This is a genomic window from Gottfriedia endophytica (assembly GCF_017814275.1).
In the GTDB taxonomy this organism is placed as follows: Bacteria; Bacillota; Bacilli; order Bacillales; family Bacillaceae_G; genus Gottfriedia; species Gottfriedia endophytica.
On sequence record NZ_JAGIYQ010000010.1, the window covers coordinates 1 to 56,703 of the forward strand.

Here is a 56,703-nt window from a genome sequence, read left to right on the forward strand (position 1 = left end):
ATGAGATTTCCCATAGCGTAAGCTAGTAAGACCCCTGAGAGATGATCAGGTTGATAGGTCAGAGGTGGAAGCGTGGTGACACGTGGAGCTGACTGATACTAATCGGTCGAGGACTTAACTAAAATTCAGTGATGACATTATCTAGTTTTGAAGGTATAAGCCTTTTAAAAAGTTAAAAAAACAGTTGACTTTAAAAGACATTATGTTATAATAATAAATGTCGCTAAGTTGACAATATATCAAGTGATTATGGCAAAGAGGTCACACCCGTTCCCATCCCGAACACGGAAGTTAAGCTCTTTAGCGCCGATGGTAGTTGGGGGCTTCCCCCTGTGAGAGTAGGACATCGCTTGGTTGTTGTGGAGGATTAGCTCAGCTGGGAGAGCACCTGCCTTACAAGCAGGGGGTCGGCGGTTCGAGCCCGTCATCCTCCACCATTTAAATTCATATTACGCCGACTTAGCTCAATTGGTAGAGCAACTGACTTGTAATCAGTAGGTTGAGGGTTCAAGTCCTTTAGTCGGCACTCTTTACGAGCCATTAGCTCAGTTGGTAGAGCATCTGACTTTTAATCAGAGGGTCGAAGGTTCGAATCCTTCATGGCTCACCATTTTTAAATTAAATAATATGCGGGTGTGGCGGAATTGGCAGACGCACCAGACTTAGGATCTGGCGCCTTTGGCGTGGGGGTTCGAGTCCCTTCACCCGCACCATTTTTAATCAGTATATGCGGAAGTAGTTCAGTGGTAGAATACAACCTTGCCAAGGTTGGGGTCGCGGGTTCGAGCCCCGTCTTCCGCTCCATATGCTGCCGGGGTGGTGGAATTGGCAGACACACAGGACTTAAAATCCTGCGGTTGGTGACAACCGTGCCGGTTCGAGTCCGGCCCTCGGCACCATTTATATGCGCCCGTAGCTCAATTGGATAGAGCGTTTGACTACGGATCAAAAGGTTAGGGGTTCGAGTCCTCTCGGGCGCGCCATATAAATTAAACTGCAACTCTAAACGGGAAGTGGCTCAGCTTGGTAGAGCACCTGGTTTGGGACCAGGGGGTCGCAGGTTCAAATCCTGTCTTCCCGACCATTTAAATCAATTATGGGGCCTTAGCTCAGCTGGGAGAGCGCCTGCCTTGCACGCAGGAGGTCAGCGGTTCGATCCCGCTAGGCTCCACTTGGAAATGTTTAATAATAATATGGCGGTGTAGCTCAGCTGGCTAGAGCGTACGGTTCATACCCGTGAGGTCGTGGGTTCGACTCCCTCCGCCGCTACTTATATTAAATTTCGGACCTTTAGCTCAGCTGGTTAGAGCAGACGGCTCATAACCGTCCGGTCGTAGGTTCGAGTCCTACAAGGTCCACCACTTATAACAATGGAGTAATACCCAAGTCTGGCTGAAGGGATCGGTCTTGAAAACCGACAGGGGTGTAACAGCCCGCGGGGGTTCGAATCCCTCTTACTCCTCCATTTATTTTTAAAACAATATTATCGCGGGGTGGAGCAGTCTGGTAGCTCGTCGGGCTCATAACCCGAAGGTCGCAGGTTCAAATCCTGTCCCCGCAACCAAATGGTCCCGTGGTGTAGCGGTTAACATGCCTGCCTGTCACGCAGGAGATCGCCGGTTCGATCCCGGTCGGGACCGCCATTAGATGGCTCGGTAGCTCAGTCGGTAGAGCAGAGGACTGAAAATCCTCGTGTCGGCGGTTCGATTCCGTCCCGAGCCACCATCTAATATACTGCGAAGATCAACGTATCGCATTTAGTCTTAACATTCATATTAAGCCGACTTAGCTCAATTGGTAGAGCAACTGACTTGTAATCAGTAGGTTGGGGGTTCAAGTCCTCTAGTCGGCACCATCGTGGCGGTCGTGGCGAAGTGGTTAACGCATCGGATTGTGGCTCCGACATTCGTGGGTTCGATTCCCATCGTTCGCCCCATGCGGGTGTAGTTTAATGGTAAAATAAGAGCCTTCCAAGCTCTGGTCGTGGGTTCGATTCCCATCACCCGCTTTTAATATAATATATGTGGGCCTATAGCTCAGCTGGTTAGAGCGCACGCCTGATAAGCGTGAGGTCGATGGTTCGAGTCCATTTAGGCCCACCATTTATATTTATTAAAAGCAATACAAATTATTCTCAGTAACACATAAAGATTACGTTGCATTATTCCGCAGTAAAGCGTAAACATCTCGAATCAACTCCGATGTAGCTTTGCGAGGAGACAGAATAATCTCCTAAGAATAACCTACTGCGACGAGCAGCGCAGCTACACATAATATATTTAATCCATATATTAGTTCATAACACTATCATTATTCCGCAGTAGCTCAGTGGTAGAGCACTCGGCTGTTAACCGAGTGGTCGTAGGTTCGAATCCTACCTGCGGAGCCATTTTTATATAGAGAAGTACCCAAGTGGCTCAAGGGGCGCCCCTGCTAAGGGTGTAGATCGAGTAATCGGTGCGAGGGTTCGAATCCCTTCTTCTCTGCCATATTTTTTTTTTTGGCCCGTTGGTCAAGCGGTTAAGACACCGCCCTTTCACGGCGGTAACACGGGTTCGAATCCCGTACGGGTCATACTTAAAAACCTTCAATCTACTAGATTGAAGGTTTTTTTGTTTAGGAAGTTAGGTTCTAGGTTAAATGGCACTTTGCCATTTGTTAGGGTATGAGAACTATATAGCTTGATGTGGTTAAAAGGAGAATTTTTAAGGAATGAGTAAGATTTTTTGAGCTTCTCATACAACTGTTGTTAAAGGTTTGAAGAAATCTTTAAAGTGATTCAAGAAGTATTAGGAAAGCTATATTTCTTTCCAATAGTAGCCTATCATTCCAATGAAAGAAACGATCGTATAGGTAATTGAAACATAAAGTGCAAAAGGATATTTACCAGGATAGTTTGTCTCTTCATAATGTTGTTTAATACCTGAAGCCGCCTGTGCTTGATTATCTATATTGACAGAAAAATTACCCTTTCCTGATAGAAATAGTAATACTAATGTGAAGAATAGTCCTATTCCAAAAGCCCAATCAATCATTTTCGAATTCATCAGATTAGATAATAAGTATGTTGCTCCAAACAATATACATAAAGTAATAATGAGAGATAATAGCTTTTTCATATCAACACTTCCTTCCTTATATCATCTTTTTTTGTAAGTAAAATTTAAAAAAAGTTTTAAGTGTATAAATAATATTCCCTCATTGAATATAATACACCTTTGTTTTTCGGAATATTGTGTTAAAGTAGCTATAATCCATTTATCCCGCATTAACGGGCAGTAAGACCCTCTCCTCAAGATTGAGAGGAAGGCGAAGGAAGATAGGTATGGGATAACTGTCCGTAAAAAGCCCGATTGGTTCAACTAACCATCAGTGGGGGAAGTTTCACTTTATTAAACAATTGAGGTGAGTTTTTTGAAAATCAGGTTAGAGAAAGCAATCGTTTCTGATGCTAAAACAATTTTTGATATGCAGGTAAAGGCTTTTACACCATTACTGGAAAAGTATAAAGATTATGATATTAGCCCTGCGAATGAAAAAATCGATAGAACTCTTGCAAGGATCAATAATCGTAATGGTGGTTTTTATAAGATACTAGCTGATAACATTCTTGTAGGTGCAATTTGTATATGGAGGAATAAAACTCAATTTTGGATTAGTCCTATGTTTATATCTCCTAAGTATCAAGGAAGAGGGATAGCACAGAAAGCAATACGTTTAGTAAAGTCAATGTTCCCTGAAGCAACTAGTTGGGAATTAGCTACACTTTTGGAGGAAAAACGTAATTGTTACCTTTATGAAAAAATGGGATTTATTCAAACTGGAATAAGGATGAAAATAAATAATCGAACAACGCTTGTTTATTATAGATTGGAGTGTTAGGAAAATAAGGAGAATCCATATTATAAGGTATGAATGTAAGCTTTTTTGATTTCTTTATCATAAAAAATAATATTGAGGTACTTACATAATTGATCAATTTGATCTCTTAAGTAAGTACTTTTTTATTCTAAAAAAGTAATATTAATAAGTTTATATATGGTAAGGATGCATATTTATACAAAGATATACTTCGACATATCTTGATGAAATTTGACAAATCCTTGTGAATTAAAGCGTTTACATTAAAGTTTCAAAAAAATGAAATAAAAAAATGAATTATTTTTGCATATTCAAGAGGATTGAAACATTTTATATAGAATATGTAGATTAGTAGAATTATGGAAAATCATTATGAGGTGAGAAGATTGTTGGAAACTCGGCCGACTGATTTTGATGTACATTTATTTCATGAAGGAAGTTTATTTAAAAGCTATGAGTGTTTTGGTGCGCACATAACTGTGCAAAATCGTAAGAAGGGCACAGTTTTTACTTTGTGGGCACCACACGCTGAAAGAGTTTCAGTAATTGGTAATTTTAATGACTGGAATGGTGAACAGCATGTAATGGAAAAGGTAAACGACGAAGGAATTTGGTCACTATTTATTCCAAAGATTGCTCAAGGTGAAATTTATAAATATGAGATTTTAACAGAGCAAGGAGATAAACTCGTAAAAAGTGATCCATTTGCTTTTTTTAGTGAAATGAGACCAAATACTGCTTCGATTGTGTATGAGTTAGAAGGGTATAAATGGATGGATTCGAAGTATCTAAAGCAAAAGGAAAGTAAAAATGTATGCAATGAACCAGTTGTCATATATGAGGTGCATCTAGGCTCTTGGAAGATAAAAGAGGATGGAAGCTTTTATACATACCGTGAAATAGCAGATGAATTGATTCCATATGTAAAAGAACATGGGTACACTCATCTTGAACTATTACCTATCATTGAACATCCTTATGATCGGTCTTGGGGCTACCAAGGTGTAGGGTATTATTCTGTAACAAGCCGATACGGGACTCCACATGATTTTATGTACTTTGTTGATCAATGTCATCAAAATGGTTTAGGTGTCATTTTGGACTGGGTTCCTGGTCATTTCTGTAAGGATTCTCATGGTTTATATCTATTTGATGGAAAGCCAACATACGAATATGAACATCATGATGTTCGTGAAAATGAAGTTTGGGGAACGGCGAATTTTGATCTATCAAAGCCAGAAGTTAGAAGTTTTTTGTTATCAAATGTGTTATATTGGATGACTAAATTTCATATAGATGGATTTCGGGTAGATGCAGTTGCAAATATTTTATATTGGACTAAGTCTTCTCAGCTTGAAGAGAATCCGTATGCAGTGAATTTTTTACAGAAATTAAATGAGGTTGTTTTTGAAACCAATCCTAATGCCTTAATGATTGCAGAAGATTCAACAGATTGGCCACTCGTAACAGCACCAACTTATGATGGTGGACTTGGATTTAGCTTCAAATGGAATATGGGATGGATGAATGATGTTTTAACCTATATGGAAATGGAACCAAGTGAAAGAAAGCATCACCACAATCGGATGACTTTTTCATTTTTGTATGCTTTCTCAGAGAACTTTATTCTTCCACTATCGCACGATGAAGTAGTGCATGGGAAAAAATCATTGTTAAATAAAATGCCAGGGAGCTATGAGGAAAAGTTTGCTCAGTTACGTGCTTTATATGGCTATTATATCAGCCATCCTGGAAAAAAATTATTATTTATGGGAAGTGAATTTGGTCAATTTGATGAATGGAAGGACTTAGAACAGCTTGATTGGTTTATAAAAGATTATGAATTGCATTCTAAAATGAATGTGTATATGAAAGATTTATTATCTCTCTACCAAAAAAATAAAGCACTTTACCAAATTGATCATCACTGGAATGGGTTCCAGTGGATTGATGCAAATAATGCTGAGCAAAGTGTATTTTCTTTTATTCGTAAAGGAACGAATGAAGGAGATTATGTTGTCATCATATGCAATTTTAGAGAAATAGCATATGAAAAGTATCGAATTGGTGTTCCTCATAAGCATCGCTACAAGGAATTATTAACAAGTGATTATAAGCAATATGGAGGAATTGGAAAAGTAAACCGTTCTTCTATAGAAGCTGAAGTAATTCCGTTTCATGGTCTACCATATAGTATTGAGATTTCATTACCAGCATACAGCTTTACAATTTTACGTCCAGTAAAATCAAGGAAGGGGAATGTTAGCAATGGTCCAGAAAAAATGCGTAGCAATGTTATTAGCAGGGGGAAAAGGGAGTAGATTAAGTTCTTTAACGAAAGAGCTAGCAAAGCCTGCAGTCGCTTTTGGTGGGAAATATCGAATTATTGATTTTGCATTAAGTAATTGTACAAATTCTGGTATTGATACAGTAGGGGTGTTAACACAGTATCAGCCTCTTGTATTAAACTCCTATATCGGAATTGGGAGTGCGTGGGATCTAGATCGATTAAATGGAGGAGTTACGGTTCTTCCTCCTTATTCAGAGGCCTCAGGTGTAAAGTGGTATACAGGAACGGCTTCTGCAATCTATCAAAATTTTAATTATATTAAGCAGTATCGTCCAGAGTATGTACTCATTTTATCAGGGGATCACATTTATAAAATGGATTATAGTAAAATGCTTGATTATCATATTGAAAAAGATGCAGATGTTTCCATTTCAGTGATCGAAGTGCCTATTGAGGAAGCTAGTCGTTTTGGAATTATGAATACAAATGAAGAAATGGATATCATTGAATTTGAGGAAAAACCTCAGTTTCCGAAAAGCAACCTAGCTTCAATGGGAATTTATATCTTTAAGTGGAGCGTATTAAAGGAATTTTTGGAAATGGACGATCGTAATCCTGAGTCAAGCAACGATTTTGGGAAAGATGTCATCCCATTATTACTGGAAGAAAAGAAAAAGGTAGTAGCGTATCCTTTCCAGGGGTATTGGAAGGATGTAGGAACTGTTAAAAGCTTGTGGGAAGCTAATATGGATTTACTAAATGATGAAAGTGAGCTAAATATTTATGATCGAGATTGGCGTATTTATTCTGTCAATCCAAATCAGCCACCACAATGCATAGCTCCTACAGCTGAAGTAGAAGATTCGTTAATAACAGAAGGATGCATTGTTGAAGGAAAGGTAAATCATTCAGTACTATTTCAAGGCGTATCAATCGGAAAAGGCAGCTATATAAAAGATTCGGTTCTTATGCCTGGATGTGTGATTGGTGAGAATGTAAGTATAGAAAATGCTGTAGTTGCTCCAGAAATGATTGTAAATGATGGTAGTGTGATAAAGCCTATTAAAGGGCATGAAGAAGTTGTTTTAGTAACAAATGAAGCATAATCTATGCTGAATTCTTCAAAATAGACTAGTAGATTGAGAGGGTTAACTGATGAAACAAACAATGTTAGGAATCATAGAGGTTTCTACTCACTTTGAGTCATTACAAGCATTAACGAAGCATCGTCCACTAGCTACACTACCATTTGCTGGACGTTATCGATTAATTGATTTTATTTTAAGCAATATGGTCAATTCCGAAATCACAAGCGTTGCAGTGTTCCCAGATAAGCCATATCGATCAATTATTGATCATCTTGGATCTGGTAAGCATTGGGATTTAAATCGTAAGCGCGATGGCTTATTTATCTTTACACCTGAGCCACAAGATGGTGCATTTGGATCGTTTGATTTTATTGAAAAGCATATTCAATTTCTTTTGAGATCAACACAAAAGTATGTAGTCGTCGCTAATACATATACGATTTGTTCAGTTGATTTTCGCCAGATCTTAAAGCGTCATATTGAAACAAAATCTGATATTACCGAGCTTAAGCAATTTGGTCGTTCCCTTAATATTTACATATTAGAAAAGGAACTACTCTTGAAACTTTTTGAAAACTTTCATGAAAAAGGGTATGAGACCATTATGGATGTTGTACGGGATGAGTACAACGGTGTCAGAATTGCTCCATATGAAATTACTCAATACGTGGCAAAAATTCAATCAATCGAAGACTATTATGAACATAGCTTGAAATTATTGCAGCCTGAAATTTGGAAACAGTTATTTATCGAATCGAACCCAATTTTTACAAAAGTAAAAGATGAACCTCCAACGAAATATGCGAAACAGGCAGTTGTTAAAAATTCAATCATTGCAAATGGATGCATTATTGAAGGAAATGTTGAAAACTGTGTCATTTCAAGAGGTGTTAAGATTGGGAAAAATACGATTATACGAAATTGCGTTGTTATGCAAAAAACAATCATTGGCGATAATTGTATATTAGATGGTGTGATCTTAGATAAGGATGTTGTTGTTCGAAATGATGTTGTCATAGAAGCAGAAAAAAATGAACCCGTTGTCCTTCAAAAAGGGTCTGTACAAGGAGCGTTGTTAAAGTGGTAAACGTATTATTTCTAGTTTCTGAATGTGTGCCCTTTGTAAAGTCTGGAGGACTAGCAGACGTAGCAGGAGCACTTCCTAAATCCTTAAAAAAACTTGATATCGATGTCCGTGTCATGCTTCCATTTTATTCTCTCATTCCAGCAAAATACCGTGATGAGGCAACTCTTGTTAAGGAGTTAGAAGTAGAACTAGGATGGAGAAAACAATATTGTGGTTTATATGAGCTTCATTATGAAGGATTAACTTATTATTTTATCGATAACGAATACTATTTTGACCGTCCATCACTATATGGTCAGTACGATGATGGAGAGAGATTCGCCTTTTTTGTAAAAGCTGCTATTGAATGTATTTCTGAGTTAGATTTTATTCCTGATATTGTACATTGCCATGATTGGCATACAGCAGTTGTACCATTTTTAATTAAAGAATATAACGCCCTAGAACAAGTAAATCCGGAAGTAAAGACTGTTTTTACAATTCATAATTTGCAGTTTCAAGGAGTTTTTCCAAAAGAGGTTTTGGAGGACATACTTGGGATAGATCCTCACTATTTTACAGAAGAGTATTTTAAATTTCACGATTGTATTAATTTCATGAAAGTAGGAATTGGATCAAGTGACTTAATAACTACCGTAAGTCCTACTTATAAAAATGAAATCCAATATAGTTTTTTTGGTGAAAAATTAGATGGCTTATTACGTTCTTACCAAGATAAGTTAGTAGGCATTGTAAATGGGATTGATGAAACAATTTATGATCCTTCTACTGATCGAAAAATTCATTTGAATTATGATGAGTGTTCAATTGAAAATAAGCTTGATAATAAACTAAAGTTGCAAGAGTCGCTCGAGTTACCAATTCGAGAAGACGTTCCCGTAATTGCCATGGTTTCTAGGTTAACATCCCAAAAAGGAATCGACCTAATACAAACAGTTTTTCGAGAGTTAATGGACTTTGATTTACAGTTCGTAGTTTTAGGGACTGGTGAGGAGCAATTTGAAAACTTTTTTAAAGATATGGAACATAACTATCGAGATAAAGTAAGGTCTTATATTGGATTTGATGAAGAGTTTGCACATCAAATTTACGCAAGTGCTGATTTATTTTTAATGCCTTCGTTATTTGAACCATGTGGTTTAGGTCAATTAATTGCAATGAAATATGGTTGTGTTCCGATTGTGAGGGAAACCGGTGGCTTAAATGATACGGTTGAATCATATAATGAAGCAATGAAAACAGGCAATGGCTTTACATTTGCAAATTATAACGCTCATGACATGTTAAATACGATTGAACGAGCATTATCCATTTATACGGAAAAAAATCAGTGGAATCAAATTATACGAAATGCAATGACGAGTGATACAAGCTGGTTAAAATCAGCTAAAGAATATACGAAACTATATCTTCAGTTAAAACGCTGAAAGCGGGTGGGGGGATTCCATGTTTTCTAGTGTGGATGAGTTTGTACGGTCATATAAAGAAAAACTAGAACATATGCATGGGAAGCAATTAGCAGAATGTAATTCAAGGGAACAATATGAGACATTAGGTACAATGGTTAGGGAATATTGTAGTCGTGATTGGCTTGCTACAATGGAGAAATATCGGTATGAAAAACAAAAGCAAGTATATTATTTATCCATCGAATTTTTATTAGGAAAACTACTAAAAAGTAATTTAATTCATTTAGGAATTAGGGAATTATGTGAAGAAGGCTTGAAAAGATTAGGTATTTCATTAACAGGACTTGAAGAGGTTGAATGTGATGCAGGACTTGGTAATGGAGGTTTAGGTAGGCTGGCAGCTTGTTTCTTAGACTCTTTAGCATCACAGGACCTCCCAGGGCATGGTTGTGGAATACGTTATAAGCATGGATTATTTGATCAACGTATTGTAGATGGATACCAAGTTGAATTACCAGAACAATGGTTAAAGTACGGAAATGTGTGGGAAGTTAGACGAGATGATCAAATTGTACAAGTGACATTTGGTGGAGAAGTTGAAACATATTACTCTAAAGATCGTTTGGAGTTTCGTTTGAATGGAGCGGAAACCATTTCAGCTGTTCCTTACGATTTACCAATCATTGGCTATCGTACAAATACGATTAATTCTTTACGGCTTTGGAGTGCGGAACCTTCATCGCATTCACCAAATCGATCGCTCATGAAGTATAAAATAGAGACAGAGGCAGTATCTGAATTTTTATACCCAGATGATACACATATTGATGGAAAAATCTTACGGTTAAAGCAGCAATACTTTTTAGTATCAGCAAGTATTCAGAGAATACTAGCTTCATATAAAGAACAAAATAGTTCTTTATTAGAATTACCTGACCAAGTAGCGATTCATATTAATGATACTCATCCTGTGTTAGCTATTCCTGAAATGATGAGAATATTAATTGATGAAGAAAAGTTAGATTGGGATACTGCTTGGGATATTACGACGAAAACAATTTCTTATACAAATCATACGACACTTTCTGAGGCGCTTGAAAAATGGCAAATTGATTTATTTAAACCACTTTTACCGCGAATCTATTTAATTGTTGAAGAAATTAATGAACGTTACTGTGCAAAGCTATGGGAAAAATACCCAGGTGACTGGCAACGAATTGAACAAATGGCGATTATTGCTCATGGAGTTGTCAAAATGGCACATCTAGCAATTGTGGGGAGCCATAGTGTGAATGGAGTAGCAGAAATGCATACTGATATATTAAAGAAAAGAGAAATGCGGTTATTTTATGAATATGAGCCAAATAAATTTAATAACAAAACAAATGGCATTACACATAGAAGATGGCTTTTACAATGTAATCCAGAACTTACTTCTTTAATAAATTATTCCATTGGTGACGCATGGATAAAAGACCCTACTAAGTTAGTTGAGCTTTTAAATTGGAAGGAAGACCGTGTCTTTTTAAATGATTTTGCAGATGTAAAACGAAAGCGTAAAACAATTTTAGCGAATTATATTCATTACAAAAATGGTATTTCTATTGATCACTCATCAATATTTGATATTCAAGTGAAACGAATGCATGCTTATAAGCGTCAATTATTGAATGTGCTTCATATTATGTATTTGTATAATCGATTAAAAGAAGACTCACGTTTTGAAATTCATCCACGCACATTTATTTTTGGGGCAAAGGCTTCACCAGGATACTACTACGCAAAAAAAATTATCAAACTAATTCATTCCGTAGCAGAAATCGTTAACAATGACCCTTATGTAAAAAATTTTATTAAGGTTATTTTCATTGAAAATTTTCGAGTTTCTCTTGGAGAAATTATTTATCCAGCAGCGGATGTGAGCGAACAAATTTCTACAGCAAGTAAAGAAGCATCAGGTACTGGAAATATGAAATTTATGATGAATGGTGCGATAACGTTAGGAACACTAGATGGTGCAAATATTGAGATATTAAATGAAGTTGGAGAAGAAAATCTATTTATATTTGGTCTAACTGCAGAGGAAGTACTTAGTTATTATCAAAATGGTGGATATAAAAGTAGTGACTATTACCATCATGATACTAGAATTAAGAAAGTTTTAGATCAATTAATAGGTGATTATTTTCCGCTTCCTAGCGTTGAGTTTGAGCCAATTTATGATTCATTAATGTCATATAACGATGAATACTTCTTATTACGTGATTTTTCTTCCTATGTTGATGCTCATGAACGATTGAATAATGCCTATTTAGATAAAACGAAATGGTCTAAAATGAGCGTTCATAATGTTGCAAAATCGGGATATTTTACAAGTGATCGAACGATTCGGCAATACGCTGAAGACATATGGAATATCGAACAACATACATTACATCATTCCTAGAAGAGGTAGTCCCATTTTTAAGAGTGGGGCTATCTGCTTCATCTGTTTAAAGGAGTGGACAGATTTGAAATTACTAAAAATGGATGTTGATGAAGCGATTGAATTATTAAAATGTTGCCAGGAAACATATGTTCAATGGGAAACTGACGGCTCATTTACAGTCCCTTCTGGATATAATATCATTGCTGCATTTAAAGCAAAAGCTTTAACAGACTTTGAATGGTTTGGTTTTATTATTGAAAATGAAAAGAAAGTAATTGTTGCATTTCGAGGAACAAAGTCAGATTTAGATTGGCTAGCTGATTTAAAAATTGAGCAAACAGAATTCCCTTACGGCAAAGATTGTGGTTTAGTTCATGCTGGTTTTTTATCAATCTATTCCTCTGTTCGAAACGAATTATTAACAATTCTTAAGGCAGTTGATTCGAAGAAAAGGTTATGTGTCACTGGGCATAGCCTTGGTGGAGCATTAGCAACACTTCTTGGATTTGATATCGCACTTCAAAAAATATTTCCTTCATTGTATGTATACACATTCGGTATGCCCAAAATAGGGAATAGAGCGTTCAAGCATAAATACGATGAATGTGTAAATAACTCATTCCGCATCGCAAATTTATATGATTTAGTCCCACTCTTGCCCCCTTATTCAATTGAATACAAGCCGCTACACATCCAATTAGAGTATGTTCAAGTTCATCATGGAAAAACTTTTGCTGTTAGCACAGGAAATATGGTTAAAAATCATAAGATAGAAGCTTACTTTGAAGGACTTGAAAAAATGAAGATTAATAATGAATATACGCCAACTTATTCATATAAATCTAGAGATGAAGAGCAGCAAATTAAAGATTCTTCTTAATTTCCTACCATTAAACCTACAAGAAAGTCTTTCAAATACCTCCTAATTAATACTAGATCCTATTAAAGAAATGTAAAAATAGCCTTGGTTACTTTTAGATAAAAATAGAATAAACTAATCTAGAAGAGGATTAGTAGATTTTAGTATCTTAAAAGTAACGGTTCTTTAATAGGAGGTAGGGTAATGGGATATATTGAAAATCTCAGAAAAGTTATTGGCAAGCAACCATTAATCCTAGTTGGCTCGGTTGTTGCTGTAATAGATGACGAAGGAAGAATATTATTACAGAAAAAAACGAATGGGATATGGAATATTCCAGGAGGATTATTAGAGTTAGAAGAATCAACTGAAGAAGCAGCTAGAAGAGAAGTTTTTGAAGAAACAGGGATTAAAATTGGTGAACTTAAACTCGTGAATGTATTTTCTGGAAAGCAATTTTTTAACAAACTAGCAAATGGAGATGAATTCTATCCAGTAACAATTGCGTATCTTTCAAGAGATATAAAGGGCGGGGCATTGAAGGCAGATGGAATAGAAACACTAGAAGCAAAATACTTTAATATGAATGATTTACCAAACGAAGTTAGTCCTCTAGTAAACAAACTAGTTCGATATTATAATGAAATGGTCAGTTAATGAATTGAGAGAGTTTGTAAACAATGCAGGAAAGTCTTTCAGAGTAACAGGATGAAAGACTTTCTTTCTTTTTATTAGGCTATTTTCGTAAACATTGTTGCTATTTAAGTATGTGTAAGTTGCTTTCCACTCCAGGATGCTCGCTTTCCTAGGAGCGTGAGCTGAGCCTCCTCGTCGCTATCGCTCCTGTGGGGTCTCAGCCTTCCCGCATCTCCCACAGGAGCCCGGCACCCTTCCGTTCCAATCAACTTCTGCCTTTTAAATTACAAAAATTAAAAGCAACAATCTTTAGAAAAAGAGCCTTTATTTAAATTCACTTAGAAGATGAAAAGAACCTTCTGCTAGTTTTTCGAAAGGTACAATTTCTGCTACTGAATCAACATTTAATGGTCCATAAATGTGAGGATATTCTTCTCCGTTCGATGCTAATTCATATTTAATTTCTGCATATACCAACTCAGAATTTAGGATTAATAATATAACTTCTGATTCATTTTTAAAATGTTTATTAGCTACCTCGATTGATTGATGTAGGAAAGAACAATGGATAAATCCTTCAGTAATTAAAGATTGTTCGTTAAGCTCTCCCTTTAGTTTAAAAGCTTCCCAATTTTTACGTGTAATAACTTTTGTAATTCTGTTCATTTTTTTTATCCCCTGTATAAATAGTACTATATATTATATCATCAATTAAATTTTTGAAAGTCTTTTAAAGGATTGTTATAGCTCCTTAAATAGAAATATATTTTTCTTTAAAATTAGAAGCAAATCCCCCAACATAAAGATCTGTAATGATTCCGTGATTAGTAGATACATTCACAAATATCTCTGAAGGTTGATCCATTCCATATCCTTGTTCAAAGGTAAAAGTATTTTGTTTTATATAGTTTTGATTACGTTTTATTAAGTAACATGCTAGTGCTGCGTTTGATGTACCAGTAGCACTTTCTTCTGGAATATCAAAGAGAGGGGCGAAGTTTCTACAATGGGCAGTGGAATGATATAAAGTTTCCAATGTAAACACATGATAGCCAGTTACATTATGTTTTTTACTTATTTTAGTAATACTTTCCATATTAGGAGTAATATTTAATAAATCTGAAAGTCTTCTTATAGGAATAATGATATCGCGTAAGCCTGTAGATACAATTTGAATGGGAAAATCAGGTATTAGTTTTTCTATGTCTAAGTTTAAAGATTTAATGATTTCTTCGCGTGGAAGTATTTCAAGAAATTCAGGAAGGTTTTGTTGTAAAGATACCATTTTATTATTATGTAGTTGAACAGCTAGCCTGCCAGCTTTCGTTTTTATTGTGTACATTTTTGTATTTATTTCTTTAATTTGATCTAATAAGGAGAAAGTAGCGATTGTTTCGTGTCCACATATATCAACTTCTTCATTTGGTGTAAAATACTTAATTTCATAATCTGAATTTGTAGAGGGAAGAACAAAAGCGGTTTCTGAAAAATTTAGTTTGGAGGCAATAGCTTGCATAGATTTTGGTGTAAGACCCTCTGTATCTAAAACAACTCCAGCTGGATTTCCACCTTTATTGTCTTTTGTGAATGCGTTTAGAATATAGGTTTTAAGCTTCAATCTAGTCACCTCGCTCTTTTTCCATATTTTATCATGAAATAGTTGTAGAAATTGAAATAAAAAAAGCACCAAAAAAAAGATGGTGCTTTTAAATAGAAAATTATTTAATATCAGCAGTGTTTGTTGTAACTTGCCAAGTTATTCCGAATTTATCTGTTAATTGTCCGTATGATGGACTCCAGAACGTTTCTTGAAGTGGCATGATTACTTGACCACCTTCTTGCAATTTTTCAAAAACCTCTTTAGACTTTTCAACATTGTCCACTGAAATTGCTACTGTTACTTGTGATCCAGTTTCTTGAGGTTGACCTGGGAATGTATCAGAGATCATAAGATCAGTATTGTTAATTTTTAAATGTGCATGCATAACACGATTTTTTGCTTCCTCTGGAATAGGGAATTCCGGATTTGCAGGCATTTCTCCAAACGTTACTGCACTTACAACTTTTGCATCCAAAGCATTTTCATAAAGTTTAACAGCTTCCTGTCCATCACCATTTAAAACTAAATAAGGGTTAATACCTAAAATCATTAGAAACACCTCTTTTTAATATTTTTTGGCCAATAGTACTTAAGCTAAATTCTTGATGTGAAAGAACAAATGTTCCTATTTTATTTTACCATATATTTCATACGCTAGCAAATCTAGTTTTCATAAATTTCAAAAAAAAAAATGATCTTCAGCTAGAAGACCATTTTTTCATAAAAGAGTATTTATTCACTCTGATTTGTGTTGTTTCAGCAATTCTTTAATTTCTGTCAATTGACTTTCTATATGATGCAAACGGCTTTGCATATCGTCGATTTCTTGCTCTGCTTTATAGTTAATCGCAAAATCGATAACAGATTCGTGTTTATCTCGAGTAGCTTGACGGTTTTGGCTCATCATAATGACAGGTGCTTGGAATGCTGCGATAAAAGATAAACATAAGTTCAGCAAAATATAAGGCGGGGCATCAAAATGCCACGCTTTTGTGATTGAAAGGCTATTCCAAATTATCCAACCAGCAAGGAAACAAGCAAACCAAGTGATGAATCTCCAGCTACCACCGAACTGTGCGATTTTATCTGCTAGTCGGTCTGCCCACTTTGTACGTTGTGTATAATCACTATCTAACTGATGAAGAATTTCTGATTCATATCGATCGACAAGTCTGTCAATACGTGATAAATTTTCTTGATTTAAATCAATATCAAACCCTTGAATTTTCGCAGGTTCTTGTTTTTGTGCTTTTAAGTTCATTTGTTTCCAAATTCTTTGTACCATTTCATAAACCTCCTCTTTTTTGAGGAAGTCATCATTATGAAGTCTATATAAGATGGAAGCTACTTTTATGAAGTAATCCATCTTGGATATTCAGTTGTATGACTTCCTCTGACCTGGTAGGTCCTATGTCCGACTCCCCAATAATTGGACTACCCATAAAACAGTTCCACCTCTCTTTATTGTTAAAGTACTCTAACATTATATTGTATCTTCTCACATTTGACTATTCGATTATTGAAATATAATTTATTTCTCATTAAATAGAATGTATAGATGGTGTTATTTTTTAACTTTTTTAAGAGCATAACTTAATAAGTTTCCTCTTTATTGGAAATAATAAAAGAAGCGCCAACAAGGCGCTTCTTTTTACATGAATAGTCCAACGATTGTTCCTGTAAGAACAGAACCCATAGTTGCAACTAATAATACTTTTAAACCAACTTTTGCTAACATACTAGCTTTTTCACCATTGATTGCTTTAACAGTTCCGATGATGATACCGATAGAAGAGAAGTTAGCAAATGATACTAAGAATGCTGAAACTACAGCAACAGTTTTAGCTGACATATGAGGAATCATTTTCATAAAGTCAAGCATCGCAACGAATTCGTTTGCAGCTACTTTTGTACCCATTACTGAACCTGCTTTAACCATTTCACTTGTAGGAATACCCATTATATAAGCGATTGGTGCAAACACATATCCTAATAAATCTTGGAACGACATTCCGATAGTATGGCTAAACACGTAGTTAACCATTGAAAGTAAACCAATATAAGTAATAAGCATAGCTCCTACGATTAAAGCAACCCTACCACCATCTAAAGCTCCATTACCAATTGCTTCGAATAAAGATTTTTCTTGAACCATTTCTTTTACGTCGATTTCGTCATCTTCACCTGCTTGTACAGGGAAAACGATTGAAGAAAGAATTAATCCACTAAATACATTAATAGGAAGTGCAATTAAAACATATTTAGCAGGAATCATTTGCATATAAGCACCTAAAATAGAACAACTAACGGCTACTAAAGAAGAAGTACATACTACAAACAAACGGTTAGCACTCAATTTATGAAGTTGAGACTTTACAGATAAAATAGCAGTTGTGTCACCAAATACCATAGAGTTTACAGCTACGAATGATTCGATTTTTGGAAGACCTGTAATTTTAGCAACAGCTCCACCGATATATTTAATTGCTAAAGGTAAAATTCTAGTATAAGTTAAAATGCTAAGTAAAGCTGATACGAAAATAATCATCATTAAAACGTTTACAAAAAATAGACCTTGTTTCGATAAACCACCAAATACAAATGCAATACCATCATTACCAAAAGATAGGACTTTATTAAAAACATCTATTACGTCTTGTAATACTACTTTACCGATAGAAGTATTTAACATAAACCAAGCAATGACTAATTGAACAGCTAACATAATTCCAATTGCTTTATAATTGATATTCTTCTTATCGTTAGACATTAGCCAAGCAACACCGATTAGAAGTAATATTCCAATTATGCTTATAAATAATGACATTTCTTTTCCCCCTAGAAATCTTCTATATGTTTAAAATAAATAATAGCAAATTAAAATCACCAACTCGTTAGACATAAGATGTCTGACAATGAAAATGATGTAAGATGTCTGACAATCAGAAAAATGAAATCGCTTTACTTTTTTCGTTTAAAAAAATAGTTGAACTATCTTCATTCCTGCCCAAACTCCAAATATACCACAAATTGCAGAAAAAACTGGTGGTGCAGGTATCGGTAATTTAATGAGCGTGAATATTATACCAACAATTAGTCCTGCAAGTAAACTCATAAGAATTTCATGCATCAAACTTCCTCCTAATTAATTCGCTGATTCACAATATCAATAATAAATGCGTTTTCATAAACAGACTACATGTAAATTTTGGAAAAAATAAGGTCTTTTTCTATTTTGCTATTACTACTTTATCTAATCCTTTGTGTATCAAGGACCAAGCACTTATATAGAAGAATCTAGGGGTATAAAGGTAGGGGGAAATTACAAAATACTTTATCTTAATTTGTTCGATTTTAATATGAAATAAACTATGAATAAACAAAAAATATTAGATTATTTTAATGTAATCTAAGTGTTTATTACGATAATAAGGTCACTAGTTAAGTGAATGTGGCAAGAGAAATGATGACATATCGAAATAAAAATTGGAATAACATGTGATTCAAAAAAATAAAATTGGAAGTGAGGAATAGTGGAAAGTTTTGTTGAAGGAGGTGTAACGATGGTAGGCCCAACTCAGTCTTACACAACAACAAAGTCTTATACGCCTTATCGAGGGAAATTTGATCCTTGTCCACCGATTGGACAAAAATTCTATTCTACCCCACCAAATTTATACGTAGGATTTCAACCTCCCAATTTAGAACAATTTTCTTATCGAGAAGCTTTACGAAAAGGAACACTCTGGCCAATTTTTTATGATCATTATGAAAATCCTTATAAAAATAGGAGGTAATGTCATTGAATAGTAATCCTTTACCTCAGGAATATTATGATCTGCTTGAAGAACTACAAGCGGCAGACTTTGTATTAGTAGAGCTTACGTTATATTTGGATACACATCAAAATGACCAACAGGCAATTAATCAATTCAATCAATTTGCGAAACACAGGCAAGAAGTCAAGCAATCAATAGAGTCTAAATATGGTCCTCTTCAGCAGTATGGAAATAGTTTGGCGGACGCAAAATGGAGTTGGAACAATAGCCCCTGGCCTTGGCAGGTATAGAAAGGTGAGAAGCTGATGTGGATTTATGAGAAGAAGCTACAATATCCTGTAAAAGTAAGCACATGTAATCCAAAATTAGCTAAATTTTTAATTGAACAATATGGCGGGGCTGATGGAGAACTAGCAGCAGCGTTACGTTATTTAAATCAACGATATACGATTCCAGATAAAGTGATTGGTTTACTCACAGATATTGGTACAGAAGAGTTTGCTCATTTAGAAATGATTGCGACGATGGTTTATAAATTAACAAAAGATGCAACACCTGCTCAGCTTCGTGAAGCAGGACTAGGTGAACGTTACGCAAATCATGACGGAGCATTATTTTATGAGAATGCTGGGGGTGCTCCGTTTACGGCAACTTATATTCAAGCAAAAGGAGATCCGATTGCTGATTTGTACGAGGATATTGCGGCTGAAGAAAAAGCACGTGCGACTTACCAATGGCTTATTAATATGTCCGATGATCCTTATATTAATGATTCCTTAGCATGGTTAAGAGAGCGTGAAATTGTTCATTCACAACGCTTTAGAGAAGCTGTGGAGCTTTTGAAAGAAGAGCGAGATCAGCAAAGGATTTTTTAGTATAAAGTAATTTTCAATCTAAGAATGTTAAATAGAAATAGATTAGACCACTAGCTTTTGAAGTTGCCCCAAAAAGTTAGACAATTATTTTTATGAAGTTATAGAGGATTGTACTCTGTATTGAACAGGGTGCAATCCTTTTTGTTTTATTTTGGGTCTTTTATTAAAGAATGTTACTTTTAGGTTATGAAATTTAAAAGACAGAAGTTGATTGGAACGGAAGGGTGCCGGGTTCCTGTGGGAGATGCGGGAAGGCTGAGACCCCACAGGAGCGTATGCGACGAGGAGGCTCAGCTCACGCCCCTAGGAAAGCGAGCATCCTGGAGTGAAAATCAACTTACACATACTGAAAAGCAACAATGTATACGAAAACAGCCCTTATTTTATTACGATCATGATTGTATTAATGAATAGATTGATGTAATTTCTTAAAAAAATCATAAAAACTGCACCTCCAATTATTAGTTGTGTCTAACAATTGATTGTGCAGTTCAAATTGGGTGGTTCTAATTTATGCTTGAATAGCAGCCTTTTTGGATCCCGACGGCCAGAAATAGCCGATAATCGCACCAACTATTGCTGGTAATATCCATCCTAGACCAATGCTATAAAGCGGTAAATAGTCAATGTACGCAGCTTTAATAGATTCGAATAAAGAAATGGTCGCCCCCGGTAAGCTTCCAGCTAATGAGCTGTAACCATCGAAGAAACTTACGCAAAAAGTAAGGAGCATAGACGCTGCATAAACACTTTGCCTATGATTAAAAAATGATGAGCAAAGCGTCAACAATATCAGAACAATCGCCAAAGGATATAATAGCATTAATACTGGAACAGCATATTGAATAATATTGTTTAAGCCAAAATTGGCGGTGATAAATGACATAAGGCTTAGGATAAGTACGAACATTTTATAACTTACTTTTGGAAAAATACTATTGAAAAATTCACTACAAGAGGTAATGAGTCCAATACTCGTTTTTAAACATGCCAGTACAATAATAATTGCAAGAAGTATCGCACCAAATTGTCCAAAGTAATGCTGGGCGACCTTAGCAAAGATTAATCCGCCATTATCGAATAAACCGATGGTAGATACGCTTGATGCCCCCATATAAGTAATGAGGCCGTAGATCAGCACCATTAATGCCATAGCAAAAATGCCTGATTTCCATGTTGCTTTTGCAATTGTCTTCTTATCAGTGATCCCTTGTCCTTTAATCGCATTGATGACAACAATACCAAATGCTAATGAAGCGAGGGCATCCATCGTGTTATAACCTTCTTTAAAACCAGTTATAAACGCCAAGTGTCTGTAACCCCCCGTTGGAGCTCCGAAATGTCCCATTGGTTTAACGATTGCGGTAATAATTAAAAAGAATAAAAACACTAAAAAAGCAGGCGTTAGATATTTTCCAATATAGTCAATAATTTTCGCAGGATTTAGTGAAAAATAGTAGACAATAACAAAAAATACGAAGCTAAATAGACCAAGATATAAACTGACGTGATCTGGATTAATAAATGGTACGAAACCGACCACGAAAGGTACTGTTGCTGTACGTGGAATCGCGAAAAATGGTCCAATGGTTAAGTAAAGGGCCATGGCGAAGACGACTCCAAATTTCGGGTGAACCCGTCCTGCTAATTCACGAAGTCCACTACTTCCGGATAGCCCGAATGCTAAGATCCCCATAAATGGCAAACCAATTGCTGTTACTAGAAACCCAATTAATGCCGGCCAAAAGTTAGTACCGGCGACCTGTCCCATTTGAATCGGGAAAATTAAATTTCCAGCCCCAAAGAACAGACCAAACAACATTGTACCGATGACTGCGTATGTTGAGAATGATATTTTTTGCTGCATACTGTTGCTCCTTCTAGACAAATTTCATTTATTTTAACACCATTTAAGATAGTTGGCTATTATGAAATTTCTGCTGGAGCAAGTTGCTGTTGATCTTGTAACATTCAGGAGGAATTAGCTTGTAAAAAGTGAAGGGGAAATTCTTTCATTTTTCTGGAATTCCAAAAGGTGCACATGGAACAAATGGATCAACAAAGGAGTTTTTAGGTGATATAAGTAGTTTTCTATTTTAGAATTTTAAAAAGAAATAGATTAGATCACCATCTTTATTGAATGTGATAAGGAAGTGGTCTTTTTATTTGTTGGCATATCATACGTTTCGAATATAGAGACTGCTTTTGATTTGTTTAAGCTGGATTCGAAATCATCCAATTGGCTGTTTTCTTTTAGTGATAACATAGTACTATAGTGAAAGAAAGGGAGTTGGGGAATGTGGAAGCCATTTTACATGGAATACTTTTATCATTTGGACTAATATTGCCACTAGGCGTACAAAATTTATTTGTCTTTTCGCAAGGAGCAACACAACCAAATTTGATTCGTGCATTTCCAGCTACAATAACAGCTGCTTTATGTGATACGTTGCTAATTCTATTAGCGGTTTTTGGAATATCGGTCATTATATTCCAGGTACATTGGTTGAGAACAGGATTAATAATGGTTGGTGCTATTTTTCTTATTTACATAGGCTTTACCATCTGGCGTTCTAAGGCAAAAACGAATGAAGCTACTCAAGCGGTACCAGTTCGTCAACAAATCCTATTCGCTATGTCAGTTTCATTATTAAATCCTCATGCCATTCTAGATACTGTCGGGGTCATCGGAACAAATGCATTAAAATATGATGGAGTAGCACAAATCTATTTTACGATTGCTTGTATCTCAGTATCTTGGGTATGGTTCTTTGGCTTAACAATTGCAGGAGCAACGATGAAAAAACTAGATGTTTCTGGAAAGTTAATGAACATCATTAATAAATGTTCTGCTCTATTTATTTGGGGAACTGCAATCTATCTTATTCTAGGTATAATGTAATCCAGTCAAAATTAATAATAACTATGAAACTGTGAAAAAATAGACCACTGCTCTGTTACATGTGACAAAGTTGTGGTCTATCTATTTAAAAAGAAGAATTTCATAATCTAAACTTTAAATCATCTTTAATCCCACGTTATGTTTACCCAACCAGAAACTTTAGTTCCACTTAATACTAAGTAATATTGTTTCTCTTTACTATTTTCTATCAACATTTTATCCCCTTTTTCTTTCCAACCGATGAAATGACCCCATTTAGTTTCCATACTGACTCCGTATCCACCTTGATTCTGCAAATTCCAATCTACCTTGAGGACTAATTTCTTTTTTATAGGCAGAGCTATTGCTTTCTCTCCGTTAAAATAATCAAACTGAATTGTTAATCCATTAGGTTTTTTCGTTTGGGTCCAATTCTTTGTAACTGTACAATCGTTAAAAATGAAGAATAATAATAGACAAAAAATAGCGTAACCGAGGATTGAATGTAGGAAAGTGTGTTGAAATGAATTTACTAAATAGAAAAAACTTGAACAAAAAAAGCTAATAATTAGGATAAAAAATATTATTATCAGATCCACTACTTTTATAGAAAAATGACCATCATGGTTAAAAATGATTGAAACCAATGATGTTACTAGCCAAAAAACAATTGATCCTAAATTATATAATAAGAATTTTTGCCAAAGCTTAGTAAAATGGAAATGTCTTGTTATGAAATCTACAAATATTGCCCAAATAGGAGCGAAAAGACAAAAGGGTAGCCAAAGAAACCATGTTGTAACATGCTCATGAAATTTGAACCAGCTCAAATTATCATTTAAAGTAAACACTAAAATAAATATGAAAAGTGTAATGATTCCTGATAAAAATGACCGAATAATTGTCTTTGTTAATCCCATTTGCACTTCTCCTTCGAGCGTTTTAATATAATGTTATTTCAATAAATAGTTAGTTGAAATAGTGTTATATCCTCTTACAGTTTATATATATTCCTTAAACTCTACTGAAATCCTTTCTTTACTTTTTAATAAGGAAAAGAATCAAACAACGGACCTAACTCGAATTTTAGAAAAGGAATTTAATTCTGAGTGGAATATATAAATAAATTAAAATAAAACGATAGCGAACGATATAATGAAGATTAATACAAACAATGTTAGAAAGCATCATATATTAGTAATAAGATAAATGCTAGGAGGCTATTCTTATGAGTTGGATGGCAATAATTTTCTGGGGAATTTGTATCGCTTTTATTGCAGCCGGGTATTATTTTCAAAAGAAATCAGGTGCTATAGTAGCCGAGGCTGAGAAGGAGCAAAATTTAGATCGACAAATAAGAAAAAATACAATAAATAATGGACAAATAAAATGGTAAAATAATGAATTAGTAGTTACAGTTTATTTGGGAGAAAAGCTATGAAGAAACTTAAGAAGAATAAAGAGGGGTTCTTTAGAAGGATTATTAATGAAATAATGGAATCAGTTATTACAGAAGTAATTTGTGAAGTGCTATTTTTTGTTCCGAGACTTATGTTTCGATTCATTGAACATATTTTCTAGATAGTTAAGAAAGTAAATAGAATGTACAGAAAAAGTAAAAGTGATGGACTAGTGCTATCGCTTTTTTTCAGTTAGGTAGATGTGTAATGAACTTGAGATGACTCCGAAAACACTTCGATATTATATTAGTTTGACTAAGATAATTTCTGTTGACATTAAAATAGATTATATTGTATATTTATTAATAATTTAATAAGTAAAATCAATGAGTAAGAGTAAGTAGGTATAATCGATGCGTTTCAGAGAGCTGGTGTTGGTGGGATCCAGTACGATACATTATATTGAATGGACTTACGAGAGGTACGCTGAAACAAGAAGGAGTATGTGACCCGGGTTCCGCCGTTAAAAGGATGAGAGTATCGAAATTTGTCCGTACTCAATAATCGAGATGGGTTTTGAATATATTTATTCAAATCCAATAGAGGTGGCACCGCGTTATAAAACTATACGCCCTCTGCATGGTATTTCCATGCAGGGGGCTTTTTTGCGTTTCAGAGGTATCTCATTCTTACTTTTTTGATCTTATTTAATATAAAAATCAATTAGGGAGGAAATAAAAATGAATTTATTACAAGCTGAAAATGGATATTTTGGAGAATACGGAGGTAGCTTTGTGCCAGAGCAATTAACTGACGCATTAAATCATTTAGAACAAGCCTTTGAGCAATATAAAAATGAACCTGAATTTATGGAAGAATTACAATACTATTTAAAAGAGTATGTTGGGCGTCCTAATCCACTTTATTATGCAAAACAATTAAGTGACAAAATTGGTGGTGCCAAAATTTATTTGAAGAGAGAAGATTTAAATCACACTGGTGCTCATAAAATCAACAATGTACTTGGACAAATTTTATTAGCCAAGCGAATGGGGGCAAAAAGAATAATCGCAGAAACTGGAGCAGGACAGCATGGTGTAGCAACAGCAACAGCCTGTGCGATGTTTGGTATTGACTGTACCATATATATGGGAGGATTAGATACAGAACGACAAGCGTTAAATGTATTTCGTATGGAGTTATTAGGAGCTAAGGTGGTAGCTGTTCAAGATGGCGGTAGAACATTAAAAGAAGCAGTCGATGCAGCTTTAGAAGATTATGCTCAAAACTATGAAAATACGTTTTATTTACTTGGTTCAGCATTAGGTCCTCATCCGTATCCGACAATTGTTCGTCATTTTCAATCTGTCATTGGCTATGAAGCGAAAAAACAACACTTCGAAAAAGAAAATCGTTTACCAGATTATGTAGTTGCTTGTGTTGGTGGGGGGAGTAATGCGATTGGATTGTTTGCGCCATTTTATTATGATAAAGAAGTAAAAATGGTAGGTGTCGAGCCAGGTGGCAAGGGGATTGAAACAGGTGAACATGCAGCGCCTCTAACAGCAGGAGAACCGGGAGTTATTCACGGTTTTAAATGCTATATGATGAAAGATGAAAATGGTGAAATTGCAGAAGCACATTCAATTGCAGCGGGGTTAGATTATCAAGGAGTTGGTCCTGAACATAGTTATTATAAAGATACAGGACGAGCTGAATATGTTGCGATAAATGATGTTGAAGCACTTCATGCATTCCATACACTCTCAAGAATGGAAGGAATTATCCCAGCTCTTGAAAGCTCGCATGCAGTTGCATATGCAATGAAACTTGCAGCTACACTTGAAAAAGACCAAACGATTATCGTTAATCTTTCAGGTCGTGGTGATAAAGATGTTGAGCAAGTATTTAATTTAGAAATTAGTAAATGAAAAAAATAAGCAAACTGGCTATTTGGATGTAAGCCAGTTTGCTTTATTAATGTTTTCCATAATAATTTAAACTTCGATTACCTTTGTCTTAGCAATTCGATCGTGAAGTGTTCTTTTATCTTCACCAAAAATGAGAAGTGCATCAATTAACTCTAAAAGTTGAATTAAATATTTGAAAAAAGAGATTTGGAATGGATTTGTAAACCAAATGAGGTTACGTAATAATAATGTAGAAAGATCGACTTCTGAATCGTCTTCTTTCACAACCGCAATGCCTAGTAATCTTTTCGCAATCGTTTGGCCCTTCCAAACATAAGTAGGAATAAGTGTATAGAAGATAAAAATTATGATAAGATCAGTTAAAACATTGATAGCTAATTTAGTAAGTGAAATATCATAAGTGCTTGAATAAGTAGAAATGATAATAGTTTTCCCACTAATTAGATAATAGATATAATATAAAAGAACTGAAGTTAATCCAATAATAATACCATCTATCAAATTTGCAAAAAACCTTCTAGTTCTACTGGCTAGGTAATCCATTATATATGCCTCCTTCTAATTTTTTACGCTTCACCTATTCCCATTGCCATCAATAGGAAGTATGCGAATAAAAGTACTACACCATTAAAAAAGATTCCAAAAACAATGAATGGTAATTTTCTAGATAAAATTGCGAAAACAATACCAATCAGTGACAGGATACTAAAAATGCTAATTCCTAGATATATATTTGCATTTGGTCCTCTTATGATAAAAAAGAATATAACGTTTAAAACGACCATTAAAAAAGAAAGCCACCCATATTTATTCAATGTTGTGATCCTCCTTTATCTATTTTGGGAAAATGGAATAAATGTTTAGAATTGATAAGGATATTCTTTTTGGGGAAGTAATACTATTTTTCCATGCAGATCTACAAATGTTTTATTTAATTCATAACAAACAATCTTTGTACCCATGAAAGAATCATGACCATTTGAAGTCACTTGACCACCATAAATAATAATGTTTTTTTGTTTTAAATTAATATTTGGCAATGATTTTAATAGGAATGAATAAGTTTCTCCATTTTTATATGGGCTTTTAACGCCATCTGATTTACTATGAAATGTTTTTTCTACAACTATTTTAAGTATGTACTGGCCATTTTTATTTCGTTCAATCTTTTTTACTGAACCTTGAAGATAATACAGTTTTGCACCTAATTGTACCCATTTGCCGTTATTTTTTATGGGTTTGGACTGAGTGATGTTATTCTTTGTGGAAGTGGATGTTGGGATATGAATCTTTGTAATTTGATTAATACTACTAATCTTTGTTTGTCTATTCATTGTTTTATTTATATGTTCATTACTGGATCCTACAATAGTTAAAAGTGATAAAACGAGTAAGATACTTTTCATGTATTGACCACCTTAAACAATAATATTGAGGTATATTTATAGAGAAAATATTGATTACCTAATGGAATTATTTTTCGTAGATAAACATTATTTTTAGATGCCTTTTACATTCTATGAATTTATTGAGTACTCATTCTGGCTATTTCATGATTTCTAACAAAAGTGTTTTAATTCGTTTGTTTAGTAGATCCAATCCTTATTGCTTTGTTTATTAGTAGAAATATGATTGCTAAAATAATAAATAATCCAAATACTGTAATGCCATTTAGGTTTTCATAAAAGTAATGAAATGAAACATTATTCTTGATTGACTCATAAATGTATTGAATGGTTAAGAGAACAAGAACTAATGCAGGACCTACTGCGATCACTCCAAAAAAGAAAGATCCAATTCCCTCAAAAGCAAGCTGAAAATTAGAAATTTGTTTGTTTTGATTAGAATCCAATTTAGTTTCCAATTTAGCTATTCGTTCATTTAATTTTATTATTTCTTCGATCATTTGATTATTGTTTGTTTGATTATCCATTTTTTCTCCTTTACAGTTTTTGCTAAATAATATCACTTAATATTTATTCGATATAATAGTTCAATATCCCTTTAAAATGTTGCTGATTAGTATTTCAGAAGAATACAATTGTTTAAGGTTATAAGTATCATTTAGGATAAAATTTTACTTATTTCTGCTTTGTTACTGCAGAACATGGGAATTGAGAGAAATAAAGTTACTATACAAATATATTGAGTAAAGGTGGATGTTATGGACGCTTTATATTTAGTAAAAGGAGTTGTAATTGGCCTTTCTATCGCTGCACCTGTTGGACCTATTGGAGTGTTGTGTATTCGAAGAACATTGGCCCAAGGGAAGCTCGTAGGGTTAGTTTCTGGTTTAGGCGCAGCAACAGCTGATGCAATTTATGGATTAATTGCTGCTTATGGTTTGACCACCATTTCTAATTTCTTAGTTGGTCAGCAATATTGGCTACAATTAATAGGTGGTTTATTTCTTTGTTATTTAGGAATTAAGACATTAAAAGCAAAATCTACATATTCGTCTGAGCATACTCAAAGAAAAAGCGTTCTCAGTGCCTATTTGTCGATCTTATTCCTTACATTAACGAATCCAATGACAATTCTTTCTATTATTGCGATATTTTCAGGCTTAGGTCTTTCGATTTCACAAAGTTCTGAAGGGACAGCGTTCGTTTTAGTTTTAGGTGTTTTTGGTGGTTCAACTTTGTGGTGGATCCTTCTTAGTAGTTTTGTAGGTTTATTTCAACATAAAATGACTGGAACCTCTTTATCAATAATTAATCGAATATCAGGTGGAATTATTCTTCTATTCGGTGGATTTGCTTTATATCGTTTATTTTAATGAACAAATATATTTAGGATTTTTGAAAGGATTAGTTTACATGTTATTCATTAAGTGTTTTATCTTGGGGTTTTCAGTTTCAGCACCTGTAGGGCCAATTGGGTTGTTATGTATTCAGAGAACTCTTTCAAGAGGGAAATTAGCTGGTTTTTTTACAGGACTTGGAGCTGTAACTGCTAATTTAATCTATGCAAGCATTGCCGCACTAGGATTTTCAGTAGTTTCCTCTTTCTTATTACAGGAACAATTGTATTTAAAAGTTTTTGGAGCCATTTTTTTATTTTATTTAGGAATTAAAACAATAATGAAAAAACCTTCTAATCAAGCAGCAAAATTAGAAGGCGAACGTTTAAGCGGGATGTATTTATCCACTTTCTTCTTAATGTTTACTAATCCCGTAACAATATTAAATTTTGTTGCAATGTTTGCTGGTTTAGGGATTGAACAAAGCTCAAAGTCAGGAGTTACTGATTTTACGCTGATTACAGGAGTATTTCTTGGAGCAACCACTTGGTGGTTTATTCTAAGTTACGTCGTAAGTATATTTAAAAATAAGATTACACCACATTTAGCTTTAGTGAACAAAATTGCAGGTGTATTGATCGTCTTATTAGGGGTATTGGCATTTTTAAAATAGCGATTTTGCAAAATTCATTTTTTTAGGAGAAACTGAGGGAAACCCATGTTTATTCTTTTCCAGTTTAAGAAATAAACAAATAGGAGTACAATAGTTGACATAATTAATAAACTTGGTTCGCGTTCAAATTGAAACTAGGGGAGATCGATTTGGTCCATATACGAAAAGCAGTTATAAGTGATGCAGAAGGAATTAGTAAAGTACATGTTGATAGCTGGAGAACGACTTATAAAAATATTTTACCAAGTGAGTTTTTAGCAAGTCTTTCCTATAAAAGAAGAGAAATTTGGTGGAAGGAAGCTGTTTTTAATGAAACAAACTTTCTCTTTGTTGCAGAAAATGACAATGGCCAAATCATTGGATTTGTAAACGGTGGGAAAGAGCGTTCGAGCTCTTATGGGGAATATAAAGGTGAAGTATACGCTTTTTATTTACTTGAAGAGGAACAAGGTAAAGGTGTTGGCAGCTTGTTGATAAAGGCTGCAATTGATCAGCTAAAGTTACTCCATCTTAACTCGATGCTTATTTGGGTTTTAGAGAAGAATCCATCACGTTATTTTTATGAAAGACAGGGTGGTCATCTTGTTGATCGTCAAGAAGTTGAAATTGGCGGAGTTAAATTACATGAGATTGCATACGGTTGGAAGAACCTATAGTAAGTTAAACAGACGAGAGTTCAAAAAGAACACTCGTCTGTTTAATTTAGATGTAATTGTTATTCTCTTCCATCAAATAAATCGCCGATACCACCTAAAATACTACCTTCTTCTCTTGAAGATCCTGGCATGTATTGTCCGATACGAGAAGCTAGTCTAGCCAATGTTAATGATTGTACCCAAATTGTTCCAGGTCCTTCTAATGTAGCAAAGAAGATTCCTTCTCCACCGAACAATGCTGTTTTAACATTACCAACATATTCGATTTCATAGCGAACATCACCAGTAAATGCAACAATGCAACCTGTATCGATTTTAACTTTTTCTCCAGGAAGTAATGTTTTTTGATAAATTGCTCCTCCAGCGTGAAGAAAAGCGAGGCCATCGCCTTCTATTTTTTGCATAATAAATCCTTCGCCACCAAATAGTCCTGTACTTAATTTTTTTCGAAATTCAATTCCAACAGAAACTCCTTTTGCAGCTGCTAAATAGGAATCTTTTTGACAAATAACTTTATATCCATATTCACGTAGGTCAAGTGGAATGATTGTTCCAGGATATGGAGCCGAAAAGCTAACAGATTTAAGAGAGTGTGAACGATTTGTAAATGAAGTCATAAATAAACTTTCACCAGTTACTAAACGCTTTGCACCACCAACAAGTTTGCCAAATAATCCAGATTGCTGTGCTGATCCATCTCCAAAAATGGTTTGTAATTCAATCCCATCTTCCATCATCATCATTGCACCAGCTTCAGCGATAACTGATTCATTTGGATCTAACTCAATTTCAACAAATTGCATATCATTTCCGTGTATTTTATAAGATATTTCGTGTGCACTTTTCATAAATTTACCTCCAAATAATTGGTGTATTTTGTTTTAACTTTCTCAATATATTAAATTATACAAAAAATAATTAGTTGAAGCAAAAGAAGTGTCATTGACTTGCGGAAATTTGTGTGCTATATTTAACTTACTATTAACTGCATATTTATATGAAGGTAAGAAATTAACGAACCATTAGCTCTACAAATTATTAGTTTTGCTTAACATTCTTTGCTTTGAAAGAAGTATTAGCCACTTTCAATGTTGTAGCAATCTCTTTCTATAGATGATTGAACAATGACGTTCTTTTTCTTTTCCTATTATATGCACGCATTAATAGTGTATATATGTATCTTTAGGAGGTATTACCATGGAATTCGGTAAAGTAAAATGGTTTAACAGTGAAAAAGGATTTGGATTTATCCAAACTGAAAGTGGAAATGACGTATTCGTTCACTTCTCTGCAATTCAAGGCGACGGTTTCAAAACTTTAGAAGAAGGTCAAGAAGTTAGCTTCGAAATCATCGAAGGCAACCGCGGACCTCAAGCTGCTAACGTAAACAAAAAATAATTTTTGTTCATAATGAGGCATCCTATTTATAGGATGTCTCTTTTTGTTGTTAGTAGAACTAAAAAGTTGCGATTCCTATTTTTTATTTGTTAAAGTATGGTGTTGATAATTAATAAAGATGAGGTTCGCAGGATTTTTATAAAAAGGCTCTTTTTTAAAAGATTGTAGTTTTAGGTTTTGTAATTTAAAAAGACAGAAGTTGATTGGAACGGAAGGGTGCAGGGCTTCTGTGGGAGATGTGGGAAGGCTGAGACCCCACAGGAGCGTATGCGACGAGGAGGCTCAGCTCACGCCCCTAGGAAAGCGAGCATCCCTACGTTCCAATCAACTTACACATACTGAAATAGCAACAATGTTATACGAAAAAACAAGAGATGGAAAAATTCACCCTTCTCTTGTTTATATTTTAAACCCTTTTAATATTTATCAATGTCTTTCGCGTTTTGATTATCTAGTTCTCCCATAAGTGCATCTTCTTCGTATGAATCAAGTGCTTTTTCGTATTTTTCGTGTTTTTTTGTAGCATAGACAGTTCTATTGTTTCCTGTTATGTCAGTTCCAATAAAGTTTTCAAAGTCTTCAACGAATCCGACATTTTCATAACTGTTTGTGAAAGTGTTATTATATTCCTCAATATCAAAGTTAAAGTCTGCTGGCGTTTGTGAACTACCATATCGTTCAACGTCTTGTAGGCTATCTTCAGCATCGTATGCAACATCACGATCTAAGTCATATTTTCCAAATGGAGGTGTTAAAACTTCCTCTTCAATTGGACGGTTAACGGAAATGTCTAGAGAAGTAACATCCTTTTCCGGAGCATTTTCTATCGTTGTTCGTGCGGTTGGTAGTGCTTCAAGACGTTCGAATGGTATTTCTTTACCACTTACTTCACATATTCCATATGTTCCATTATTGATTTTTGTCAGTGCAATATTAATGTCTTCTAATTCTGTTTCTAAGTGTTCATGTAATGCAAGATCTTTTTCACGTTCATATTGTTCAGTAGCTAAATCTCCAGGATGATTATCGTATTTAGATAATTCTCCAACTGAAGCATCTAATGAAAAAGGTGTTTGGATGTCGGGATCATTTAATCTATTTGTTATTGAGTGTTTTCTTTTAAGAAGTTCTGTTTTAATCTGTGAAAGTTGGTTTTGTGAAAGCATCATGCTCCCCCTTTGTTAAAATAATTAGATATACTATCTCTATTTTGCACAAAAGGGGGAAAAACATGAGTTTCCTTTTGAGGAATGAAACCTTCTATTTAGGAAAAAATATGGCCAATTAGTAAGCCGATTATAATTAAAAAGCCCATGATTGTATTTGTTTTAGCTGTATAAACAAATGCAGGCATCATTTGAATTGGTTCTGTTTTGCCAATAAAACCCTTTACTGCTTTGAAAGCAAGAGGAATACTAATTAAAGAAATCAACGTAAAAGGTGAAATAATTCCAAGAATAACATAAATTACAATAAGAGCATATGCAATGGTAAACATTGAACCTAAGAAGACGATCGAATTTGATTTTCCTAATAAGATAACCAATGTTTTACGTCCATTTTCTTTATCGTTATCTAAATCTCTAATATTGTTAGCTGTCAAGAGTAATCCAATTGTAATGGATGAAGGTATTGCAATTAATAAGACATGTGCAGGGACAGTTCCTGTATGAATGTAGTAAGAAATACCGATAATTACTTCGCCCATAAAGAACCCAGCAACTAATTCACCAAACGGCGTATAAGCGATTGGAACGGGACCACCAGTGTATAAATAAGCAGCAAACATACAAATTGTTCCAATTAATGCAATCCACCAGCTACTTTCATAACAAATATAAATACCTAATAAAGTAGCAATTCCAAAAAATAATAAAGCAAGATTCAGGATTGTTTTTGGTGCAACACCATCTCGTACAATTGCACCACCAATACCAATTGAATTTTCGTTATCTAATCCTCTTTTATAATCATAGTACTCATTAAACATATTGGTAGCAGCTTGAATAAGTAAACTCGCAATTAGCATTGCTAAAAATAGCCCCAAATGAAAATTTCCATCAATAAGTGCTAAAATCGATCCAATCGATACCGGGATAAATGAAGCTGTTAAAGTATGGGGTCTAAGTAAATTCCAAAATGTTTTAAATGATGAGGCTACTGGTTGAGAATGAGTAGTCATGAAATAACCTCCTAAAAATTAGTAAAAATTATTTTATACTTAAAAAGATAGTATATCAAAGGAATTACACTAAAATTGACAGTCTACACTGTCCGTTGTATCTTAAGAATATCATGTATTTACGTTAATTTAACTAGGGGGAATCAACATGTTAAGAACAGGGCAACTTGATCAGACTGCTTTTTTTAAGCAGAAATTACAGGATGCTAGAACTTGTTCAAAACGCTATATCTCGATTGTAGAGAAAGCGATAAATATACATCCCCTAAGTGTTTACCATTTTTATAAAAAGCTGAATGTATCAGAACGATTTTATTGGTCAAATCAAGAAAATACAACAATTCTTACAGGAATTGGTTCTTTAGTTCCTTATCATCATAGTACAGAAGGACAGTATTCCGCAATAGAAAAAGAATGGGAACACTTTTGTGATGAGGTGTATCGTGAAAAAGTAGATAAATGGGGAACAGGTCCAATATTAATGGGAGGTTTTTCCTTTTTTGAAAAATATCGAAATATCGGTCATTGGGAAAAATTCGGTACAGCCCATTTTTATGTTCCAAAATTAATGTTAACAATCTCAATGGGAGAAACATATATCACAACCAATTATGAGATTACAGATTCTACTACAGAGGCTGATTTAGAAAAGCGATATGAAGAATATCATTCCTATTTAGAGGAATATGGGATGACGCAGCCAGAATTTGAAGAAAATATACTTCAGTCCAAAGAAGAATATCAACCATTAGAATGGACCCGGAGTGTCGGGCAAGCAATTGATAAAATGAAGGAAAATCAGCTTGATAAGGTTGTTTTAAATCGGACTATGCAAGCAACCTTTACAAATGATATTAATTCTACAAAAGTCATTTATTCTTTAGAAGCAACACGAAATGTAAATTATATCTTTTCTTATCAACTAGATGATCATGTATTTATTAGTGCCACACCTGAGCGATTAATACAAAAAAAAGATAATCGTGTTTATTCAATGTGCTTAGCAGGATCTGCTGGAAAAGGTTTGACCGTTGAAGAAAATGAAAAAAATGGGAAATGGTTAATCAATGACTTGAAAAATCGACATGAACATGACTTTGTCGTTAAGTATATAAAAAATACCCTGAAATCATTTTGTGAAGAATTAAATATTCCAATGTATCCAAGAATAATGGCAACAAAAAGTTTATTGCACCTTTTCACACCTGTCGAAGGGGTATTACATCAACATGTTTCATTAATTGATCTTGTAAAAGCATTACACCCAACACCAGCTCTTGGAGGGTTTCCTAAAAAAGAGGCATGCCAATTAATTGCTGAACTTGAACCGCTTGAGCGTGGTTGGTATGGCGCACCATTTGGATGGATTGATGCGAACGGAAATGGTGACTTTGCAGTTGGGATTAGAAGTGCGTTGATCAAACAAAATGAAGCGAAGTTATTTGCTGGGTGTGGAGTTGTTGAAAGTTCTAATCCAGAAGAAGAATATAAAGAAACTGGTATTAAGTTTCTTCCAATGCTAAATGCATTAGGAGGCAGTAAAAATGAGACCAAATGAAGCGTTAACGAAATATATAGGGGCATTAGTAGATGAGCTTAGTGCAGTTGGTGTAGAAAATGTAGTGATCAGTCCAGGATCACGTTCTACACCAATTTCAATGTTAGTCAACTGCAATCCTTCTTTAAATGGAAGGATTGCAGTTGATGAAAGAGGAGCTGGTTTTTTTGCACTTGGAATTGCAAAAAGCACAAAAAAACCAACTGCTCTTATTTGTACGTCTGGAACAGCGGCTTCGAACTATTATCCTGCTATTGCAGAAGCGAAAGAATCTAGAATTCCATTGATTGTCATTACAGCAGATCGACCTCACGAGTTAAGAGATGTCGGTGCACCACAAACAATGAATCAATTAGGGATGTATGGGGATTTTGTAAAGCAATTTGTCGAGTTGGCCTTACCTGAAGCAAATGAGACAATGTATCAATATGTACGAACCGTTATAAATCGCGTTTATAAAAGTACAATGACAGCTCCAAAAGGGCCTGTTCATTTAAACGTACCATTGAGAGAGCCGCTAGTTCCGAACTTTGAAATTGAAGATTTGTTTCAAGGTGGAAAGCGGTCTGAAGCAATGTATACGCATACAATTCAGACAAATGCCACTTTACCACTCCAATTTGCTAAACAATTGATAAACAAAATTTCTACTAAGCAAAAAGGTTTACTAGTGTGCGGAACTTATACAGATGAAGCAGCATTACCTAAAATTGTACAATTAGGAGAAAAGTTAGGCTTTCCTATTATTTGTGATCCACTTTCAAATGCAAGAAGTATGAAACAAATAAGTAATCATTTAATTGATTCTTATGATACGTTCCTACGATTTGAAGATGTTAGAACAGAATTAGAAGCTGATCTCATTATCCGTTTTGGGGCAATGCCAGTTTCAAAACCTTTTACACAATACGTAAAAGGTACAGCTGGGGTAGAACACTATGTCGTTGATGAAGGTGATATTTGGAGAGATCCAACACTACAAGCAAGTTCAATGATTTCATGTAGTGATACTGCCTTTTGTGAGGGCCTGTTAGAATTACTTATTGATCGAAACGTAACTACAAAAGAGTGGTTAGAAAAATGGATAGATATTAATCAACAAACAAAAGCAATATTAAAAGAAGCTGAACAATCAGAAGAGTTATTCGAAGGGAAAATTGTTCAATTACTAGAAAAGCATATGCCGGAAAGCTCCATGCTGTTTGTTGGAAATAGTATGCCAATTCGTGATGTTGATACATTTTTCTCTGTAAATGAAAAACACATTAAGATTGCTGGAAACCGTGGAGTGAATGGAATTGACGGTACAATTGCAACGGCATTTGGAATGGCGGCTAGTGGTGAAAATGTCTATTTATTAGTTGGTGATCTTACTTTTTATCATGATATGAATAGCCTAGTATTATCAAAATTACATAACTTACCAATTACCGTTATTCTAATTAATAATAATGGTGGAGGAATTTTTTCATTCTTACCTCAATCAAAAGAAGAAAAGCATTTTGAGGCATTGTTTGGTACTCCATTAGGTATTGAATTTGAATATGCGACTCGTTTATTTGGTGGGGAGCATTATAAAATTACAAACTGGGATCAGTTTATTGAATTAATGGAGCAAAACCAAAAAGGGTTACGAGTACTAGAACTTGAAACAAATCGTCAAGAAAACTATGAAATGCATCAAAAAATTTGGTCAAAGGTTAAAGAACAGCTAAATTAAGAAACAGGTGTATGAGCAGTGAAGCAAACGATAAATGGAGTAAACTATAGTTATACGGATGTAGGGACAGGTGAGCCTATATTATTGTTACATGGGTTCACAGGTTCAAAAGAAACTTGGAAAACAGCAATAAATGACTTAAGTAATCAGTATCGCGTCATTGCACTCGATTTATTAGGGCATGGAGAGACTAGTTCTCCTCTAGATGAAGGCCGATATCAAATGAAAGAGGCAGCAAATGATATTCGAGAGTTTTTAGACACACTTGAAATAAAATCAGTGCATCTCCTTGGCTATTCAATGGGAGGGAGATTGGCATTATATTTTGCACTGCATTATCCTACGTACATTACTTCTTTAATTCTCGAAAGTTGTACACCTGGATTGCCTAAAATAGAAGATCGGTTAGCAAGAAGAGAATCTGATGAAACATTAGCGACATTTATTTTGGAAAATGGTATTCCTGCTTTTGTAGAGAAATGGGAAAACGTTCCTCTATTTCAATCGCAAAAATCTCTACCAGCCAAAAGGCAAGAAGAAATCCGAAAAGGCAGATTAAAACAAGTTCCAATTGGACTTAGTAATAGTTTAAAAGGGATGGGAACAGGAGTTCAACCGTCATTATGGGAGGAGATTAATCAGATAACAGCTCCTACTCTGTTAATTTGTGGTGAGCTTGATGAAAAATTCTGTGACATAATGGAAAAAATGAAAAAAAGGATGAATTCTGCCCATTTAGAAAAAGTTTTAAATGCTGGGCATGCAATTCATGTGGAACAAGAGGGAAAATTTGTTACAATAGTAAGTGGGTTTTTGAATCATATAGAAAAGGAGCGATTTAGATGACAATTGAATGGGTTCAAGAGAGAAAATATGAAGAAATTTTATATTCTACATATAATGGAATTGCAAAAATTTCAATCAACCGTCCTCATGTACATAATGCATTTACACCAAGAACAGTTTCAGAACTAATTGATGCTTTTGCATATGCACGTGATGATGAAAAAGTTGGCGTAATTATTTTAACAGGTGAAGGTGGAAAAGCATTCTGTTCAGGCGGGGACCAAAAAGTTCGCGGCCATGGCGGATATGTTGGTGAAGACCATATTCCACGTTTAAACGTATTAGATTTACAACGCTTAATCCGTGTAATTCCAAAACCAGTTATTGCGATGGTAGCGGGTTATGCAATCGGTGGCGGTAACGTACTAAATGTTGTATGTGACTTAACGATTGCAGCAGAAAATGCTATTTTTGGCCAAACTGGACCAAATGTAGGTAGCTTTGATGCTGGTTATGGCTCAGGTTACTTAGCAAGAATCGTTGGACATAAAAAAGCTCGTGAAATTTGGTACTTATGCCGTCAATACAATGCACAAGAAGCATTAGACATGGGCTTAGTAAACAAAGTTGTACCATTAGAAGAATTAGAAACTGAAACAGTTAAATGGGCAGAAGAAATGTTAGAAAAAAGTCCAACTGCTTTACGTTTCTTAAAAGCTGCAATGAACGCAGACACTGATGGATTAGCAGGGTTACAACAACTTGCTGGTGACGCAACGTTACTTTATTACACGACAGAAGAAGCTAAAGAAGGTCGCGATGCATTCAAAGAAAAACGCAAACCAGACTTTGGCCAATTCCCTCGTTTCCCTTGATCAACAACACAACAATTTCGAAAGCTTGGTGAAATCTCATCAAGCTTTTTTGTAACGTGTAAATGTTGATAGCTAAAAGTAGGATGGAGGTCAGTATGAAATGAAGACACTACCAAATTTTCTAGTAGAACGGGTTCGTCTAACACCTAATCGAGTTGCAGTGGTTAAGCCAAATGATGAACAATGTACGTTTAAGGAACTATATGATGACGTATTCCAACATGCAGGAAGATTAAGTGCTATTGGGATATCTAAAGGCTCTCATGTAGCAGTTTTGATGTCAAATTCATATGAAATGATTGTAACAGTACATGCGTTACATCTTATTGGTGCAGTCATTATTTTGATGAATACAAGATTATCTCAACAAGAATGGGAGTACCAATTAGAAGATAGTGATACGAGCTATTTATTAACGAATCTCCGTTCAGATCGTTTCAAAAATGTCAAAGTCTATTCTTTTGAAGAACTTCAAACAGTTACACCAAACTCATTTGATATACAAAAAACAGTTCGAAGTGAAGACGTTGCAACAATGATGTACACTTCAGGCACTACAGGAGCTCCAAAAGCTGTTATCCAAACATACGGTAACCATTGGAGTAGTGCAATTGCATCCATGTTAAATTTAGGGTTTAAAGAAGACGATGCATGGTTGATCTGTTTACCGATGTTTCACGTTGGTGGACTATCAACTTTATACAAAAGTGCAATCTATGGAATGAAGGTCGTCCTTGTAGAAAAGGCAGAGGCACAATCGATTGCAAAAGCTGTACAAACACATCAAGTAACCATTTTATCAGTTGTGTCAAAAGTGCTTACTGATTTAGTCACACTTTATACAAGGAAAGAATACACTCATTCATTACGTTGCGTTTTAATAGGCGGAGGACCTGCTCCATTACCACTATTAAAAAATAGTATGGAAATCAAGTTACCTGTTTATCAAACATATGGAATGACCGAAACATGTTCACAAATTGTAACGTTAGCTCCTGAATATATGTTGTCAAAAGTCGGTTCAGCTGGTACGGCACTTTATACTTGTGAGCTTAAGGTTTTAAATCAAGATAAAATGGCAAGCCCAAATGAGATTGGTGAAATCGTCGTAAAAGGTCCAAACGTTTCAAAAGGATATTATAAGCGTGAAAGCTCAAGTTTTAACGATGGATGGTTATATACTGGGGACATGGGCTATGTTGATGAAGATGGATTTTTATTTGTGGTAGATCGCCGAAGTGATTTAATTATTTCTGGTGGGGAAAATATTTATCCAGCGGAAATAGAGGAAGTACTAGTTGCTCATAAAAATGTACTTGAGGTCGGTGTAACAGGAAAAGATGATGTGAAATGGGGAAAAGTACCGGTTGCTTTTGTTGTATTACACAAAAATACGACAGTTAGTAAGGAAGAATTACAGCAATTTTGTAAGGAAAAACTGGCGAGCTATAAAGTACCAAAAGAAATCTATTTTGTTGAAAGCCTTCCTAGAAATGCTGCTAATAAACTGCTGCGTCGAAAATTATTAGAACTACAACCTGGAGAAGAAAAATGAGAATTAAACAGGTTGAATTGAGCGTTATTGAGCAACCATTAAAAGTTCCCTTTCATACAAGTTACGGAACCTATGTGCAACGTGAGAGTATCATCATAAAAATGATTGAAGATAGTGGAGCAATAGGTTACGGTGAAGTAGTTGCATTTTCAGAGCCGTGGTATACAGAAGAAACCATTCAAACTGCACTTCATGTGCTAGACCTATTTTTAATTCCACTTATTTTAGAAAAAGACATTATTCATCCTTCTGAAGCTAGTGAATTATTTAAATGCTTCAAAGGCCACCATATGGCAAAAGCAGGTCTTGAAGGCGCTTTGTGGGATTTATATAGCAAACAACAAAACCTTTCACTAGCAAACGCATTAGGTGGCTCGTGTGATGCAATTCCTGTCGGAGTAGTTGTCAGTTTAGCAAATACAGAAAAAATGATTCAGCAAATTAAACAATATGAACAAGAAGGTTACGAGCGTTTTAAAGTAAAAGTAGATAAAAAGCGTGATTACGAGATTGTCTCAACGATTCGTGAACATTTTCCTGACATTTCATTAATGATTGATGCAAATTCAGCTTATACCATTAAGGATATCGACCAGTTAAAAAGATTAGATGAATTTAAATTATTGATGATTGAACAGCCATTTGGAGATAGAGAATTCATCGAGCATGCTGAGTTGCAAAAAGAAATGAAAACGTCTATTTGCTTAGATGAAAGTATTCATTGTATTGAAGATGTTAAGCTAGCAATTGCCCTAGGCGCATGCCGGATTATAAATGTAAAACCTGGTCGTGTAGGTGGATTAACAGAATCTCTTAAAATTCATGATCTTGCTTTGAAACATCATATTCCTCTATGGGTAGGAGGAATGATTGAAACGGGTATTTCACGAGTACAGAATATCGCTTTAGCATCATTACCTGGGTTCACCATACCAGGAGATATTTCTGCATCTTCACGCCACTTTGAAGAGGACATAATTCATCCGGATGTTCAGCTGCAAAATGGTAAAGTACTGGTTCCACAAGAAGCAGGAATCGGTGTAGAGGTTGATGAAGAGAGAATTGATCGACTGACTAAATTAAAGAGACGATATTGAGATGAGGTGACTTATGTTAAAAGAAAAAGCACGAGTGTTTGCTGAGAAGGCTCATAAAGGTCAATTTCGTAAAATTGGAAATCAAGAGATGATCGCTCATCCGATAGCAGTTGCAAAAATATTAGAAGCAGCAGGATTACCAGAAGAAGTAGTTGTAGCAGGCTACTTGCATGATACTGTTGAGGATACAAATGTATCAATCAATGATATAAAGAATGAGTTTGGTGTAGAGGTTGCAAGATTAGTTGAAGGCAATACAGAAAATAAAGAATTAACTTGGGAAGAACGCAAACAGCATACAATCGATTGGGTTGCAAAAGCTCCTTTTGAAGTGAGAGCACTTATTATAGCGGACAAGCTTGATAATTTACAATCCATGATAAAAGGATATGAAGAATTAGGTGAAGAGCTGTGGAGTTACTTTAAACGAGGATACGAACAACAAAAATGGTACTTCTCAAGTGTGTGTCATAATGTCTTTAAAGATTTAGAAAATGATAAAATTCCAGCTTATTTTTTTGAATACAAAAGGTTAGTTGATAGCTTTTTTCAAAAATAAAACCCAATCAAATCAATTTTGATTGGGTTTTCTCTTAATCTAACCTGGTTTAATGATAACCTTTAGCTTCTTTCGCATTAATTTTCTTTTTAAAGATTGTATAGCTCCATAACTGATAACCAATAACAATCGGAAGCATAATACCAGCAACCCATAACATAAGAGTTAAGTTCATTTTACTTCCTGCAGCTTGAAATAATGTGGTGCTAAATTGCTCACTAATTCGTGAAGGAAGCATGTTAGGGTACATACCTGTAAAGCCAGTAGCCATAAGGAATAATGTTGTTGTACTAATAAAAGTAAATGCCATACCAATTTTTTTACGAATGATAAAAATCATTACTAGAATAGCAGATAAAGCAGACAATGCCGGAAGTATATAGAGTACATTTTCTTTAGTAGCATTTTCTAATAATGGAGTTTGATTTGCAGTTGCAACAAAGAACATACAAAGTGTAATACTAGCAACAAGTGATGCTGGTAGTGCTACTTTTACTGCACGATCTGCAACTTCGCCCTCCGTTTTAATTTTTACCCATAAAGCACCAGCTGTTGTAAAGATCGCTACAAACAGGAAGCCACCTAAAAGTGCGTATGAATTTAGTAAAGCAAATAGCCCACCCTCTATACCATTTTTTCCAACAGGTAATCCATAGAATAAATTTGAAAAGGCAACTCCAAATAAGAATGCAACTAAGAAGCTACTTATACTAAAAGCCCATTTACAAGTATTTTGCCAAATGCGATTTTCATCTTTATGCATAAATTCAAGACCAACTGCACGAAAGAATAAGCTAAATAAAATCAACATTAATGGTACGTAAAAGTAGACAAACATATTTGCATACGTTACAGGGAAGGCTGCAAATGTAGCCCCGCCTGCAAGCACTAACCATACTTCATGACCACCCCAAAATGGACCTATAGCTTCTTGTAGTTGATTTCGTTCCTGACGATTTTTTGTAATAAAGGGGAAAATAATACCCGTACCAAGTGAAAAACCATCAAGTATAAAATAAACTGCCCAAACTAGTCCCCATAATCCGAACCAAATGATTGCTAATGTATCATGAGACATGTGTAGAACCCTCCTCAGCTGCAACTTCTAAAAGTGCTGGTCCTTTTTTTGCAAACTTCACAATTAGATAAAGTTCTCCAACTAATAGAATTGTATAAAATAATACTAAACTAATTAGAGAAAACATGATTTGTGATGAAGAAATTGGTGATACAGAATCAGCTGTTTTCATTAAGCCCCAAACAGTCCAAGGCTGGCGTCCTACTTCTGATACAATCCAACCTACGTTAATTGCTACTATTGGTAATGGAATAGACCAAATCATTGTACGAAGGAACCATTTGGCATTTAGTAATTTCCCTTTACGATACAAGAACATTCCAATCCAAGTTATTGCTAAGAAAAATAATCCTAAAACAACCATTATTCGGAAGCTATAAAAAACAAGCGGAACATTTGGGCGTTCATTTTTAGGAATATCTTTTAATCCTGTAACATGTCCATTGAAGTTACTTGTGTATAGGAATGAACCAATTTTAGGAATTGATAATGCCTCAAAATTCTTTTCTTTTCCTGGTTCTGGAATTTGAATGATATTAAACGGTAAACTGTTCGTTGAATCCCAAACTGCTTCCATAGCTGCTGCTTTTGCTGGTTGCATTTTTGCAGCATTAATTCCAGATTCATGACCAATAAAAGGTGTTGCAGTTGCAGCTAACACGGCTAGTATTAATGCAAACTTAAAAGATTTTTGAAAGAAAGCAACTTCTTTTTTTCTTAATAAATGGTATGAGCTAATTCCTAATACAAGAAATGCACCAGCAATAAATGAGCCTACAACTGTGTGAGCGAATATATGCCAAGCATATGGATTTGTAACAATCGCACCAAAGTCATTAATTTCGGCACGTCCGTTTCGAATAACATAACCAACTGGATGTTGCATAAAGCCATTTGCTGTAATGATCCAAAGTGCTGAAATGTTTGTTCCTAAAGCAACCATCCAAATACAAAATGCGCGCATTTTCGGAGATAATTTCTCTTTTGAAAACAACCATATCCCCATAAATGTAGATTCTAAGAAAAATGCAACAAATGCTTCTATAGCAAGAGGTGAGCCGAAAATATCTCCCATATATTTAGAGTATTCAGACCAGTTTGTTCCAAATTGGAACTCCATTGTTAACCCCGTTACAACACCTAGAACAAAGTTAATTGAAAAGATTTTGCCCCAAAAATCAGCCATCCTTTTATATAGTGGATTTAACGTACGGGCATATTGTGTTTCCATACAGGCAACTAAAATAACAAGTCCGAGCGTGATTGGAACAAATAGAAAGTGATAGAAAATAGTAATTGCAAATTGAAAGCGACTGAGTAATAGAACGTCCAAAAATTTCACCTCTTCATTTTATTAGAAAGATTCTTATTTAATAATTTATCTTACGCTCATTTTATGACAGTATTGTGAAGAGTTGTGCAAAGTTTTGTGAACGTTTTTTGTCTATAATTTGAACTAAATGTGTACGGATTTTATCGCAGTAAAGATAAAAAAATCCTATCTCTCAATTGAGTAGATAGGATCATTAACTATTTTTTGTAGTAGACTTAGGCTCTGGGACGGGATCTAGACCTCCAGGATGAAACGGGTGACATTTTAGGATTCGTTTTGTTGTTAAGTAACTTCCTTTTAAAGCACCATGTTTCTGTATAGCTTCTATTCCATAATGGGAACAGGTAGGGTAGAAGCGACAACTAGGAGGTTTCATAGGTGAAATCCATTTTTGATAAAAGTGTATAATTCCTAGTAAAAAACGCTTCATAAAAAGCTCCCTTTCAAAATGATTAAACGTTATCTTTGCTGTGATTAAGATGGTCAGGTATATCTTCAATTTTATCTACTTGATGTTTATAACCATACGCTTTATTTACAGTAACAGCAGAGACTGCAATGACTGCTAAAATTACAATAAGACTAATAATAAAAACGATTAAGATTGTAGACATATTTATACCCCCTAATTTCATTACCTTCATACTATCATTTTTTGTCTCCAATTTGCATCATATGTAATCTATTTAAAAGAAATTTATATGAAATTTGAAGGAGAGAGATGTACAAATTTCTATAAAATAGTACAATTAGATACAAAGTAAAATATTAGGTAGGTTTATATGCATACATTTAAAGATTATTATCATAATACAGTGGAACTTTCTTTTGATATAAACCCTTTTTCTGACGAACCGAAACATGTATGGGTGATTACGAAGTATAAAGATAAATGGTTATTAACGGAGCACAAGCGTAGAGGTTATGAATTTCCTGGTGGCAAAGTAGAAGAAGGGGAGACAGCTAAGCAGGCAGCTATTCGTGAAGTGTTTGAAGAAACGGGTGGAATTGTAAAAAATTTAACTTACGTTGGACAATATCGTGTAACGGGTAAAGATAAAATTATTATTAAGAGTATATTTTTTGCTGAAGTAGAAGAGCTTGAAAAACAAGAACATTACTTTGAAACAAAAGGTCCGGTACTATTAAGTGATTTTCCAATTCATATTAAAAAAGATCGACGTTTTAGTTTTATTATGCGCGATGAAGTTTTTGCTCTTACCTTTCAAAAATTAGGTTATTCTTTAGGTTCAAACAATGAGTAAGTGTTAAAAAAGATGCTAGTACATGTTTAACTTTTTTTACTCCAAACGAATTAGAAAATCGGTAAGACCTTTTTGGAGGTCTTACCGATTTTTTTACTAAATTTTTAAAACTGTTCATTTTTCTCCCAAGATTCAACGATATAATGTGCGAGTCTTGGGTTGTAACCTTTTCCAATTAAGTACATAATTGCAGCTAATTCAGTCATGGCGTGGGAAACAGAAGTATGCTGCGCTTCATTTAGCCCATATTGCACCCAAGGCCTAACGACTTGTAGAACTGGATTTTTTAAATATAAATAGTGAGTGCCGACAGCTTGGTGAATTTGCTGCTGAGTTGGTTCTTGTGGAATATATTGATGTTGTCTATCAAGGTATTGATATTGATGAACTTGTTGAGTTGGTTGCGTATAGTAAGGATATTGTGGGTATTGTTGTTGGTAATGGCGAGGATCATTCGGCATTTGCGAATTAGTATACATGAATTTCCTCCTTTTCTAATGCTATATACATAGTTTATTAATGGACAAAACAAGATATGTTGAAAATTACAAGAATTGTGGAATACTCAACCAATGCCATGATTATTTGTTAGAAATTAGAGGTTAGTATTTCAAGGGGGTAGATTAATTGTGAAGATAATAGATAAAATTTATGGAGAATTTATGGTAGACGGCGTTCTTGAAGAATTAATTTCCAGTGGCCCAGTACAAAGATTAAAAGGTGTTCATCAAGGTGGAGCAAATTATTTAGTTAATAAAAAATGGAATGTAACAAGATATGAACATTCAGTAGGTGTAATGCTTCTAATCCAAAAACTTGGTGGCTCTTTAGAAGAACAAATCGCAGGATTGCTTCATGACATCTCACATACAGCATTCTCGCACGTTATTGATTTTGTGCTTGAAAATAATAAAGAAGATTACCATGAAAAAATTTATCATTCTATTATTACTGAGTCTGACATTCCTTTTATCCTTAAAAAATATGGATATGATTATAAAAACATCCTATTAGATGACTCTAAATGGCATATACTTGAACAACCAGCTCCTGAGTTATGTGCTGATCGAGTAGATTATACTTTAAGAGACATGTACCAATATGGAAGTATCACTTTAGAAGAAATTAATAATTTTCTCGCAAATTTAATCATAATAGATGAAAAAATGTATCCTAAAAATATAGCAACGGCCGAATGGTTTGTAAAAACTTATTATAAAGAGGTTATTGATTTCTTTATGAATCCTCTGAATATTTACGGTAATGATCGTTTAGCAAACACGATAAAATTAGCAATAGATAAAAATGTAATTAACTTAGATACTTTACTCAAAACAGATGAAGAAGTAATGAACTTGTTACGTTTATCTGATGATAAAGATGTAAGAGACCTTTTGAATCAATTACATCCCAATGTAAATGTAAAGGAAGATAAAACCGAATATGATTTACATCGCAAGAACAAAGTAAGGCTTATTGATCCATCTGTACTAAATGAAAACAAACTAATAAGAGTTTCTAAATTGTCAGATAATGTGAAAAGGATGAACGATGAAGCAAAGGAGAAATCCGAGTACGGAATGTATGTAAAAATAATTTCAAATTAACACTCTTTATTTAACTGTTTTTATAGGCCATTTTTTAAGATTGTTGCATTAGTTTTTGTAAATTTATGACAGAAGATGATTTCCCCTCCAGGATGCTCCCTTTCCGCTGGGGAAATCATTTTTTTAACAACAATCTGATAGAAATGGGCCTTTAAAACTGCCCATTCTTTTCCCAAGATTCGACGATGTAATGTGCCAGTTGTTGGTCGTAGCCTTTTCCAATTAAGTACATGATTGCAGCTAATTCAGTCATAGCGTGGGGAATGGGATTGTGTTGAGTTTCTTGAATTCCATACTGTACCCAAGGTCTAACAATTTGTAGAACTGGATCTTTTAAATAAAGATAGTGAGTACCCACAGCCTGTTGAATTTGCTGTGGGGTGGGTTCTTGAGGGATATATTGCTGCTGGCGTAAATTAGGATGCTGAGCTTGTTGAGTGTGTTGTGTATAATTCGGATATTGTGGGTATTGCTGATTATAACGAGGATCATTCGGCATTTGCGAATTAGTATACATGAATTTCCTCCTTTTATTTGCTATATATACATTATATTAGTGGACAAAAAAAGTTGTGTTGAATTTATCAAAGGATATTAAAAGAATGAGTGAAAAAACTAAGGTGGAATTAGAGAACGGTATGTACGTGAAGATAATTTTATATTAAAATGTTGATTTTTGAACTAAAAAAAAGAGGGTGTCTCAAATTATAACTTTGAGCACCCTTTTTGCACAAAAAAATAAAGGAACGATTCTCTTACGGATTTATATCATACTTCCCACTTATAATGGCAATAACTCTTCAGTAAAATAATCTAGTACCATACATCCAGCTCCCTGAGCTACGACATTGTATGCTGCAGCCGATTTACTAATCTGGACACGATTAGTAGGATAATGCATCATTCGATTCTGTGCAGTTTCAGAGGCTACTTCGTAAAAAAGCGGTTTTGGTACTAAAGTTCCTCCAAAGATCACTATATTCGGGCGCAAAAGGAAAATTAGATTACTAAGGCCGATGCCAAAATAATAAGCGGCCTCCTTTACTACCTCTAGACAAAGAGGGTCTTCTTCCTCTAGGGCATTTAAAATATGGTGAAAATCTATATCTTCTACATCATTAACCCTCTCTTGAAGTAAAGAAACATTACCACGCTTCATCTGACGGACTACTTCGTCACGTATGGCTGGCAAACTACTATATGCTTGTAGACAACCATATGATCCGCATGAGCAGCGTCGGCCGTGTATATCCACTATAGTGTGTCCAAAAGCATCATCTATTTCTTTTTTGTTACTAATCAATCTACCTTGAAAGATTGTACCGCAACGAATTCCCATATCACTAGAAACAAAAACTAAATTATCTGTTTCTTTCCAATAGTTATTTCGGTATTCCGCTAATGCTGCCAAATTTGTTCCATTATCTAGGAATACGTGGGTATTATTTTTTTGTTTTAAATAGTCGACGATATTTAGGTCTTCCCATCCCACTGCAGGGAACAAACGAGGATTTATAATAACTCCACGTTCTTGATCAATTGGATCAAGAACGCCAATTCCAATTCCTAGCAATTTATCACTTTGAATGTTGTGTTTGAGCATTAACTCATCAACGCATTGAGAAATAAAATTTAAAGTGTATTCTCCAGTACAATATAAATCCATCTTTAATTTTTCTACGCCTATGATATCTAATTTAAGATCAAGGAGTAATACCGTGGTGTATAAACTGGTGATTTCTACTCCGATTAAATAATAAGTGTCAGGCTTGATAACATACATCAATGGTTTTCGTCCGCCACTTGATTCCCCGATTCCACTGTCGTATATAAGTCCTTCCTGTACAAGCTCGTCTAGTAAACGTGCACAGGTTACATGTTTGTATCCAGTTAGTTCAGTAAGTGTATTAACTCTAACAGGTCCCAATTTACGAACCAAGCTATATAAAAGTTTCAGGCTTTTTGTTTTCGGCGATGTTAAGCCCACAAATTGCTTTAGCATATATTCCTCCAAAATATAAATTTTATCCCACATTAACGGGCAGTAAGGCCCCCACCTCAAGATTGAGGAAGAGAAAATGAAGATAAGTGGGGGATAACTGCCCGTAAAAGCCCGATTGGTCGGGCTAACCATCAGTGGGGGATGAAGAAAACTCCCACTGATGGAAGTTTCACTTTATGGATTTTTTTATATTTTATCTGATTTATAACAAAAGAAGAAGCTATATGGTAAACTTTTTTTGTTTTTTATAAAAAGAAGTTGATTTATAAATGTTTTTAGCGATTTTAAACTTTGTTTTTTATAACTTTTTCTCAAAATGAAATTTAGTCTATTTACAATAGATAGATAATCTATTAAACTGTTTAGGAAGATTGATAGAAGAAATCAACAAAATTTTTGATTGAACAGTTTATTTAGTAGCTTATTTAAGGAGGAAATATAAATGCATAAATTACAAGATATTTTAGAGGTTAGAGATTTCATCATGAGTAAAACAGATTATCGCCCAACAATTGGGATGATCTTAGGTTCTGGTTTAGGATCTCTTGCTGATGAAATTGAAAACCCTTTCAAAATTCCTTATAGTGAGATTCCTCACTTTGCAAAATCTGAAGCAGTTGGCCATGCAAATGAATTAGTAATTGGAGAATTTAAGGGGAAAACAGTAGTGGCTATGAAAGGCCGTTTTCATTATTATGAAGGTTTTACATTAGATGAAGTAACTTTTCCAGTACGTGTAATGAAGGCACTAGGTGTAGAGAATTTAATCATTACAAATGCTTGTGGTGCTGTTAATACAAGTTTCAGCCCTGGAGATTTAATGTTAATTACTGATCATATTAATTTAGTAGGGACAAATCCATTAATTGGACCAAATAATGAAGAATTAGGAACACGTTTCCCTGATCTTTCTCAAGTATATAATCTTGATTTACGCAATATTGCTTCTAATGTAGCAAAAGAAGAAAACATTACTTTACGAGAAGGAGTATATGCTTGGTGGAGCGGACCGGCTTACGAAACTCCAGCTGAGATTCGTATGATTCGTACACTAGGAGCAGATTCTGTAGGTATGTCAACGGTACCAGAGGCAGTTGTGGCTGTTCATGGAAATATGAAAGTGCTTGGTATTTCTTGCTTAACAAATATGGCATGTGGAATATTAGATCAACCATTAAATCATGATGAAGTAATTGAAGTAGCAGCTTTAGTAAAAGAGAAATTTATTAAATTAGTAAAAGAAACAATTGGAAGAATGTAAGGTATTTTTACGCTGACTTTTTATCATCATGATAAAAAGTCAGTCGTGTTTTTAGAACAAACGGTTAATTTAATGGTCTTTTCTATAAGCTGTAACTATTAAAATGACCGTAATGTAATGGAGTATGTAACCGTAGTTCATTGTTGGTTCTGGTCCAAAAAGAATTTGATAGATAAATTAAAAATGAATCTTTACTAACCACACAGTAAAGAGCTTTTTCTTGTTTTGGTTAAACTAAAATTTTTTAAATAAGGTGGGGTAATGAAAGGATTCGTATACATCATTTTAGGAGCTTGTAGTTATGGAGTATTGTCTACGTTTGTAAAGTTAGCTTATAAAGACGGATTTATTGTTAATGATGTTGTTGGAATACAAATGTTCTTAGGGGCTCTACTGTTATGGGGAGCAGTACTTTTTAATAGTAGAAAACGTACAAACAAAAACAATTATCTAAAGCCGAACAAAAAAGAAGTGTTGCTGTTAACTGTTGTTGGATCTACAACAGGGTTAACAGGAATGTTCTACTATCTTTCACTTCAATACATTTCTGCATCATTAGCAATTGTACTTCTGTTTCAATTTACATGGATGGGAGTGTTAATAGAAGCTATTATCAATCGAAAGTTTCCAGAAAAAGGGAAATTACTTTCGTTAATTCCTTTATTTATAGGGACGCTTTTTGCTACAAATATATTTACAACTGGATTAAGCAAAGTTCATTGGCTAGGATTTTTATTTGGATTATTAGCAGCTATGTCTTATACGATCTTTATTCTTCTTAGTGGAAAGGTTGCTGTTCAAGTAAATCCTGTTACCAAAACAGCACTTATGGTTTCTGGTGGGTTTACGATTTGTGCACTCATCTTACCGCCTACGTTCTTTACTGATGGAAAACTACTAATTGAAATAGCCCTGAAATATGGCATTCCATTAGCTTTTTTAGGTCCATTTCTTTCAACCTTACTGTTTTCAAAAGGTGTTCCACTAGTAGGACCCGGTTTAGCATCTATTTTGGGAGCAATGGAACTTCCTACAGCAGTATTAATGTCAGCGGTTGTATTAAAAGAACATATAGGTGCTTCTCAATATTTGGGTATCATTCTAATCTTGTTAGGTATATCACTTCCTAAATTGCTAAAAAGGAAATTTAAAGAAACTAGTTTAGAAAGTAATAACTAATAAAAGTGAGTATACCTGTTCTCTAAAAAAAGTTTTCTGCCAATTTAATATAAGTAGTTTGATCAGTAGATAAAAGAAAACTTCTTTAGATGGAGGTCTTAAACATGTTAAAAAATGATGAGTATTTTATGAAAAAAGCAATTGAAATGGCTTTACAAGCTAGAAAAGAAGGTAATGAACCATTTGGAGCTATTTTAGTTAAAGATGAAGAAATTGTAATGATTGGTGAAAATAAAATAAATACTTTCTGTGATCCTACACATCATGCGGAAATAGGGCTTATAAGAAGATTCTGTTCTGAAAATAATGTTTTTGATTTGAGTGAATATACTTTATATACAAGTTGTGAACCTTGTGTAATGTGCTCCGGAGCTATGGTTTGGTCAACTCTAGGGAAAATGGTATATAGTGTATCCCACGATCAATTAGCAGAAATAGCCGGTAGTAACATTATGATAGCATGCAGAGAAGTATTTGAAAAAAGTCCTCATAAACCAAATGTGGTAGAAAAAATATTAAATGAGGAAGGTTTAAAAGTATTTGAGGGATATAAATTTCAGGAATAATGAAGCGATTCTGGATAGTTGTGTATAAATTTCACTTCATTTTGGACAAATTTCGAGGTGCTTTTTACCTAATGAAATACGATAAAAGAGGTGTTTTTAGTTTCGGACTGCCCTTAGTTGAATAAGAAAATCAACAATATACTTTAACAGAGCCATTAAATAAACAAAAAAGACATTGAATTTCAATGTCTTTTTGTTTATAAGTAGCCATAATGGCATTTTTAAATTATTTTAAAGGACCGCCTAAATTAGCTAAAGTAGAATCAAATCCCTCAAATTTTTTGAAATTTTGTTTGAAGCTCTCAACTAATTCAGATGCTTTTGCAGCATAATCTTCTTTACTTGCCCAAGTTGTTGATGGAATTAGAACTTCATCAGGAACTCCAGGAACATGTTGTGGAATTGATAAACCGAAGAACTCATCAGTCACAGTTTCAACATTGTTCAATTCTCCTTCTAAAGCAGCGTGAACCATTGCACGAGTGTGTGAAAGCTTCATACGTTTTCCAACTCCGTATTCTCCACCAGTCCATCCAGTGTTTACTAAGAATACATTTACGCCATGCTTTTCAATCTTTTCACCAAGCATTTTTGCGTAAGTAACAGCTGGTAAAGGTAAGAATGGTGATCCAAAACATGTTGAGAATGTTCTTTGTGGTGATGTAATTCCACGCTCTGTACCTGCTAATTTACTTGTAAATCCGCTTAAGAAGTGATACATTGCTTGTTCTTTCGTTAACTTACTGATTGGAGGTAAAACCCCAAAAGCATCAGCTGTTAAGAAAATAATTGTTTGTGGTTGTCCTGCGATACTTGGTTCCACAATGTTCTCAATTGCTTGAATTGGATAAGCTGCACGTGTGTTTTCTGTTAAAGAAGTATCATCATAATCCGGAGTACGATTTGCTGGATTAACAACAACATTTTCTAGAACAGTTCCAAATTTAATTGCTGAAAAAATTTGAGGTTCTTTTTCAGCTGAAAGGTTAACTGTTTTCGCATAGCAACCGCCTTCAATATTGAATACACCATAATCAGACCAACCGTGCTCGTCATCACCAATTAATTTGCGTTCAGGATCTGCAGATAATGTTGTTTTCCCAGTTCCAGATAAACCGAAGAATAATGCAACATCGCCCTCAGAGCCTACGTTAGCTGAACAGTGCATAGGCATAACATCTTTTTGAGGTAAAAGGAAATTCATAATAGAGAAGATTGATTTCTTCATTTCCCCTGCATATTCTGTTCCACCGATTAAGATAATACGTTTTTCAAATGAGACAATGATGAAAGCTTCAGAAGCAGTACCATCTACTGAAGGATCTGCCTTAAATGATGGAGCAGAAACAATTGTAAATTCTTCTTTATGTGTTTTTAACTCTTCAGCCGTCGGGCGAATGAATAGCTGATGAGCAAATAAATTATGCCATGCGAATTCATTGATTACTTGAATTGGTAAACGGTAATCTTGATCCGCACCAGCAAAACCTTTAAATACGAAAAGTTCTTCTTTTTCTTTTAAAAAGTTAATAACTTTTTGATATAATTTTTCAAAAACTTCTGCTGAAATTGGAATGTTTACATTACCCCAATCAATTAAGTCTTTTACAGAAGCTTCTTCAACAATAAATTTATCTTTAGGTGAACGTCCAGTATATTTTCCAGTTGATACACTGACTGCACCAGTTGATGTTAGTATTCCTTCATTACGTTTTAATACCTTTTCAACTAATTCAGGTACACTTAATTGAGTGTAAACTTTGTCAGTGTTCAGTAATTCGTTTAATTCAAAAAGTCCATCAACTGTCTTCATTCAATCATACCATCCTTTAATCCATAATATTTTATATCCTTTGTTATCACACCGATTAGTATAACACATTTATTTTAATAGTGTATACTAATCATGTCTATTTTGTGATAAATATTAATTGCAGAAAATTCGAATTTTTCAAGAAAAATGGACAATATTTTCCTTTTGTAGAAATTTGTTGACATTGATTTTAGATTTTAATAATATATCATTTATACGGATACTCTCTTATCCCGAGTAGGTGGAGGGATACAGGCCCTACGAAGCCCAGCAACCTCACAGTTTGTGAAAGGTGCTGAACCTGATGCAAGGTAATTTTTCCTTGGACGATAAGAGTGAAAGGCAATCAAACGTAACCTTTCCTCGCAATTTAGTGTAAGAGGAAGGCTTTTTTTTTGCCCAAAACTTAAATTTCAATGGTATTTTCGTAATACAATCTGAGTTTTCTTTATCTTAAATGGGAAACGTATGTATAGGAAGGTTCATTTTTTCCTTGCATATGTTGAGAAAAAAGAGATCCGTCATATTTCAATTTAGGAGGGGACTCAATGTCACAACGTCGTTTATTTACTTCAGAATCAGTTACAGAGGGACATCCAGATAAAATCTGTGACCAAATTTCAGATTCAATTTTAGATGCAATTTTAGAAAAAGATCCTAATGCTCGTGTAGCAGCGGAAACATCAGTTACAACAGGTCTTGTTTTAGTAGCTGGTGAAATTACAACTTCTACTTATGTAGATATTCCAAAAGTAGTTCGCGAAACAATCCGTGAAATCGGTTATGATCGTGCTAAATACGGATTTGATGCAGATACATGTGCAGTTTTAACTTCAATCGATGAGCAATCTGCTGACATCGCAATGGGTGTTGATAAAGCATTAGAAGCTCGTGAAGGAAGCATGTCTGAAGAAGAAATCGAAGCAATTGGTGCTGGTGACCAAGGTTTAATGTTTGGGTTTGCTGTAAATGAAACACCTGAATTAATGCCACTTCCAATTTCTTTATCTCATAAAATCGCTCGCCGTCTTACTGAAGTAAGAAAAAATGAAACAGTTTCTTACTTACGTCCAGATGGTAAAACTCAAGTAACAGTTGAGTATGATGAAAATAATAAACCAGTTCGTATTGATGCAATTGTTGTTTCTACTCAACATGGTCCAGAAGCAACTCAAGCTCAAATCGAAAATGATATTAAAGAACTTGTTATTAAACCAGTTGTTCCAGCTGAGTTAATTGACGAAAATACAAAATTCTTTATCAACCCAACAGGCCGTTTCGTAATCGGTGGACCTCAAGGGGATGCAGGTTTAACAGGTCGTAAAATCATCGTTGATACTTACGGTGGATATGCTCGCCACGGTGGCGGTGCATTCTCTGGTAAGGATGCAACTAAAGTTGACCGTTCAGCTGCATACGCTGCTCGCTACGTTGCTAAAAACGTTGTAGCTGCAGGCTTAGCTGATAAAGCAGAAGTTCAATTAGCATATGCAATTGGTGTTGCTAAACCAGTTTCAATCGCTATTGATACTTTTGGTACTGGAAAAGTATCAGAAGAAAAATTAGTAGAAATTATTCGCAACAACTTTGACTTACGCCCAGCAGGAATTATCAAAATGCTAGACCTACGTCGTCCAATTTACAAACAAACTGCAGCTTATGGTCACTTTGGCCGTACAGACGTTGATCTTCCTTGGGAGCGCACTGATAAAGCAGAAGCTCTTAAAGCAGAAGCAGGTCTATAAAAGTAATCATCAAGAGTCGTTTCGTACTAGTATACGAGACGGCTTTTTTAATCAGTTTTTCAGACCATCTCTTCGGCTGTCTCAATAGTTGTTTTAATGCTAAGTTATATTTTTATGAAAAGTACGTAAATATTAAGCTGAAAATTAAAGCATAATATAAAATAATTAAAAGCAAAAGGTAATTGAAAGATCTAAATAGAAGCTTGATTTATCTTAAGTTACTTTTCCTTTAATACATTAGGAAATTAGTATCTAATCAAGAGGAGGATTGGCGTTGGATATTTTTCAAAATGATCCACTCATGGCAGCATTTATCGCGTGGTTTATCGCTCAGTTTTCAAAAATCATCATTCATTTTATAAAAACTAAGCAGCTTGATCTCATGAAATTTTTTTCTTCTGGGGGAATGCCAAGTTCTCACTCGTCAACGGTTACTGCGTTGGCTTTGGCAGTAGGATTGAAAGATGGAATGGATAGTACAATTTTTGCGGTTGCAGTAATCATTGCCATTATTATCATGTATGATGCTTCAGGAGTAAGATTAGCGGTCAGTAAACATGCAAAATTTTTAAATGACTTTTTCCATGGGAAGGTAAAAGATTATAAATTTTTTAATGAATTAGTTGGGCATACTTCATTAGAGGTTGTCATGGGGGCAATTGTAGGTATTATTACGGCATTGCTTTATGTATAATATTAATTATTATTCAGACTTTTTTGTATTTAATGTAGCAATATTTTTTTAATTTTTATATAATAGTAAAAAAATGTTCGTTAAAGGAGGTGTTGAAGAGATGAAAGGTTTTGTAGCGGCTCGTAAAAATGTAGTGGAATATCTATCTTTTGTACGTGTCACGATGTTTGGTTTTGTTGCTAACGGGATACGTATGCCCTTTTTTAACAACTTAACTATGACTACAAAACAGTT

At 34.6% G+C, this 56,703-nt stretch carries 57 protein-coding genes, 22 tRNA genes, 2 rRNA genes, 1 pseudogene, 1 riboswitch and 1 other annotated feature (1 of these 84 only partly in view); of the genes and pseudogenes, 58 read left to right on the forward strand and 24 right to left on the reverse strand.

Annotated elements, in window-relative coordinates; genetic code table 11:
• The 24 genes from J5Y03_RS13855 to J5Y03_RS13970 all read left to right on the forward strand — a co-directional run.
• A 23S ribosomal RNA gene (locus tag J5Y03_RS13855) occupies positions 1–122 on the forward strand; the annotation flags it as partial.
• A 117-nt stretch (positions 123–239) separates the two neighbouring features.
• Positions 240–355 (forward strand): 5S ribosomal RNA (rrf, locus tag J5Y03_RS13860).
• 6 nt (positions 356–361) lie between these two features.
• A tRNA-Val gene (locus tag J5Y03_RS13865) sits at positions 362–437 on the forward strand.
• Positions 438–453: 16 nt separating this feature from the next.
• Positions 454–526: transfer RNA gene (locus tag J5Y03_RS13870), tRNA-Thr, on the forward strand.
• Between the two features lie 8 nt (positions 527–534).
• Positions 535–610 (forward strand) — tRNA-Lys (locus tag J5Y03_RS13875).
• A gap of 19 nt (positions 611–629) precedes the next feature.
• Positions 630–713, forward strand: a tRNA-Leu gene (locus tag J5Y03_RS13880).
• 16 nt (positions 714–729) lie between these two features.
• Positions 730–804: transfer RNA gene (locus J5Y03_RS13885), tRNA-Gly, on the forward strand.
• Between the two features lie 6 nt (positions 805–810).
• A tRNA-Leu gene (locus J5Y03_RS13890) sits at positions 811–899 on the forward strand.
• Between the two features lie 7 nt (positions 900–906).
• Positions 907–983: transfer RNA gene (locus J5Y03_RS13895), tRNA-Arg, on the forward strand.
• A 24-nt stretch (positions 984–1,007) separates the two neighbouring features.
• Positions 1,008–1,084 (forward strand) — tRNA-Pro (locus tag J5Y03_RS13900).
• 14 nt (positions 1,085–1,098) lie between these two features.
• Positions 1,099–1,171, forward strand: a tRNA-Ala gene (locus J5Y03_RS13905).
• Positions 1,172–1,195: 24 nt separating this feature from the next.
• A tRNA-Met gene (locus J5Y03_RS13910) sits at positions 1,196–1,269 on the forward strand.
• Positions 1,270–1,284: 15 nt separating this feature from the next.
• Positions 1,285–1,361 (forward strand) — tRNA-Ile (locus J5Y03_RS13915).
• An 11-nt stretch (positions 1,362–1,372) separates the two neighbouring features.
• Positions 1,373–1,465 (forward strand) — tRNA-Ser (locus tag J5Y03_RS13920).
• A gap of 22 nt (positions 1,466–1,487) precedes the next feature.
• Positions 1,488–1,564, forward strand: a tRNA-Met gene (locus tag J5Y03_RS13925).
• 3 nt (positions 1,565–1,567) lie between these two features.
• Positions 1,568–1,643, forward strand: a tRNA-Asp gene (locus tag J5Y03_RS13930).
• Positions 1,644–1,649: 6 nt separating this feature from the next.
• Positions 1,650–1,725 (forward strand) — tRNA-Phe (locus J5Y03_RS13935).
• A 54-nt stretch (positions 1,726–1,779) separates the two neighbouring features.
• Positions 1,780–1,855 (forward strand) — tRNA-Thr (locus J5Y03_RS13940).
• Positions 1,856–1,860: 5 nt separating this feature from the next.
• A tRNA-His gene (locus J5Y03_RS13945) sits at positions 1,861–1,936 on the forward strand.
• Between the two features lies 1 nt (position 1,937).
• Positions 1,938–2,008: transfer RNA gene (locus J5Y03_RS13950), tRNA-Gly, on the forward strand.
• Between the two features lie 17 nt (positions 2,009–2,025).
• A tRNA-Ile gene (locus J5Y03_RS13955) sits at positions 2,026–2,102 on the forward strand.
• A 212-nt stretch (positions 2,103–2,314) separates the two neighbouring features.
• A tRNA-Asn gene (locus tag J5Y03_RS13960) sits at positions 2,315–2,389 on the forward strand.
• Between the two features lie 9 nt (positions 2,390–2,398).
• Positions 2,399–2,489 (forward strand) — tRNA-Ser (locus tag J5Y03_RS13965).
• A 13-nt stretch (positions 2,490–2,502) separates the two neighbouring features.
• Positions 2,503–2,574 (forward strand) — tRNA-Glu (locus tag J5Y03_RS13970).
• Positions 2,575–2,798: 224 nt separating this feature from the next.
• Here the strand turns inward: J5Y03_RS13970 and J5Y03_RS13975 are convergent.
• Entirely contained in the window at positions 2,799–3,119 is a 321-nt protein-coding gene (locus tag J5Y03_RS13975; protein WP_209406609.1) for a hypothetical protein, read from the reverse strand.
• Between the two features lie 295 nt (positions 3,120–3,414).
• Between J5Y03_RS13975 and J5Y03_RS13980 the strand changes: the two genes are divergently transcribed.
• The 8 genes from J5Y03_RS13980 to J5Y03_RS14015 all read left to right on the forward strand — a co-directional run bounded on the left by J5Y03_RS13980 (position 3,415) and on the right by J5Y03_RS14015 (position 13,679).
• Entirely contained in the window at positions 3,415–3,882 is a 468-nt protein-coding gene (locus J5Y03_RS13980) for a GNAT family N-acetyltransferase (RefSeq protein ID WP_209406610.1), read from the forward strand.
• A gap of 338 nt (positions 3,883–4,220) precedes the next feature.
• Positions 4,221–6,182, forward strand: a complete 1,962-nt coding sequence (gene glgB, locus J5Y03_RS13985) for a 1,4-alpha-glucan branching protein GlgB (RefSeq protein ID WP_209406611.1) — start codon at positions 4,221–4,223, stop codon at positions 6,180–6,182.
• Positions 6,130–7,257, forward strand: coding sequence for a glucose-1-phosphate adenylyltransferase (locus J5Y03_RS13990; RefSeq protein WP_209406612.1), 1,128 nt, complete (start codon positions 6,130–6,132; stop codon positions 7,255–7,257). The genes glgB and J5Y03_RS13990 overlap by 53 nt, the downstream gene beginning before the upstream one ends.
• Positions 7,258–7,306: 49 nt before the next feature.
• Positions 7,307–8,326 carry a GlgC family sugar phosphate nucleotidyltransferase gene (locus J5Y03_RS13995; RefSeq protein WP_209406613.1) on the forward strand — a complete coding sequence of 340 codons (1,020 nt, stop codon included), beginning with the start codon at positions 7,307–7,309 and terminating at the stop codon, positions 8,324–8,326.
• On the forward strand, positions 8,320–9,753 hold the full coding sequence (gene glgA / locus J5Y03_RS14000) for a glycogen synthase GlgA (RefSeq protein WP_209406614.1): 1,434 nt from the start codon (positions 8,320–8,322) through the stop codon (positions 9,751–9,753). The genes J5Y03_RS13995 and glgA overlap by 7 nt, the downstream gene beginning before the upstream one ends.
• A gap of 19 nt (positions 9,754–9,772) precedes the next feature.
• Positions 9,773–12,181, forward strand: coding sequence for a glycogen/starch/alpha-glucan phosphorylase (locus tag J5Y03_RS14005; protein WP_209406615.1), 2,409 nt, complete (start codon positions 9,773–9,775; stop codon positions 12,179–12,181).
• Positions 12,182–12,245: 64 nt separating this feature from the next.
• Positions 12,246–13,043, forward strand: a complete 798-nt coding sequence (locus J5Y03_RS14010) for a lipase family protein (protein ID WP_209406616.1) — start codon at positions 12,246–12,248, stop codon at positions 13,041–13,043.
• A gap of 183 nt (positions 13,044–13,226) precedes the next feature.
• Positions 13,227–13,679, forward strand: a complete 453-nt coding sequence (locus J5Y03_RS14015) for an NUDIX hydrolase (protein WP_209406617.1) — start codon at positions 13,227–13,229, stop codon at positions 13,677–13,679.
• A gap of 303 nt (positions 13,680–13,982) precedes the next feature.
• Here J5Y03_RS14015 and J5Y03_RS14020 read toward each other — a convergent pair whose 3' ends face one another.
• The 6 genes from J5Y03_RS14020 to J5Y03_RS14045 form a co-directional block, all read right to left on the reverse strand.
• On the reverse strand, positions 13,983–14,324 hold the full coding sequence (locus tag J5Y03_RS14020; RefSeq protein WP_209406618.1) for a DUF952 domain-containing protein: 342 nt from the start codon (positions 14,322–14,324) through the stop codon (positions 13,983–13,985).
• A gap of 85 nt (positions 14,325–14,409) precedes the next feature.
• Positions 14,410–15,276 (reverse strand): PhzF family phenazine biosynthesis protein, encoded by an 867-nt coding sequence (locus J5Y03_RS14025; RefSeq protein WP_209406619.1) that lies wholly within the window; start codon positions 15,274–15,276, stop codon positions 14,410–14,412.
• A 100-nt stretch (positions 15,277–15,376) separates the two neighbouring features.
• On the reverse strand, positions 15,377–15,808 hold the full coding sequence (locus tag J5Y03_RS14030) for a VOC family protein (RefSeq protein WP_209406620.1): 432 nt from the start codon (positions 15,806–15,808) through the stop codon (positions 15,377–15,379).
• Positions 15,809–15,994: 186 nt separating this feature from the next.
• Positions 15,995–16,543, reverse strand: coding sequence for a DUF1003 domain-containing protein (locus J5Y03_RS14035; RefSeq protein WP_209406621.1), 549 nt, complete (start codon positions 16,541–16,543; stop codon positions 15,995–15,997).
• A 366-nt stretch (positions 16,544–16,909) separates the two neighbouring features.
• Positions 16,910–18,085, reverse strand: a complete 1,176-nt coding sequence (locus tag J5Y03_RS14040) for a NupC/NupG family nucleoside CNT transporter (protein WP_209406622.1) — start codon at positions 18,083–18,085, stop codon at positions 16,910–16,912.
• A 147-nt stretch (positions 18,086–18,232) separates the two neighbouring features.
• Complete coding sequence (locus J5Y03_RS14045) at positions 18,233–18,388, reverse strand: XapX domain-containing protein (RefSeq protein WP_209406623.1); 156 nt, start codon at positions 18,386–18,388, stop codon at positions 18,233–18,235.
• 433 nt (positions 18,389–18,821) lie between these two features.
• Between J5Y03_RS14045 and J5Y03_RS14050 the strand changes: the two genes are divergently transcribed.
• Genes J5Y03_RS14050 through J5Y03_RS14060 form a run of 3 tightly spaced genes read left to right on the forward strand, consistent with a single transcriptional unit; the run spans position 18,822 to position 19,912 of the window.
• Entirely contained in the window at positions 18,822–19,055 is a 234-nt protein-coding gene (locus tag J5Y03_RS14050) for a spore coat associated protein CotJA (protein ID WP_209406624.1), read from the forward strand.
• A gap of 5 nt (positions 19,056–19,060) precedes the next feature.
• Positions 19,061–19,327 (forward strand): spore coat protein CotJB, encoded by a 267-nt coding sequence (locus J5Y03_RS14055; protein ID WP_407648444.1) that lies wholly within the window; start codon positions 19,061–19,063, stop codon positions 19,325–19,327.
• 15 nt (positions 19,328–19,342) lie between these two features.
• Complete coding sequence (locus tag J5Y03_RS14060; RefSeq protein ID WP_209406626.1) at positions 19,343–19,912, forward strand: manganese catalase family protein; 570 nt, start codon at positions 19,343–19,345, stop codon at positions 19,910–19,912.
• A 511-nt stretch (positions 19,913–20,423) separates the two neighbouring features.
• On the opposite strand, the gene brnQ is transcribed toward J5Y03_RS14060, so the two are convergent.
• Positions 20,424–21,779, reverse strand: a complete 1,356-nt coding sequence (brnQ, locus tag J5Y03_RS14065; RefSeq protein ID WP_209406627.1) for a branched-chain amino acid transport system II carrier protein — start codon at positions 21,777–21,779, stop codon at positions 20,424–20,426.
• A 432-nt stretch (positions 21,780–22,211) separates the two neighbouring features.
• Between brnQ and J5Y03_RS14070 the strand changes: the two genes are divergently transcribed.
• The gene (locus tag J5Y03_RS14070; RefSeq protein WP_209406628.1) at positions 22,212–22,814 is read left to right on the forward strand and encodes a LysE/ArgO family amino acid transporter; all 603 of its coding nucleotides are present in this window, start codon (positions 22,212–22,214) and stop codon (positions 22,812–22,814) included.
• Between the two features lie 125 nt (positions 22,815–22,939).
• Here the strand turns inward: J5Y03_RS14070 and J5Y03_RS14075 are convergent, their stop codons facing one another.
• Positions 22,940–23,713, reverse strand: coding sequence for a hypothetical protein (locus J5Y03_RS14075; RefSeq protein ID WP_209406629.1), 774 nt, complete (start codon positions 23,711–23,713; stop codon positions 22,940–22,942).
• 308 nt (positions 23,714–24,021) lie between these two features.
• Here J5Y03_RS14075 and J5Y03_RS14080 point away from each other — a divergent pair, with 308 nt between their 5' ends.
• The 3 genes from J5Y03_RS14080 (at position 24,022) to trpB (ending at position 26,124) form a co-directional block, all read left to right on the forward strand.
• On the forward strand, positions 24,022–24,189 hold the full coding sequence (locus tag J5Y03_RS14080; protein WP_209406630.1) for a hypothetical protein: 168 nt from the start codon (positions 24,022–24,024) through the stop codon (positions 24,187–24,189).
• Positions 24,190–24,230: 41 nt separating this feature from the next.
• On the forward strand, positions 24,231–24,374 hold the full coding sequence (locus tag J5Y03_RS14085; RefSeq protein WP_209406631.1) for a hypothetical protein: 144 nt from the start codon (positions 24,231–24,233) through the stop codon (positions 24,372–24,374).
• A 196-nt stretch (positions 24,375–24,570) separates the two neighbouring features.
• Positions 24,571–24,832: a binding site (T-box leader), on the forward strand.
• Positions 24,833–24,933: 101 nt separating this feature from the next.
• Positions 24,934–26,124 (forward strand): tryptophan synthase subunit beta, encoded by a 1,191-nt coding sequence (gene trpB / locus J5Y03_RS14090; protein ID WP_209406632.1) that lies wholly within the window; start codon positions 24,934–24,936, stop codon positions 26,122–26,124.
• Between the two features lie 66 nt (positions 26,125–26,190).
• On the opposite strand, the gene J5Y03_RS14095 is transcribed toward trpB, so the two are convergent.
• The 4 genes from J5Y03_RS14095 to J5Y03_RS14110 form a co-directional block, all read right to left on the reverse strand.
• A complete protein-coding gene (locus tag J5Y03_RS14095) occupies positions 26,191–26,667 on the reverse strand; it encodes an RDD family protein (protein ID WP_209406633.1) in 477 nt (158 codons plus the stop codon).
• A gap of 23 nt (positions 26,668–26,690) precedes the next feature.
• Positions 26,691–26,909, reverse strand: coding sequence for a hypothetical protein (locus tag J5Y03_RS14100; RefSeq protein ID WP_209406731.1), 219 nt, complete (start codon positions 26,907–26,909; stop codon positions 26,691–26,693).
• 75 nt (positions 26,910–26,984) lie between these two features.
• Entirely contained in the window at positions 26,985–27,530 is a 546-nt protein-coding gene (locus tag J5Y03_RS14105; RefSeq protein WP_209406634.1) for a hypothetical protein, read from the reverse strand.
• 167 nt (positions 27,531–27,697) lie between these two features.
• Entirely contained in the window at positions 27,698–28,057 is a 360-nt protein-coding gene (locus J5Y03_RS14110) for a hypothetical protein (protein ID WP_209406635.1), read from the reverse strand.
• A 231-nt stretch (positions 28,058–28,288) separates the two neighbouring features.
• Here J5Y03_RS14110 and J5Y03_RS14115 point away from each other — a divergent pair, with 231 nt between their 5' ends.
• The 3 genes from J5Y03_RS14115 (at position 28,289) to J5Y03_RS14125 (ending at position 30,196) form a co-directional block, all read left to right on the forward strand.
• On the forward strand, positions 28,289–28,903 hold the full coding sequence (locus J5Y03_RS14115) for a LysE family translocator (RefSeq protein ID WP_209406636.1): 615 nt from the start codon (positions 28,289–28,291) through the stop codon (positions 28,901–28,903).
• A 40-nt stretch (positions 28,904–28,943) separates the two neighbouring features.
• Positions 28,944–29,540: a LysE family translocator gene (locus tag J5Y03_RS14120; protein WP_209406637.1), complete on the forward strand. Its 597-nt coding sequence runs from the start codon at positions 28,944–28,946 to the stop codon at positions 29,538–29,540.
• A gap of 149 nt (positions 29,541–29,689) precedes the next feature.
• Positions 29,690–30,196, forward strand: a complete 507-nt coding sequence (locus J5Y03_RS14125; protein ID WP_209406638.1) for a GNAT family N-acetyltransferase — start codon at positions 29,690–29,692, stop codon at positions 30,194–30,196.
• Between the two features lie 59 nt (positions 30,197–30,255).
• Here the strand turns inward: J5Y03_RS14125 and J5Y03_RS14130 are convergent, their stop codons facing one another.
• Positions 30,256–31,044, reverse strand: a complete 789-nt coding sequence (locus J5Y03_RS14130; protein WP_209406639.1) for a TIGR00266 family protein — start codon at positions 31,042–31,044, stop codon at positions 30,256–30,258.
• Between the two features lie 349 nt (positions 31,045–31,393).
• On the opposite strand from J5Y03_RS14130, the gene J5Y03_RS14135 reads away from it, so the two are divergent.
• Positions 31,394–31,594: a cold-shock protein gene (locus J5Y03_RS14135; RefSeq protein ID WP_209406640.1), complete on the forward strand. Its 201-nt coding sequence runs from the start codon at positions 31,394–31,396 to the stop codon at positions 31,592–31,594.
• 416 nt (positions 31,595–32,010) lie between these two features.
• Here the strand turns inward: J5Y03_RS14135 and J5Y03_RS14140 are convergent, their stop codons facing one another.
• Positions 32,011–32,760 (reverse strand): TraR/DksA C4-type zinc finger protein, encoded by a 750-nt coding sequence (locus J5Y03_RS14140; protein WP_209406641.1) that lies wholly within the window; start codon positions 32,758–32,760, stop codon positions 32,011–32,013.
• Positions 32,761–32,858: 98 nt separating this feature from the next.
• On the reverse strand, positions 32,859–33,776 hold the full coding sequence (locus J5Y03_RS14145) for a 1,4-dihydroxy-2-naphthoate polyprenyltransferase (RefSeq protein WP_209406642.1): 918 nt from the start codon (positions 33,774–33,776) through the stop codon (positions 32,859–32,861).
• Positions 33,777–33,924: 148 nt separating this feature from the next.
• On the opposite strand from J5Y03_RS14145, the gene J5Y03_RS14150 reads away from it, so the two are divergent.
• The 7 genes from J5Y03_RS14150 to J5Y03_RS14180 all read left to right on the forward strand — a co-directional run bounded on the left by J5Y03_RS14150 (position 33,925) and on the right by J5Y03_RS14180 (position 41,926).
• Complete coding sequence (locus J5Y03_RS14150; RefSeq protein WP_209406643.1) at positions 33,925–35,334, forward strand: isochorismate synthase; 1,410 nt, start codon at positions 33,925–33,927, stop codon at positions 35,332–35,334.
• A complete protein-coding gene (gene menD / locus J5Y03_RS14155) occupies positions 35,321–37,054 on the forward strand; it encodes a 2-succinyl-5-enolpyruvyl-6-hydroxy-3-cyclohexene-1-carboxylic-acid synthase (RefSeq protein WP_209406644.1) in 1,734 nt (577 codons plus the stop codon). Before J5Y03_RS14150 ends, menD begins: the two co-directional genes overlap by 14 nt.
• A gap of 18 nt (positions 37,055–37,072) precedes the next feature.
• A complete protein-coding gene (gene menH, locus J5Y03_RS14160; protein WP_209406645.1) occupies positions 37,073–37,900 on the forward strand; it encodes a 2-succinyl-6-hydroxy-2,4-cyclohexadiene-1-carboxylate synthase in 828 nt (275 codons plus the stop codon).
• Positions 37,897–38,715 carry a 1,4-dihydroxy-2-naphthoyl-CoA synthase gene (menB, locus tag J5Y03_RS14165; protein WP_209406646.1) on the forward strand — a complete coding sequence of 273 codons (819 nt, stop codon included), beginning with the start codon at positions 37,897–37,899 and terminating at the stop codon, positions 38,713–38,715. Before menH ends, menB begins: the two co-directional genes overlap by 4 nt.
• A gap of 100 nt (positions 38,716–38,815) precedes the next feature.
• Positions 38,816–40,270: an o-succinylbenzoate--CoA ligase gene (locus tag J5Y03_RS14170; RefSeq protein WP_209406647.1), complete on the forward strand. Its 1,455-nt coding sequence runs from the start codon at positions 38,816–38,818 to the stop codon at positions 40,268–40,270.
• On the forward strand, positions 40,267–41,367 hold the full coding sequence (gene menC / locus J5Y03_RS14175; protein WP_209406648.1) for an o-succinylbenzoate synthase: 1,101 nt from the start codon (positions 40,267–40,269) through the stop codon (positions 41,365–41,367). The genes J5Y03_RS14170 and menC overlap by 4 nt, the downstream gene beginning before the upstream one ends.
• Positions 41,368–41,380: 13 nt before the next feature.
• Positions 41,381–41,926 (forward strand): HD domain-containing protein, encoded by a 546-nt coding sequence (locus J5Y03_RS14180; RefSeq protein WP_209406649.1) that lies wholly within the window; start codon positions 41,381–41,383, stop codon positions 41,924–41,926.
• Positions 41,927–41,975: 49 nt separating this feature from the next.
• On the opposite strand, the gene cydB is transcribed toward J5Y03_RS14180, so the two are convergent.
• The 4 genes from cydB to ytzI form a co-directional block, all read right to left on the reverse strand.
• Positions 41,976–43,004 carry a cytochrome d ubiquinol oxidase subunit II gene (cydB, locus tag J5Y03_RS14185; protein WP_209406650.1) on the reverse strand — a complete coding sequence of 343 codons (1,029 nt, stop codon included), beginning with the start codon at positions 43,002–43,004 and terminating at the stop codon, positions 41,976–41,978.
• Positions 42,994–44,337, reverse strand: coding sequence for a cytochrome ubiquinol oxidase subunit I (locus tag J5Y03_RS14190; protein ID WP_209406651.1), 1,344 nt, complete (start codon positions 44,335–44,337; stop codon positions 42,994–42,996). Before J5Y03_RS14190 ends, cydB begins: the two co-directional genes overlap by 11 nt.
• 193 nt (positions 44,338–44,530) lie before the next feature.
• Positions 44,531–44,767, reverse strand: coding sequence for a membrane protein insertion efficiency factor YidD (gene yidD / locus J5Y03_RS14195; RefSeq protein ID WP_209406652.1), 237 nt, complete (start codon positions 44,765–44,767; stop codon positions 44,531–44,533).
• A gap of 22 nt (positions 44,768–44,789) precedes the next feature.
• The gene (ytzI, locus tag J5Y03_RS14200; RefSeq protein WP_245208902.1) at positions 44,790–44,951 is read right to left on the reverse strand and encodes a YtzI protein; all 162 of its coding nucleotides are present in this window, start codon (positions 44,949–44,951) and stop codon (positions 44,790–44,792) included.
• A gap of 168 nt (positions 44,952–45,119) precedes the next feature.
• Between ytzI and ytkD the strand changes: the two genes are divergently transcribed.
• Positions 45,120–45,602 (forward strand): RNA deprotection pyrophosphohydrolase, encoded by a 483-nt coding sequence (ytkD, locus tag J5Y03_RS14205; protein WP_209406653.1) that lies wholly within the window; start codon positions 45,120–45,122, stop codon positions 45,600–45,602.
• A 104-nt stretch (positions 45,603–45,706) separates the two neighbouring features.
• Here the strand turns inward: ytkD and J5Y03_RS14210 are convergent.
• Positions 45,707–46,051 (reverse strand): annotated as a pseudogene (locus tag J5Y03_RS14210) (hypothetical protein); the annotation flags it as partial.
• Between the two features lie 180 nt (positions 46,052–46,231).
• Here J5Y03_RS14210 and J5Y03_RS14215 point away from each other — a divergent pair.
• Positions 46,232–47,209, forward strand: coding sequence for an HD domain-containing protein (locus J5Y03_RS14215; protein ID WP_209406654.1), 978 nt, complete (start codon positions 46,232–46,234; stop codon positions 47,207–47,209).
• 151 nt (positions 47,210–47,360) lie between these two features.
• On the opposite strand, the gene J5Y03_RS20110 is transcribed toward J5Y03_RS14215, so the two are convergent.
• Both J5Y03_RS20110 and J5Y03_RS14225 read right to left on the reverse strand, forming a co-directional pair.
• Positions 47,361–47,726, reverse strand: coding sequence for a hypothetical protein (locus J5Y03_RS20110; protein ID WP_322099587.1), 366 nt, complete (start codon positions 47,724–47,726; stop codon positions 47,361–47,363).
• 264 nt (positions 47,727–47,990) lie between these two features.
• Positions 47,991–49,136, reverse strand: coding sequence for an ROK family protein (locus J5Y03_RS14225; RefSeq protein WP_245208903.1), 1,146 nt, complete (start codon positions 49,134–49,136; stop codon positions 47,991–47,993).
• Positions 49,137–49,653: 517 nt separating this feature from the next.
• On the opposite strand from J5Y03_RS14225, the gene J5Y03_RS14230 reads away from it, so the two are divergent.
• The 3 genes from J5Y03_RS14230 (at position 49,654) to J5Y03_RS14240 (ending at position 52,217) form a co-directional block, all read left to right on the forward strand.
• A complete protein-coding gene (locus tag J5Y03_RS14230) occupies positions 49,654–50,472 on the forward strand; it encodes a purine-nucleoside phosphorylase (protein ID WP_209406656.1) in 819 nt (272 codons plus the stop codon).
• Between the two features lie 261 nt (positions 50,473–50,733).
• Positions 50,734–51,651, forward strand: coding sequence for an EamA family transporter (locus J5Y03_RS14235; RefSeq protein WP_209406657.1), 918 nt, complete (start codon positions 50,734–50,736; stop codon positions 51,649–51,651).
• Positions 51,652–51,755: 104 nt separating this feature from the next.
• Positions 51,756–52,217: a nucleoside deaminase gene (locus J5Y03_RS14240; RefSeq protein WP_209406658.1), complete on the forward strand. Its 462-nt coding sequence runs from the start codon at positions 51,756–51,758 to the stop codon at positions 52,215–52,217.
• Between the two features lie 226 nt (positions 52,218–52,443).
• Here J5Y03_RS14240 and pckA read toward each other — a convergent pair whose 3' ends face one another.
• The gene (gene pckA / locus J5Y03_RS14245; RefSeq protein ID WP_209406659.1) at positions 52,444–54,030 is read right to left on the reverse strand and encodes a phosphoenolpyruvate carboxykinase (ATP); all 1,587 of its coding nucleotides are present in this window, start codon (positions 54,028–54,030) and stop codon (positions 52,444–52,446) included.
• Between the two features lie 225 nt (positions 54,031–54,255).
• Positions 54,256–54,366, forward strand: a riboswitch (SAM riboswitch).
• A 212-nt stretch (positions 54,367–54,578) separates the two neighbouring features.
• On the opposite strand from pckA, the gene metK reads away from it, so the two are divergent.
• The 3 genes from metK to J5Y03_RS14260 all read left to right on the forward strand — a co-directional run.
• Entirely contained in the window at positions 54,579–55,775 is a 1,197-nt protein-coding gene (metK, locus tag J5Y03_RS14250) for a methionine adenosyltransferase (protein WP_209406660.1), read from the forward strand.
• 274 nt (positions 55,776–56,049) lie between these two features.
• Positions 56,050–56,469 (forward strand): divergent PAP2 family protein, encoded by a 420-nt coding sequence (locus J5Y03_RS14255; protein ID WP_280850287.1) that lies wholly within the window; start codon positions 56,050–56,052, stop codon positions 56,467–56,469.
• Positions 56,470–56,569: 100 nt separating this feature from the next.
• A protein-coding gene (locus J5Y03_RS14260; RefSeq protein WP_209406661.1) for an RAxF-45 family protein crosses the window boundary here: on the forward strand, positions 56,570–56,703 show its 5' portion. Its footprint extends 22 nt past the window's final position; only the first 134 of its 156 coding nucleotides appear in the window; its start codon is at positions 56,570–56,572; its stop codon lies beyond the right edge, outside the window.

Excerpts from the sequence above, each read along its gene's own strand:
- J5Y03_RS13975 (WP_209406609.1), bottom strand. The coding sequence starts at position 3,119 with ATGAAAAAGCTATTATCTCTCATTATTACTTTATGTATATTGTTTGGA.
- glgB (WP_209406611.1), top strand. The coding sequence starts at position 4,221 with ATGGAAAATCATTATGAGGTGAGAAGATTGTTGGAAACTCGGCCGACT.
- J5Y03_RS13990 (WP_209406612.1), top strand. The coding sequence starts at position 6,130 with ATGGTCCAGAAAAAATGCGTAGCAATGTTATTAGCAGGGGGAAAAGGG.
- J5Y03_RS13995 (WP_209406613.1), top strand. The coding sequence starts at position 7,307 with ATGAAACAAACAATGTTAGGAATCATAGAGGTTTCTACTCACTTTGAG.
- J5Y03_RS14005 (WP_209406615.1), top strand. The coding sequence starts at position 9,773 with ATGTTTTCTAGTGTGGATGAGTTTGTACGGTCATATAAAGAAAAACTA.
- J5Y03_RS14015 (WP_209406617.1), top strand. The coding sequence starts at position 13,227 with ATGGGATATATTGAAAATCTCAGAAAAGTTATTGGCAAGCAACCATTA.
- J5Y03_RS14020 (WP_209406618.1), bottom strand. The coding sequence starts at position 14,324 with ATGAACAGAATTACAAAAGTTATTACACGTAAAAATTGGGAAGCTTTT.
- J5Y03_RS14030 (WP_209406620.1), bottom strand. The coding sequence starts at position 15,808 with ATGATTTTAGGTATTAACCCTTATTTAGTTTTAAATGGTGATGGACAG.
- J5Y03_RS14035 (WP_209406621.1), bottom strand. The coding sequence starts at position 16,543 with ATGGTACAAAGAATTTGGAAACAAATGAACTTAAAAGCACAAAAACAA.
- J5Y03_RS14040 (WP_209406622.1), bottom strand. The coding sequence starts at position 18,085 with ATGTCATTATTTATAAGCATAATTGGAATATTACTTCTAATCGGTGTT.
- J5Y03_RS14045 (WP_209406623.1), bottom strand. The coding sequence starts at position 18,388 with ATGCATGAAATTCTTATGAGTTTACTTGCAGGACTAATTGTTGGTATA.
- J5Y03_RS14050 (WP_209406624.1), top strand. The coding sequence starts at position 18,822 with ATGGTAGGCCCAACTCAGTCTTACACAACAACAAAGTCTTATACGCCT.
- J5Y03_RS14060 (WP_209406626.1), top strand. The coding sequence starts at position 19,343 with ATGTGGATTTATGAGAAGAAGCTACAATATCCTGTAAAAGTAAGCACA.
- brnQ (WP_209406627.1), bottom strand. The coding sequence starts at position 21,779 with ATGCAGCAAAAAATATCATTCTCAACATACGCAGTCATCGGTACAATG.
- J5Y03_RS14075 (WP_209406629.1), bottom strand. The coding sequence starts at position 23,713 with ATGGGATTAACAAAGACAATTATTCGGTCATTTTTATCAGGAATCATT.
- J5Y03_RS14080 (WP_209406630.1), top strand. The coding sequence starts at position 24,022 with ATGAGTTGGATGGCAATAATTTTCTGGGGAATTTGTATCGCTTTTATT.
- J5Y03_RS14085 (WP_209406631.1), top strand. The coding sequence starts at position 24,231 with ATGAAGAAACTTAAGAAGAATAAAGAGGGGTTCTTTAGAAGGATTATT.
- trpB (WP_209406632.1), top strand. The coding sequence starts at position 24,934 with ATGAATTTATTACAAGCTGAAAATGGATATTTTGGAGAATACGGAGGT.
- J5Y03_RS14095 (WP_209406633.1), bottom strand. The coding sequence starts at position 26,667 with ATGGATTACCTAGCCAGTAGAACTAGAAGGTTTTTTGCAAATTTGATA.
- J5Y03_RS14100 (WP_209406731.1), bottom strand. The coding sequence starts at position 26,909 with ATGGTCGTTTTAAACGTTATATTCTTTTTTATCATAAGAGGACCAAAT.
- J5Y03_RS14105 (WP_209406634.1), bottom strand. The coding sequence starts at position 27,530 with ATGAAAAGTATCTTACTCGTTTTATCACTTTTAACTATTGTAGGATCC.
- J5Y03_RS14110 (WP_209406635.1), bottom strand. The coding sequence starts at position 28,057 with ATGGATAATCAAACAAACAATAATCAAATGATCGAAGAAATAATAAAA.
- J5Y03_RS14115 (WP_209406636.1), top strand. The coding sequence starts at position 28,289 with ATGGACGCTTTATATTTAGTAAAAGGAGTTGTAATTGGCCTTTCTATC.
- J5Y03_RS14120 (WP_209406637.1), top strand. The coding sequence starts at position 28,944 with ATGTTATTCATTAAGTGTTTTATCTTGGGGTTTTCAGTTTCAGCACCT.
- J5Y03_RS14130 (WP_209406639.1), bottom strand. The coding sequence starts at position 31,044 with ATGAAAAGTGCACACGAAATATCTTATAAAATACACGGAAATGATATG.
- J5Y03_RS14135 (WP_209406640.1), top strand. The coding sequence starts at position 31,394 with ATGGAATTCGGTAAAGTAAAATGGTTTAACAGTGAAAAAGGATTTGGA.
- J5Y03_RS14140 (WP_209406641.1), bottom strand. The coding sequence starts at position 32,760 with ATGCTTTCACAAAACCAACTTTCACAGATTAAAACAGAACTTCTTAAA.
- J5Y03_RS14145 (WP_209406642.1), bottom strand. The coding sequence starts at position 33,776 with ATGACTACTCATTCTCAACCAGTAGCCTCATCATTTAAAACATTTTGG.
- J5Y03_RS14150 (WP_209406643.1), top strand. The coding sequence starts at position 33,925 with ATGTTAAGAACAGGGCAACTTGATCAGACTGCTTTTTTTAAGCAGAAA.
- menD (WP_209406644.1), top strand. The coding sequence starts at position 35,321 with ATGAGACCAAATGAAGCGTTAACGAAATATATAGGGGCATTAGTAGAT.
- menB (WP_209406646.1), top strand. The coding sequence starts at position 37,897 with ATGACAATTGAATGGGTTCAAGAGAGAAAATATGAAGAAATTTTATAT.
- J5Y03_RS14170 (WP_209406647.1), top strand. The coding sequence starts at position 38,816 with ATGAAGACACTACCAAATTTTCTAGTAGAACGGGTTCGTCTAACACCT.
- menC (WP_209406648.1), top strand. The coding sequence starts at position 40,267 with ATGAGAATTAAACAGGTTGAATTGAGCGTTATTGAGCAACCATTAAAA.
- J5Y03_RS14180 (WP_209406649.1), top strand. The coding sequence starts at position 41,381 with ATGTTAAAAGAAAAAGCACGAGTGTTTGCTGAGAAGGCTCATAAAGGT.
- cydB (WP_209406650.1), bottom strand. The coding sequence starts at position 43,004 with ATGTCTCATGATACATTAGCAATCATTTGGTTCGGATTATGGGGACTA.
- yidD (WP_209406652.1), bottom strand. The coding sequence starts at position 44,767 with ATGAAGCGTTTTTTACTAGGAATTATACACTTTTATCAAAAATGGATT.
- ytzI (WP_245208902.1), bottom strand. The coding sequence starts at position 44,951 with ATGTCTACAATCTTAATCGTTTTTATTATTAGTCTTATTGTAATTTTA.
- ytkD (WP_209406653.1), top strand. The coding sequence starts at position 45,120 with ATGCATACATTTAAAGATTATTATCATAATACAGTGGAACTTTCTTTT.
- J5Y03_RS20110 (WP_322099587.1), bottom strand. The coding sequence starts at position 47,726 with ATGTATACTAATTCGCAAATGCCGAATGATCCTCGTTATAATCAGCAA.
- J5Y03_RS14230 (WP_209406656.1), top strand. The coding sequence starts at position 49,654 with ATGCATAAATTACAAGATATTTTAGAGGTTAGAGATTTCATCATGAGT.
- J5Y03_RS14235 (WP_209406657.1), top strand. The coding sequence starts at position 50,734 with ATGAAAGGATTCGTATACATCATTTTAGGAGCTTGTAGTTATGGAGTA.
- J5Y03_RS14240 (WP_209406658.1), top strand. The coding sequence starts at position 51,756 with ATGTTAAAAAATGATGAGTATTTTATGAAAAAAGCAATTGAAATGGCT.
- pckA (WP_209406659.1), bottom strand. The coding sequence starts at position 54,030 with ATGAAGACAGTTGATGGACTTTTTGAATTAAACGAATTACTGAACACT.
- metK (WP_209406660.1), top strand. The coding sequence starts at position 54,579 with ATGTCACAACGTCGTTTATTTACTTCAGAATCAGTTACAGAGGGACAT.